Annotated in this window: 58 protein-coding genes and 1 tRNA gene (1 of these 59 only partly in view); 7 read left to right on the plus strand and 52 right to left on the minus strand. The window is 59.8% G+C overall.

The features are described from left to right. Positions 1 to 1,304: the 3' portion of an SDR family oxidoreductase gene (locus CRO06_RS14730; protein ID WP_022995768.1), read on the plus strand. The gene continues 703 nt to the left of window position 1, outside the view; the window shows 1,304 of its 2,007 coding nt (coding positions 704-2,007); its start codon lies beyond the left edge, outside the window; it ends in the stop codon at positions 1,302 to 1,304. A gap of 163 nt (positions 1,305 to 1,467) precedes the next feature. Here the strand turns inward: CRO06_RS14730 and CRO06_RS14735 are convergent, their stop codons facing one another. Continuing rightward, on the minus strand, positions 1,468 to 2,451 hold the full coding sequence (locus CRO06_RS14735) for an alpha/beta fold hydrolase (RefSeq protein ID WP_097058771.1): 984 nt from the start codon (positions 2,449 to 2,451) through the stop codon (positions 1,468 to 1,470). A gap of 372 nt (positions 2,452 to 2,823) precedes the next feature. On the opposite strand from CRO06_RS14735, the gene CRO06_RS14740 reads away from it, so the two are divergent. Further along, positions 2,824 to 4,320, plus strand: a complete 1,497-nt coding sequence (locus CRO06_RS14740; RefSeq protein ID WP_022995819.1) for an adenylate/guanylate cyclase domain-containing protein — start codon at positions 2,824 to 2,826, stop codon at positions 4,318 to 4,320. After that, complete coding sequence (locus CRO06_RS14745; RefSeq protein ID WP_143247746.1) at positions 4,307 to 5,362, plus strand: hypothetical protein; 1,056 nt, start codon at positions 4,307 to 4,309, stop codon at positions 5,360 to 5,362. The genes CRO06_RS14740 and CRO06_RS14745 overlap by 14 nt, the downstream gene beginning before the upstream one ends. Before the next feature lie 87 nt (positions 5,363 to 5,449). Here CRO06_RS14745 and gspD read toward each other — a convergent pair whose 3' ends face one another. The 5 genes from gspD to CRO06_RS14770 all read right to left on the minus strand — a co-directional run bounded on the left by gspD (position 5,450) and on the right by CRO06_RS14770 (position 12,035). Then, a complete protein-coding gene (gene gspD / locus CRO06_RS14750; RefSeq protein WP_055099471.1) occupies positions 5,450 to 7,555 on the minus strand; it encodes a type II secretion system secretin GspD in 2,106 nt (701 codons plus the stop codon). A 94-nt stretch (positions 7,556 to 7,649) separates the two neighbouring features. After that, complete coding sequence (locus tag CRO06_RS14755) at positions 7,650 to 8,516, minus strand: type II secretion system protein N (protein ID WP_244902839.1); 867 nt, start codon at positions 8,514 to 8,516, stop codon at positions 7,650 to 7,652. A 210-nt stretch (positions 8,517 to 8,726) separates the two neighbouring features. Beyond that, entirely contained in the window at positions 8,727 to 9,446 is a 720-nt protein-coding gene (gene gspN, locus CRO06_RS14760; RefSeq protein WP_080531531.1) for a type II secretion system protein N, read from the minus strand. A gap of 635 nt (positions 9,447 to 10,081) precedes the next feature. Beyond that, positions 10,082 to 10,600 carry a single-stranded DNA-binding protein gene (gene ssb, locus CRO06_RS14765; protein ID WP_022995824.1) on the minus strand — a complete coding sequence of 173 codons (519 nt, stop codon included), beginning with the start codon at positions 10,598 to 10,600 and terminating at the stop codon, positions 10,082 to 10,084. A 67-nt stretch (positions 10,601 to 10,667) separates the two neighbouring features. Further along, positions 10,668 to 12,035, minus strand: coding sequence for an MFS transporter (locus tag CRO06_RS14770; RefSeq protein WP_022995825.1), 1,368 nt, complete (start codon positions 12,033 to 12,035; stop codon positions 10,668 to 10,670). A gap of 231 nt (positions 12,036 to 12,266) precedes the next feature. On the opposite strand from CRO06_RS14770, the gene CRO06_RS14775 reads away from it, so the two are divergent. Next, the gene (locus CRO06_RS14775) at positions 12,267 to 12,914 is read left to right on the plus strand and encodes a LuxR C-terminal-related transcriptional regulator (protein WP_055099462.1); all 648 of its coding nucleotides are present in this window, start codon (positions 12,267 to 12,269) and stop codon (positions 12,912 to 12,914) included. Positions 12,915 to 13,046: 132 nt separating this feature from the next. Next, positions 13,047 to 15,872 (plus strand): excinuclease ABC subunit UvrA, encoded by a 2,826-nt coding sequence (gene uvrA, locus CRO06_RS14780; RefSeq protein ID WP_097058773.1) that lies wholly within the window; start codon positions 13,047 to 13,049, stop codon positions 15,870 to 15,872. A gap of 161 nt (positions 15,873 to 16,033) precedes the next feature. On the opposite strand, the gene CRO06_RS14785 is transcribed toward uvrA, so the two are convergent. After that, positions 16,034 to 16,384, minus strand: a complete 351-nt coding sequence (locus CRO06_RS14785) for a hypothetical protein (protein ID WP_097058774.1) — start codon at positions 16,382 to 16,384, stop codon at positions 16,034 to 16,036. A 225-nt stretch (positions 16,385 to 16,609) separates the two neighbouring features. Here CRO06_RS14785 and CRO06_RS14790 point away from each other — a divergent pair, with 225 nt between their 5' ends. After that, the gene (locus CRO06_RS14790) at positions 16,610 to 17,899 is read left to right on the plus strand and encodes a glycerophosphodiester phosphodiesterase family protein (RefSeq protein WP_097058775.1); all 1,290 of its coding nucleotides are present in this window, start codon (positions 16,610 to 16,612) and stop codon (positions 17,897 to 17,899) included. Positions 17,900 to 17,966: 67 nt separating this feature from the next. On the opposite strand, the gene CRO06_RS14795 is transcribed toward CRO06_RS14790, so the two are convergent. The 3 genes from CRO06_RS14795 to dauA form a co-directional block, all read right to left on the minus strand. Continuing rightward, positions 17,967 to 18,437 carry a GyrI-like domain-containing protein gene (locus CRO06_RS14795; protein WP_022995829.1) on the minus strand — a complete coding sequence of 157 codons (471 nt, stop codon included), beginning with the start codon at positions 18,435 to 18,437 and terminating at the stop codon, positions 17,967 to 17,969. 67 nt (positions 18,438 to 18,504) lie between these two features. Then, a complete protein-coding gene (locus CRO06_RS14800; protein WP_022995830.1) occupies positions 18,505 to 19,041 on the minus strand; it encodes a ferritin-like domain-containing protein in 537 nt (178 codons plus the stop codon). 117 nt (positions 19,042 to 19,158) lie between these two features. Further along, positions 19,159 to 20,874, minus strand: a complete 1,716-nt coding sequence (dauA, locus tag CRO06_RS14805; protein ID WP_097058776.1) for a C4-dicarboxylic acid transporter DauA — start codon at positions 20,872 to 20,874, stop codon at positions 19,159 to 19,161. Between the two features lie 80 nt (positions 20,875 to 20,954). On the opposite strand from dauA, the gene CRO06_RS14810 reads away from it, so the two are divergent. Further along, the gene (locus CRO06_RS14810; protein WP_097058777.1) at positions 20,955 to 21,158 is read left to right on the plus strand and encodes a CopG family transcriptional regulator; all 204 of its coding nucleotides are present in this window, start codon (positions 20,955 to 20,957) and stop codon (positions 21,156 to 21,158) included. An 84-nt stretch (positions 21,159 to 21,242) separates the two neighbouring features. Here CRO06_RS14810 and rplQ read toward each other — a convergent pair whose 3' ends face one another. From rplQ to tuf (CRO06_RS15020), 42 genes are all read right to left on the minus strand, one after another. Then, positions 21,243 to 21,629, minus strand: a complete 387-nt coding sequence (rplQ, locus tag CRO06_RS14815; RefSeq protein WP_014996087.1) for a 50S ribosomal protein L17 — start codon at positions 21,627 to 21,629, stop codon at positions 21,243 to 21,245. Between the two features lie 50 nt (positions 21,630 to 21,679). Beyond that, positions 21,680 to 22,687 (minus strand): DNA-directed RNA polymerase subunit alpha, encoded by a 1,008-nt coding sequence (locus tag CRO06_RS14820; protein ID WP_022995833.1) that lies wholly within the window; start codon positions 22,685 to 22,687, stop codon positions 21,680 to 21,682. 20 nt (positions 22,688 to 22,707) lie between these two features. Continuing rightward, on the minus strand, positions 22,708 to 23,334 hold the full coding sequence (gene rpsD / locus CRO06_RS14825; protein ID WP_022995834.1) for a 30S ribosomal protein S4: 627 nt from the start codon (positions 23,332 to 23,334) through the stop codon (positions 22,708 to 22,710). Positions 23,335 to 23,350: 16 nt separating this feature from the next. Beyond that, a complete protein-coding gene (gene rpsK, locus CRO06_RS14830) occupies positions 23,351 to 23,749 on the minus strand; it encodes a 30S ribosomal protein S11 (RefSeq protein WP_014996090.1) in 399 nt (132 codons plus the stop codon). A 22-nt stretch (positions 23,750 to 23,771) separates the two neighbouring features. After that, the gene (rpsM, locus tag CRO06_RS14835) at positions 23,772 to 24,128 is read right to left on the minus strand and encodes a 30S ribosomal protein S13 (RefSeq protein WP_022995835.1); all 357 of its coding nucleotides are present in this window, start codon (positions 24,126 to 24,128) and stop codon (positions 23,772 to 23,774) included. A 114-nt stretch (positions 24,129 to 24,242) separates the two neighbouring features. Next, the gene (gene rpmJ / locus CRO06_RS14840) at positions 24,243 to 24,359 is read right to left on the minus strand and encodes a 50S ribosomal protein L36 (RefSeq protein ID WP_008928865.1); all 117 of its coding nucleotides are present in this window, start codon (positions 24,357 to 24,359) and stop codon (positions 24,243 to 24,245) included. A gap of 36 nt (positions 24,360 to 24,395) precedes the next feature. After that, positions 24,396 to 25,778 (minus strand): preprotein translocase subunit SecY, encoded by a 1,383-nt coding sequence (gene secY / locus CRO06_RS14845; RefSeq protein ID WP_014996092.1) that lies wholly within the window; start codon positions 25,776 to 25,778, stop codon positions 24,396 to 24,398. 13 nt (positions 25,779 to 25,791) lie between these two features. Beyond that, positions 25,792 to 26,226, minus strand: a complete 435-nt coding sequence (gene rplO, locus CRO06_RS14850; RefSeq protein ID WP_014996093.1) for a 50S ribosomal protein L15 — start codon at positions 26,224 to 26,226, stop codon at positions 25,792 to 25,794. 3 nt (positions 26,227 to 26,229) lie between these two features. Then, positions 26,230 to 26,412 carry a 50S ribosomal protein L30 gene (gene rpmD, locus CRO06_RS14855; RefSeq protein WP_014996094.1) on the minus strand — a complete coding sequence of 61 codons (183 nt, stop codon included), beginning with the start codon at positions 26,410 to 26,412 and terminating at the stop codon, positions 26,230 to 26,232. Between the two features lie 23 nt (positions 26,413 to 26,435). Then, positions 26,436 to 26,933, minus strand: a complete 498-nt coding sequence (gene rpsE / locus CRO06_RS14860) for a 30S ribosomal protein S5 (RefSeq protein WP_014996095.1) — start codon at positions 26,931 to 26,933, stop codon at positions 26,436 to 26,438. Positions 26,934 to 26,945: 12 nt separating this feature from the next. Beyond that, positions 26,946 to 27,296 (minus strand): 50S ribosomal protein L18, encoded by a 351-nt coding sequence (rplR, locus tag CRO06_RS14865; protein WP_179746616.1) that lies wholly within the window; start codon positions 27,294 to 27,296, stop codon positions 26,946 to 26,948. A gap of 17 nt (positions 27,297 to 27,313) precedes the next feature. Then, positions 27,314 to 27,847: a 50S ribosomal protein L6 gene (gene rplF / locus CRO06_RS14870; protein WP_022995837.1), complete on the minus strand. Its 534-nt coding sequence runs from the start codon at positions 27,845 to 27,847 to the stop codon at positions 27,314 to 27,316. 30 nt (positions 27,848 to 27,877) lie between these two features. After that, positions 27,878 to 28,270: a 30S ribosomal protein S8 gene (gene rpsH, locus CRO06_RS14875; protein ID WP_022995838.1), complete on the minus strand. Its 393-nt coding sequence runs from the start codon at positions 28,268 to 28,270 to the stop codon at positions 27,878 to 27,880. A gap of 26 nt (positions 28,271 to 28,296) precedes the next feature. Further along, a complete protein-coding gene (rpsN, locus tag CRO06_RS14880) occupies positions 28,297 to 28,602 on the minus strand; it encodes a 30S ribosomal protein S14 (RefSeq protein WP_026949539.1) in 306 nt (101 codons plus the stop codon). Between the two features lie 11 nt (positions 28,603 to 28,613). Then, positions 28,614 to 29,153 carry a 50S ribosomal protein L5 gene (rplE, locus tag CRO06_RS14885; protein ID WP_022995840.1) on the minus strand — a complete coding sequence of 180 codons (540 nt, stop codon included), beginning with the start codon at positions 29,151 to 29,153 and terminating at the stop codon, positions 28,614 to 28,616. Between the two features lie 13 nt (positions 29,154 to 29,166). Continuing rightward, complete coding sequence (gene rplX / locus CRO06_RS14890) at positions 29,167 to 29,481, minus strand: 50S ribosomal protein L24 (RefSeq protein WP_022995841.1); 315 nt, start codon at positions 29,479 to 29,481, stop codon at positions 29,167 to 29,169. A gap of 15 nt (positions 29,482 to 29,496) precedes the next feature. Next, the gene (gene rplN / locus CRO06_RS14895; RefSeq protein WP_014996102.1) at positions 29,497 to 29,865 is read right to left on the minus strand and encodes a 50S ribosomal protein L14; all 369 of its coding nucleotides are present in this window, start codon (positions 29,863 to 29,865) and stop codon (positions 29,497 to 29,499) included. Positions 29,866 to 29,917: 52 nt separating this feature from the next. After that, the gene (gene rpsQ, locus CRO06_RS14900) at positions 29,918 to 30,187 is read right to left on the minus strand and encodes a 30S ribosomal protein S17 (RefSeq protein WP_022995842.1); all 270 of its coding nucleotides are present in this window, start codon (positions 30,185 to 30,187) and stop codon (positions 29,918 to 29,920) included. A 2-nt stretch (positions 30,188 to 30,189) separates the two neighbouring features. Continuing rightward, entirely contained in the window at positions 30,190 to 30,381 is a 192-nt protein-coding gene (gene rpmC / locus CRO06_RS14905; protein ID WP_014996104.1) for a 50S ribosomal protein L29, read from the minus strand. Positions 30,382 to 30,384: 3 nt separating this feature from the next. Continuing rightward, the gene (gene rplP / locus CRO06_RS14910; RefSeq protein WP_014996105.1) at positions 30,385 to 30,798 is read right to left on the minus strand and encodes a 50S ribosomal protein L16; all 414 of its coding nucleotides are present in this window, start codon (positions 30,796 to 30,798) and stop codon (positions 30,385 to 30,387) included. Between the two features lie 13 nt (positions 30,799 to 30,811). Then, complete coding sequence (rpsC, locus tag CRO06_RS14915; protein ID WP_022995843.1) at positions 30,812 to 31,504, minus strand: 30S ribosomal protein S3; 693 nt, start codon at positions 31,502 to 31,504, stop codon at positions 30,812 to 30,814. A gap of 4 nt (positions 31,505 to 31,508) precedes the next feature. After that, positions 31,509 to 31,853, minus strand: a complete 345-nt coding sequence (gene rplV / locus CRO06_RS14920) for a 50S ribosomal protein L22 (protein WP_022995844.1) — start codon at positions 31,851 to 31,853, stop codon at positions 31,509 to 31,511. 10 nt (positions 31,854 to 31,863) lie between these two features. Further along, positions 31,864 to 32,139, minus strand: coding sequence for a 30S ribosomal protein S19 (rpsS, locus tag CRO06_RS14925; RefSeq protein ID WP_014996108.1), 276 nt, complete (start codon positions 32,137 to 32,139; stop codon positions 31,864 to 31,866). Between the two features lie 22 nt (positions 32,140 to 32,161). Further along, on the minus strand, positions 32,162 to 32,986 hold the full coding sequence (rplB, locus tag CRO06_RS14930) for a 50S ribosomal protein L2 (RefSeq protein ID WP_022995845.1): 825 nt from the start codon (positions 32,984 to 32,986) through the stop codon (positions 32,162 to 32,164). 19 nt (positions 32,987 to 33,005) lie between these two features. Continuing rightward, a complete protein-coding gene (rplW, locus tag CRO06_RS14935) occupies positions 33,006 to 33,302 on the minus strand; it encodes a 50S ribosomal protein L23 (RefSeq protein ID WP_022995846.1) in 297 nt (98 codons plus the stop codon). Continuing rightward, positions 33,299 to 33,901 carry a 50S ribosomal protein L4 gene (gene rplD, locus CRO06_RS14940; protein ID WP_014996111.1) on the minus strand — a complete coding sequence of 201 codons (603 nt, stop codon included), beginning with the start codon at positions 33,899 to 33,901 and terminating at the stop codon, positions 33,299 to 33,301. Before rplD ends, rplW begins: the two co-directional genes overlap by 4 nt. A gap of 14 nt (positions 33,902 to 33,915) precedes the next feature. After that, on the minus strand, positions 33,916 to 34,551 hold the full coding sequence (rplC, locus tag CRO06_RS14945) for a 50S ribosomal protein L3 (protein WP_026949538.1): 636 nt from the start codon (positions 34,549 to 34,551) through the stop codon (positions 33,916 to 33,918). A 57-nt stretch (positions 34,552 to 34,608) separates the two neighbouring features. Next, positions 34,609 to 34,920, minus strand: a complete 312-nt coding sequence (gene rpsJ / locus CRO06_RS14950) for a 30S ribosomal protein S10 (RefSeq protein ID WP_022995848.1) — start codon at positions 34,918 to 34,920, stop codon at positions 34,609 to 34,611. 204 nt (positions 34,921 to 35,124) lie between these two features. Further along, entirely contained in the window at positions 35,125 to 36,318 is a 1,194-nt protein-coding gene (gene tuf, locus CRO06_RS14955) for an elongation factor Tu (protein WP_097058778.1), read from the minus strand. 31 nt (positions 36,319 to 36,349) lie between these two features. Beyond that, on the minus strand, positions 36,350 to 38,449 hold the full coding sequence (gene fusA, locus CRO06_RS14960) for an elongation factor G (RefSeq protein WP_063141496.1): 2,100 nt from the start codon (positions 38,447 to 38,449) through the stop codon (positions 36,350 to 36,352). Positions 38,450 to 38,527: 78 nt separating this feature from the next. Then, positions 38,528 to 38,998 (minus strand): 30S ribosomal protein S7, encoded by a 471-nt coding sequence (gene rpsG / locus CRO06_RS14965; protein ID WP_014996116.1) that lies wholly within the window; start codon positions 38,996 to 38,998, stop codon positions 38,528 to 38,530. 116 nt (positions 38,999 to 39,114) lie between these two features. Next, on the minus strand, positions 39,115 to 39,489 hold the full coding sequence (gene rpsL, locus CRO06_RS14970; RefSeq protein WP_014996117.1) for a 30S ribosomal protein S12: 375 nt from the start codon (positions 39,487 to 39,489) through the stop codon (positions 39,115 to 39,117). A gap of 162 nt (positions 39,490 to 39,651) precedes the next feature. Beyond that, on the minus strand, positions 39,652 to 43,854 hold the full coding sequence (rpoC, locus tag CRO06_RS14975) for a DNA-directed RNA polymerase subunit beta' (RefSeq protein WP_022996214.1): 4,203 nt from the start codon (positions 43,852 to 43,854) through the stop codon (positions 39,652 to 39,654). A gap of 100 nt (positions 43,855 to 43,954) precedes the next feature. Beyond that, positions 43,955 to 48,097, minus strand: a complete 4,143-nt coding sequence (rpoB, locus tag CRO06_RS14980) for a DNA-directed RNA polymerase subunit beta (RefSeq protein WP_022996213.1) — start codon at positions 48,095 to 48,097, stop codon at positions 43,955 to 43,957. Between the two features lie 149 nt (positions 48,098 to 48,246). Further along, complete coding sequence (rplL, locus tag CRO06_RS14985; protein ID WP_022996212.1) at positions 48,247 to 48,627, minus strand: 50S ribosomal protein L7/L12; 381 nt, start codon at positions 48,625 to 48,627, stop codon at positions 48,247 to 48,249. Between the two features lie 69 nt (positions 48,628 to 48,696). Beyond that, complete coding sequence (gene rplJ, locus CRO06_RS14990) at positions 48,697 to 49,230, minus strand: 50S ribosomal protein L10 (RefSeq protein ID WP_014996121.1); 534 nt, start codon at positions 49,228 to 49,230, stop codon at positions 48,697 to 48,699. Between the two features lie 296 nt (positions 49,231 to 49,526). Beyond that, entirely contained in the window at positions 49,527 to 50,222 is a 696-nt protein-coding gene (rplA, locus tag CRO06_RS14995; protein ID WP_022996211.1) for a 50S ribosomal protein L1, read from the minus strand. A gap of 3 nt (positions 50,223 to 50,225) precedes the next feature. Beyond that, a complete protein-coding gene (gene rplK / locus CRO06_RS15000; RefSeq protein WP_014996123.1) occupies positions 50,226 to 50,654 on the minus strand; it encodes a 50S ribosomal protein L11 in 429 nt (142 codons plus the stop codon). 89 nt (positions 50,655 to 50,743) lie between these two features. Then, positions 50,744 to 51,286 (minus strand): transcription termination/antitermination protein NusG, encoded by a 543-nt coding sequence (nusG, locus tag CRO06_RS15005; RefSeq protein ID WP_022996210.1) that lies wholly within the window; start codon positions 51,284 to 51,286, stop codon positions 50,744 to 50,746. Between the two features lie 9 nt (positions 51,287 to 51,295). After that, positions 51,296 to 51,670 carry a preprotein translocase subunit SecE gene (gene secE / locus CRO06_RS15010; protein ID WP_097058779.1) on the minus strand — a complete coding sequence of 125 codons (375 nt, stop codon included), beginning with the start codon at positions 51,668 to 51,670 and terminating at the stop codon, positions 51,296 to 51,298. A gap of 42 nt (positions 51,671 to 51,712) precedes the next feature. Beyond that, positions 51,713 to 51,788, minus strand: a tRNA-Trp gene (locus CRO06_RS15015). Between the two features lie 58 nt (positions 51,789 to 51,846). After that, positions 51,847 to 53,040, minus strand: coding sequence for an elongation factor Tu (tuf, locus tag CRO06_RS15020; protein ID WP_097058778.1), 1,194 nt, complete (start codon positions 53,038 to 53,040; stop codon positions 51,847 to 51,849). Between the last annotated feature and the right edge of the window lie 3 nt (positions 53,041 to 53,043).

Consider the following 53,043-nt stretch of genomic DNA (forward strand, 5'->3'; position numbering starts at 1 on the left):
TGGATCACATCGCCCATCTGCCGGAGGGGAACGGCCAGTGTTTTCACCTGACCGCCGAGCGCAGCTATAACTTCAGCGAGGTGATGGATATCATCGCCGGCGCCGCCCAGGCGCCACGTATGCCGGTGCGCCTGGATAACCGCGTCTTCAATGCGGTCCCTGGTTTCGTCAAAAAAGGCGTCAACGCGCTGACCCCGAAAGCACTGATCAACCAGCTGCTGGAAAGTCTGGACATCCCGCCCACCATTGTTCAGTTCCTGGCATTCCCGACTCAGTACGACAACCAACGGGCCAGGGCTGCTCTGGAAGGCAGCGGCATTGAAGTGCCGGATCTGGAAAGCTACATCCAGCAATTGTGGGATTTCTGGGAAAATCACCTGGACCCGGAGCGGGATCAGCGCAAGGACGAATTGCAGCCGCTACCGTCCTTGCCTGACAAGGTGGAGGACAAGGTCGTGCTGATCACCGGGGCCACTTCCGGGATCGGCAAGGCCTCGGCCCTGAAGCTGGCCCGCGCTGGAGCCACCGTGCTGGTGGTGGCCCGCACTCCGGAGAAACTGGAAGAGACCCTGCACGAGATCAAGCAGGTGGGAGGCATCGCCCGGGCCTACCGTTGCGACGTCTCGAAGATGGAATCCGTGGATGATCTGGTGAAGGAGGTTCTGGCGGATTACGGACGCGTCGACATCCTGGTGAACAACGCTGGCCATTCCATCCGCCGCTCGGTGGTCAACTCGGTCTATCGTTTCCACGATTTCGAACGCACCATGCAATTGAACTACTTCGGCTCATTGCGGCTGATCATGCGCCTGTTACCGAGCATGCTGGAACAGGGCAGCGGACACGTCATCAATATTTCCAGCATCGGCGTTCTGACCAACGCACCGCGCTTCTCCGCCTATGTGGCATCCAAGGCGGCGCTGGATTCGTTCACCCGCTGTGCCGCCAGCGAGCTGGCTCACCAGGGCATCCGTTTCACCACCATCAACATGCCGCTGGTGCGCACGCCGATGATCGCACCCACCAAGCTGTACAATCACGTACCCACCATCAGCCCCAGCCAGGCGGCGGACATGATCTGCGACGCCATCGTGCGCCAGCCCAAGCGGATCGCCACCAGTCTTGGCGTCCTCGGTCAGGTGATGCATTTCATTACCCCCCGGGCCACGGAAACGATCATGAACACCGGCTACAAGCTGTTCTCCGACTCCGCCGCCGCGATGGGGCGGCGTGAGCGCACGCCCAAACGGATCAGCCGCGAGCAGGCGGCCTTCTCCCGGTTGTTTAAGGGGATTCACTGGTAGCGGGTGCGTTCTGCACGATGGAGGTGGCCGCCATGGACGGCGGGCATAAAAAAGGCCCCGCCGTGGGGCCTTGAAAAACCGGATATACCGGAAGCATACGCAGCGGGGCTTGCGCCCCGGAGAGAATAGTCGCCGATCCACGCCCGGCTGCCCTTGATACAGATCAGGGTTCGGGGTGATCCTCTCCGGGCGGGGCCGCCTCAGCCAGAAACGCCAGCATCTCCCGATTCACTTCCGCCGCCTGCTCCATCTGGATCCAGTGCCCGCACTGGTCCAGCACCACGGTATTCAGATTCGGCACATAGTCCGGCATGCGTGCCAGAGCCTTCTGACTGAACATCAATACCGGGTCTTGCATGCCACCGAGAAACAGCACCGGCGCCTGAATCGTCCAGTTGTCGTCAGCGCGGCTTTCCTCCCAGGAGATATCCATGGCTCGATACCAGTTGAGCGCCCCGGTAAACCCGGTCTTCTCGAAACGGGCCACGTAATAATCCAGGTCTTCCTCACGCATCCAGCGCGAGGGCCGTGCCGGCACGCGCATGGAATCCAGCACACCGCTGTCATCCGGTGCCACCTGGAAATTGGCCATGCCTTCGGCGGAAAGATTGTGGAACAGAGCCCGCAGGCTATAGCGAACATCCTCACCAAGCTCCCGTTCCGGCGCTTCGGCTTGCTGAAAATAAAGCATATAAAAGAAATGATCCCCGAACAGCTCCCGCATCGCCTCGGTGGGCGCGCGTGGCGAGGGGCCACCGTAGGGGACCGACAGCCCAACTACCGCTGTCACCCGCTCCGGGTAGGTCCTGGCCACTTCCCAGGCCAGCGCGCATCCCCAATCATGCCCCACCAGCACCGCCCGTTCGGCACCGAGGGCATCAATCAGGGCCACCACATCCCCGGCCAGCCGGGACAGGCGGCAGTCCTCCACCGTCGCCGCTCCACGGGTTTCGCCGTACCCGCGCAAATCCGGCGCCACGGCGTGGTATCCGGACTGGGCCAGTACCGGTAATTGATATCGCCACGACGCCCAGCACTCCGGGAAGCCGTGCAAACACAACACCAAAGGGGCGCCTTTGACGCCGGCTTCGGCAATGAACATATCCAGACCGTTGGCGGGCACCCGCCGCTCTTGTATAAATCCCATCTTGATTTCCTGGAACCCGCTTTTGCCGGGACAATAATCCGGAACTACCCGGTTATCGGACGCACGACGCATCCGGCACCGAAACCCGTCATGCTGGTTGGGTGGAAACGAGGCCCATTCCATGGTTCCCTAACCTGCGTCATTCTGGCAATGTGACACCGGAGCCACACCCTGGCAAGCTGCGGGCGGGCCACACCTTGATCCATTCCTCCGCGGAGCGGCTATTCAGGTAGAATATCGGTAGAGAATACCAATCCGGTGTCGATGGCGCCGGGCCCGGCCACCAGCCATCCCCGGCAAGGGCACGGCGGCACCGCCGCTCCAGCTTCGGCAAAGACGGGCACTCGCAAAACCGGCTCTAGGAACAGCAGCGTGGACGATCCTTCAAGACAGCAACCGCAACAAAAAAAGCACCGGTTCCGCCGGCTGTTGCGCCCTTACCTGCCCGCCTACTTCCCGGTGGCCTGGAAGATGGGCCTGTCGATCTCCGCCATGATTCTTTTGGGCATGGCCGTTCTCGGCACTCTGCTGCTGAACAACCAGCTTGAGCGCATGCGTCAGCAGGCGGACAGTTTCGGTGGTGCCATCGCCTCCCAATTGGCACATACCGCCCGCGAACCCTTACTGGCCGAGGACCGCTTCCTGCTCAAGGTGCACATCAATAATCTGGTCCGCAGTGACAATATTTACGGCGCCACCCTGTTTGACCGGGACGGCGGCCTGATCGATGAAGCGGGAGTGCAGCCGGCCCGGCGCGGTCCCTTGAGCGAAGCGGGCGTCAGCCGTTGGACCATGGCCGGCTCGCCCATGAGCACCTATATTTCCCCGGTAATGGTCAACGATATCCAGGTCGGCGCGGTGGCGATCACTCTCTCCGATCAACCTATCGCTCTGGCCCAGAAAGAGGTCCGGACGGCCATGATCACCGCCACCGTGATCATGGGGCTGATCGCCATAATCGCCTCTTTCGTGATCAGCCGCCGGCTGTCCCAGCCAATCCGTGATCTGCTGGCCGCCACCAGCGCCATGCGGCGTGGCGACTTGCAGTTCCGTATTCGTGAACGCCGCAATGACGAGATCGGTCTGCTGATCGAAGCCTACAACAGCATGGCCCATAGCATGCTGGAGAAAGATCAGGTGGAAAGGGTACTGCAGCGTTTCGTCAGTCCTTCGGTGGCGAAAAGCATGATGGCCGACCTGGATCAGGTCACCCTCGGCGGTCGCGACGTCAACGCCACGGTGGTGTTCGCCGATATCGTCGGCTTCACCCGGTTGTCGGAAAGCCTGGCGCCGGAGGCGGTGGCCCATATGCTCAACGTTTACTTCGATGCCGTCGCCTGGGCGGCGGATTCCTATCGCGGCACCATCGACAAGTACATGGGTGACTGCGCCATGATCGTGTTCGGGGTGCCGGAAGAGGATCCCGAGCACTTGTTCCATGGCCTCTGCTGCGCGGTGATGATCCAGCGCCTGATTCAGCGCCTCAACGAACATCGGCAGGCCCGCGGCCTGACCACCGTGGAATTCCGTATCGGAATCAATTCCGGCGCCATGCTGGCCGGGAACCTGGGCTCCCGTGACCGCATGCAATATACGGTGGTCGGCGATACCGTGAATCTGGCGTCACGGCTTTCCAACATGGCCGCCGCCGGCGAAATCATCGCCGCCGCCGCCGTGTTCAAGGACGCCAACATCGCCCCCCGGGTGCGGGCGCTGGAATACGGCTCCATGCGCGTTCGCGGCCGGCAGGAGCCGGTCAGCACTTACCGGGTCGATGGCGTGCACGCCTTGTCCGAAACTCTGATGGAGCAACGTATCGCCCAGTTCCTGACCCGCCTCAACACGGACGGACACCGTGCATCGTCCTGATTCAGCTCGCCGCCCCACTCTTCTTCTGCTGGCGGGACTGATCGCCTTGAGCGCTTGCCAGACCACGCCGCCGCCACCGGAGGTTACCCGGGAGTCGTTGCAACAGGCGCTCCATGAGCACCATTACCGGGAAGCGCTGACCATGCTGGATACGCGCCTGCTGCAAGACCCGGATCAGCCGGAACTGAGCCAACAGCGCGAAGACATCATCAAGGCAAGCCGCGAATACCGTGAGCAAACCCTGGCGGAAGCGCAGCGTCTGGCCGGGCAGGAGCAATGGCGTGACGCCCAGGGGCTGCTGGAGTCCACCGGCGGGCATCTGATCCATCCCGGCCCATTGGTGGCCTTGCGTGAATCACTGCACCAGCAGGAAGCCCAGCGCCTGCGGCAACGTCTTTCCGAATGGTGGCAGGCCCAGGCCCGTGCGCTGTTGGACAGCGCCACTCTGGACAGCACGCTCACCGGCTACACCCTGCCGGAGGCGGGACAAACCCTTGAGCTCCGCCAGGCCTTGAAAGCCGATTTGTCCGAGCGACTCACCGAGGTGGGAAACACCTACGCCGAGCAAGGCGACTGGTCGCGGGCGCAACGGGCCTTACATCTGGCGCACCAGCTGCAACCGGATCAACCCGCGCCCGAGGCTCTGGGTCAGGCGCAACAGGTACTGGCCCGGGCCCGCCAAAGGGCCGAGCAGCAACAAACTCAGCGCCAGCGGGAACGCTCCGAGTCATTGATGGCGGCCTACCGCGAGAGCGGCTCCCTGAAGGATCTGCTGGCGATACGGGAATACCTGCGATCCGCCCCCAACAACCACCTCACCGCTTTGCGCGACGAGGTGGAGACACTTTGCCGTGAACGCTACACCAAGGATATGGCCACCGGAGATGCCCTCTACGCCCGTGGTGAATACCAGGCCGCATACGCTATCTGGCAGGAGCTCAAGCCCCTGGCACCCGACAACGTGGAACTCAACAAGAAGCTGGAACGAACCCGGCGAGTCCTCAACAACCTGAGGGCGCTGGACGCCACCTCATCGGAGTAGCCCCCGCGCCTCTCTCGCCTGAATCACCGAGAGCCCAGAAAGGAAGCAGAGGAAGCGGCTGGTGGGCCAACCGCTTCCGAAGGAGTCTTACTGTTCGTCGCCGGACTGGTTCTTCTGCGCCGCCGAGCCCTGTTCAGCGTTGATCACCGGTCCGGAGGCCGGCGGCACCACACTCTCATCGGCGCTGCGCTGTTGCTCACGCTCATAGGCCCGGCGATAGTCGTCGGAAGTGCTGGTACGGCCGTTGAACAGCCGGTCAACCCGGGTGGGCAGCGGGTTCTTCACTTCCTGCACCAACTCGCCATTCTCATCGACGCTGAACTGCATGGCGGTGATCCCCATGTACTTGTCGCGCGTCATATCCACCAGACGTTCATTGCTTTCCAGGATGGTCGGTTTGATAAAGACCATCAGATTGCGTTTCACGTGGGTCTCGCTGGTGGAGCGGAACAGCACCCCCAGGAGCGGAATATCCCCCAGTAACGGCACCTTGCGCACCGTCTTCTGCACGTCATCGCTGATCAAACCGCCCAGGGCAATGGTCTGGCCATCATCCGCCAGCACCGTGGTGGTCAACTGGCGCTTGGTGGTGATGATATCGGACGCGGAGGAATCATCCTTCACCGCGGAAGTTTCCTGATCCAGCTCCAGCCGGATGGTATCCATACCCGCCAGATGCGGGGTGACTTTCAGGGTCAGCCCCACGTCTTCCCGCTGGATGGTGGTAAACGGGTTGGCGGTGGTGGAACTGGAGGAAGTGGACTGCCCGGTAATAAACGGCACGTTCTCGCCCACGATGATGGAGGCTTCCTGATTATCCAGTGTCAGAATGCTGGGCGTGGACAGCAGATTGGTGTTGGTGGTGCTGGCCAGGGCCTGAACCAGAGCACCCCAACGCAGGTTACCATCCGCATCGGTTTCACCGAAACCGGCGGCGATACCGTCGCCCAGCGTCAGGTTGGTGGGATCGTCGGTGAGCATGGCCTGAATCAGCCCTTGCACGCTGAGCCCCTGACCGGAGAAATTGACGCCACCATAACCACCGCTGCTACTGCCGGCCAGATACTGAAAGCCCAGGCTGTCAGCCTTGTCACCGGTGACCTCCACAATCGCCGCCTCAATCAGAATCTGGGTGCGGCGCACATCCAGTTGACTGATCACCGATTGCAACTCGTTCATCATTTCCGGCTCGGCGCGAATCACCAGGGCGTTGAGTGACGCATCCGCCTGGATCGACACTTTATTGTCGCCGGTTCCGGCCACGGCGGCACCGCTGGCACCGCCCGCGGCGCCGGAACCTTCCCCGCCCTTGCGCACCGCCGCCGCCCCCTGGGCGAAGTTCATCAGCAGTTCGGCCATATCCTCGGCATCACCGTGGCTCAAGCGAATCACCTGAACCCGGCTGGAAGCGGAAGACGGCGTATCCAACCGTGAGATCAATGGCAGCAAACGCGCCCGGGTGGCCCGGTCGCCTTTCAGGATCAGGCGGTTGGTGCGCTCATCGGCCACCACCGTGGCGGACTCCGCCCTCGGCGCGCGGCGATTGCCTCCGGCCGCCTGCGTGCTGCTGACCAGTTGATCGAGTAACGACACCATGTTGCCGGCGAAAGCATGCCGCAGTTGCACAATTTCCACCTCCTCGCTTTCAGTATTATCGAGGTGGTGAATGATGGCGCGCATGCGCTGAATGTTGTCCGCGTGGTCACTGATAATCAGGGCGTTGGCGGAGCCCACCGCCGCCAGGTGGCCGTACTGGGGCACCAGGGGACGCAGTACCGGTACCAACTCCTCCACCGGAGAGTTCTGTACCGCGATCACCTGGGTCACCAGCTCCTCACCGCCAGCTTCGTTGGCCTCGGTCATCGGCAAGTTGCTTTGCTTGGCGGTGGTGTTGGTGACGATCTTGACCACATCGCCGGAAGGCACCGCGGCGTAACCGTGCACCTGCAACACCGACAGGAACAGCTCATAGACCTCGGCGGACGTCAGCGGCTGATTGGATATCACCGTCACATCCCGGGCCCGGACCCGCGGGTCGACCACGAAATTCTTGCCGGTCATCTCCGCCACCTGGCTGATAAACGCCTGTATATCCGCATTGCGAATATTGACGGTCCATGTCTTGCCATCGGCATTCTGCACCACCTGGTCCTGGCCGGCGCGCTGCGCGTGGGCCGGCGGGCTCACGGACACAACAAGGACAGCCAGGATGCTGCCTAGGGCCGGTGCCAGGAGCCTCTTGGCAGAAACTCCGCGGTGCTGTTTCAGGGGCTCCATAAAGGTCTCGCTACGGTGGATAACTCACGGTGAATTCCTGATCGCCACGCTGTACCACGATGGTGGCGCTCTGGGACTCCTGGAACGACTGCAACGCCGCCAGGTCATTTTCCTCGGTGCCCAGGGGGTACCCGTTCACCGACAAAATCACGTCGCCCTGATTCAGGCCGACCTGCTCGATCAGTTGTTTTGGCGCGGAAGAGCCCAGCGAGTACCCCTGGCTCTCGCCACTGGTGACGGCCTTGAGACCGAGCTGGCGAATCAGGGTGGTGCGCTGCTGGCCAAGGTCCGCCTCAGCGGGCGGCGCCGGCTCCTGGGGCCGCCTTGGCGGAGGGGGAGGCGGAGGCCGCGACGATACCGAAACCCCGCCGAGCGCGGCCAGCTCGCTCAAACGCAGGGTTTCCAACTGCCCCACGCGTTTAAGGATGATACGGTCGGCGTAAATTTCCTCGACGGTGGCATTGCCCGGCAGGGCATCACCGATACGGTACAGCTCCGCGTCGCCGCCGCTTTCGGCAACGATGGCGGAAGACTGGGTGCGGTCCAGACTGCGGAAGACACCGAGCAGTTGCAGTTTAAGACGGGTATCCGGAGCATCGACAGGCTTGTCGCTGGTTTCCTCTTGCGCCTGGTACACCCCGAACAGGTTCCAGGACTCCATTTCCGACGGGGAGATACCACGGCGCTCCCCGCCCTGCCCGGAGGCGGAAACGGTACGCAGCCCCGATTCCGGCACCGGGTCATTGGGACCATAACTCAGCAGCCAGACGGTCTGCGCGATCAGGTAGGCGAGCCCCACCAGCAACAGCAACATCACCGCCAAACGGAGCGGAGGCAGCCATTGCCGTGTGTTTCCCCTTTGGGCCCACTGAATCATAAAAGCGTCACTTCCCGTTATCGTTATACCAACCGCCACCGATACGCGCCGTTTCCATACTGGAACCGGTGCTCCAGGGCTGGCTGGATGTCCTTGTTCACCCGGGCCGGGCCCATCAACACACGTTCACGGGTGCCGACATCGACCGACTCTACAGCGGACACATTACCGTAATATAAAAAATGCGGTTTTTTTTTCCAGCGCTATATTTCAGCGTCCCGGCGGAAACGGCTGACTCATCTGGAACACCACATCGGAGGGATCCCCCCCCTGGCTGACCCCGAGCAATTGGGGCCACGCCCTGAATACTTGTACGTTCAGTTTTTGTTCCGCCACCCGCGCGGCGAACACTTGCTTCTGTTCGGGGTCCGTCACCACCAGCGACGGACCGGTCTCCACCATACTCAGACGTCCCTGAAGTGGCGGTACCGGCGCGGACTCACCACGTCCCCAGCCAACCGTGCCCCCACTGTAATCAAGGGTACCTTTGGCATCGACCACGGCATCATCGGCGAGTTCCAGGGCAATCAGTGTCATCCTCACCGTGCCATCGGCCTGACCCTGGGGAATATAGCGGCTCACCATGGCCACCGGCACATTGGCGCGCCACTGCTCCAGGCGCCAGTCGCCCCAGGCAGCGCCCAACCAGCCTTGCACATCCAAATCGTTGGATACCATGGCCAGATCAAGCCCCGGCGTCAATCCGTGCCAATTGACCTCCCAGCGCACCCGCCCCTGTTGATCGCGCCAACTGACCGCCGCGGAGCCGCTCCACCAGCGGCCCCGGGCATCGGCCAGGGTCAGCGGAGCCCCGCCCGGGCGCAGTTGCGGAATACGTTCCACCAGCACCGCCGCAGGCATCAACACAATGAGAAACAGGATCAGGCTGACAACAAACACCGCCCCCAAGGCGAAACCACGACGCATCATTTCAATCCAACATCCGACATCCTGCCAGGCACACGATGGTGCCGACACAGACGTTTATTTTTCATGGCATCCATGGTCATGAATCCACTACCCCAATGAACTTGCCTGGCCGAATCCCGACGGACCGGCTGGTACGACCGCGCCACTAACGAAGCCGAAACGCTAACTGTACCTCAATCCGGAGCCTGCTAGCACCTGATCAAATACGGCCGATGCCGCGCGGTAGGCAAGACGGCGCGATTTCACAAGAAGGGGCGCCAGGGTGGGCCATCACAATGACAGGCCCATGACGCCTCTCCCCGGGGCGAATACTTATGACCCAACCGTGACAGGCGGTGCCGAAACAAGAGAGAAGGAGGCCTGCATAGCGCAGCGGAAAAAGATCGTTGCCCCGGGAGCGGGGGCAACGAGAACATGCCAATTGTCTGGATTGATGCTTGATGCCGCCCGACCACATCGACGGCGGGCAACATGCCGCCAACAGGTGAACCGCATTAACAAGACGAGCCGCGACCGCCATGACCGTCGTTTTGTCATGGAATATTCACGGAACCGGGAATTTCAGGAAATGGAAACGTCGGCAAGCGCCGGGGGACGCCCAGGGACCAAAGGCCCCTGGGCGGGTGGCGGGACAATCAGAACGGGATATCGTCGTCGAAATCGTCTGCCGGGCCGCCGAAACCACCACCTTGACCGCCACTGCTCTGGCCACCGCCCTGGTTGTAGTCATCGCCGCCCTGATCGTAACTTCCTTGCTGCTGACGGGGCGCCCCGCCGCCCTGGCGGTCCCCGCCACCGAAGCCGCCACCGCCGTCACCACGGCCGTCCAACATTTGCATTTCGTTGGCGACAATCTCGGTGGTGTAGCGGTCCTGGCCATCCTGCCCCTGCCATTTACGGGTACGGATCGAGCCTTCGATGTAGACCTTGCTGCCCTTCTTCAGGTATTCACCGGCGATCTCGCCGAGCTTGTTGAAGAACACCACCCGGTGCCATTCGGTACGTTCCTGCATTTGACCGGTCTGCCGGTCCTTCCAGGTTTCCGAGGTGGCCAGGCGGACATTGGTCACCGCCCCGCCACTGGGCATGAAGCGGGTTTCCGGATCGGCCCCCAGGTTGCCGATCAGTATCACTTTGTTCACCCCTCTCGCCATGGCCTTGCACTCCCTCAAATTCGACGGGCCGCCCTGCGGCGGCATAACTGGATAAACGGGTATTCTGTCAGTTTTGCCCTTCGGCGGCGAGGGCCTGGAGCGCGCGCTCGTCAAGCAGTTGGTTATCCACCTTCAGCAGGGCCAGATGCTTGTCGGCGACCACTACCGCCTCCAGCACGCCGGGCACGGCACGCAGCCGCTCCACCGTATGGCGCGGGTCGTCGGCGGGGCTCAGTTGAATGACCCGGTTATCGAGCTTTGGCAGTTCCTTCATGCCGGCCAGACGCCATAGCCAGAACAGCGCCATGGCGGCGCACCCATAGAAAACCGCCTCCGCGCCCACCCACTGAAACAGGGCACCGCCCAGCTGCCCGCCGATGAACACGCCCAGGAACTGGCTGGTGGAGTACACGCCCATGGCGGTGCCACGGGTGCCGGCCGGCGCGGCTCGGCCAACCATGGAGGGCAGCAGGGCCTCCAGCAGGTTGAAGGCCATGAAATAGACAAACAAGGCCAGCACGAAGTGCCACAGGGTCTCGCCCGCCACCGCCAGCAGCACCTCGGCGACGATCAGCAGAGCCACCGCCGCTCTTTTGATCGGCACCGCGCCACGGCGCTCCGCGGCGATGATCAACGGAATCATGGCCAGGAAACCCGCCACCAGAACCACCAGGTACAGCAGACTATGCTGATCCAGGCTCAAGCCGAGCCGGGTTTGCAATAATTTGGGCAGCACCACGAAGGACGCGGTCATGGTCAGGTGCAACACCAGAATGCCCAGATCCAGACGGCGCAGATCCGCGCTGCCCAGCACCCGCCGGAACCGCTGCGATGGCGGCAGTGCCTCATCGAGCATGACCTTGGGCGCCGGTACGCGCAGCGCTACCAGCAACGCCACGGCACCGAGCGCCACGGTCAGCCAGAACAGGCCGCTGAGCCCCAGCCAGTGAGCCAGCAGCGGCCCCAGAATCAGTGCCAGGATGAAGGAACCGCCCACCGACATTCCGATCAAGGCCATGGCCTTGGTGCGGTTACGCTCGCTCACTACATCACCAATCAGCGCCATAATGACACTGGCAATGGCGCCGGATCCCTGCAAGGCACGCCCCAGGATGACGCCATATATGGTGTCACTGAGCGCCGCCACCACCCCACCGGCCATGAACAGGGCCAGGCCGATCAACAGCATCGGACGGCGCCCGAAACGGTCGGAGAGCATGCCAAAAGGGATCTGCAGACACGCCTGCATCAGCCCGTAGGCACCGATGGCGGTACCAATCAGCAGTGGTGTGGCGCCCTCGAGCTGTCCGCCGAACACGGCAAAGATCGGCAGGATCATGAACAACCCGAACATGCGCAGGGCAAAAATCGCGGCCAGAGAACTGCTGGTACTGATTTCCGTGCGCCGCAGGGCGGCGGTGGACTCGTCCGTCATGATGATTGGCAACCGGTGCGGCTGGTTAGGGGGCGGCAAGTGTATCAGATTCCCCCGGCACCGGGCGGGGACAAAACGCCTCGGCGGCTCTCTGGTCAAGCTCGAACCTGTAAAACCTTGTCACTTAAGGCAATAGCAAATTGAACCGCCCCGCCAGGGGTGATAGATTTTTGCACAATACGGTATTTTTCGTAGCCACTCCGATAGCCTCAGCGCATCACGGAAGACTCCATGGATAAAATCCCCGCTCAGAAGGTGTACGTGGTTGGTAACCAGCACCTGCAAAACGCCCTGCTTACCGAGTTTCTCGCTAAGGAGTCCATTCCCGCCACCGCCGTGAAAACGGTCGACATGGTAGCCGAAGACGATCTCGCAGGAGCGGAGCAGAACCTGTTCCTGGTGGATTACCACTCGGTGGACGTCAACGACGTCATCAACCACCTCCTGGCCGTGGATCAGCGCCTGGATTGCGACGTGCTCACCGGCGTCTTCAATGTGGACGACGATGCTTCCCTATCGCGCCTGGCCGGACTGCCGATGGTCAACGGCGGTTTCCTGCACGACTGCCCCCAGGGCCTGCTGACCAAGGGCATCAAGGCGATCTTCGAAGGCGAACTGTGGTTCCCGCGCAAGGTGCTGCAGCAATACCTGGTGAAGAGCCGCGCTTTCAACAAGACCTTCTCACGCAGCGAGGTGAATCTGACCGACCGCGAAGTGGAAGTACTCAAAGTCATGGCCACCGGCGCCAAGAACTCCGAGATTGCCAGCGCCCTGAACCTCAGCCCCCATACCATCAAGACCCACATCTACAATATCTTCAAGAAGATCAACGCCTCCAACCGCCTGCAGGCCGTGAACTGGGCCCAGGAAAACCTGTAACCCGCACCGGCTGACACGCATCGGCGTGTCGGCCCTTCCGATGGCATTGCCGTCCGGCCGTTGATTTCTTTTCTCCTTCATAACATTTCCCCTATACTCCACTGTTCATTTTGACAGTAGGTGGTAGTACCCATGGATACCATTCTGGTGCGCGGTGCCCGTACCCATAACCTGAAAAACGTGGATCTGGACATTCCACGGGACAAGCTGGTGGTGATCACCGGCCTGTCCGGTTCCGGCAAATCGTCGCTGGCGTTCGATACGCTCTACGCGGAAGGGCAGCGCCGCTACGTGGAGTCACTGTCCACCTACGCCCGGCAGTTCCTGTCGATGATGGAAAAGCCCGATGTCGACCACATCGAAGGGCTGAGTCCGGCGATCTCCATCGAACAGAAGTCCACCAGTCACAACCCCCGTTCCACCGTGGGCACCATTACCGAGATCTACGACTATCTTCGCCTGCTGTTCGCCCGCGTGGGGGAGCCGCGTTGCCCCGAGCACGATGCACCGCTGGCGGCCCAGACCATCAGCCAGATGGTGGATCAGGTGATCGCCATGGAAGACGGCGCCCGGTTGATGCTGCTGGCACCGGTGGTACGGGAGAAGAAAGGTGAGCATCTGCATCTGTTCGATGAACTGCGTGCCCAGGGTTTCGTGCGGGTCCGGGTCAACGGCCGTATCCACGATATGGACGACACCCCGACACTGGACAAGAACAAGAAGCACACCATCGAAGTGGTGGTGGACCGCTTCAAGGTGCGCCCGGATCTGCAGAACCGGCTGGCCGAATCGTTCGAGACCGCCCTGCACCTGGCGGATGACATCGCGGTCATTGCCCCCATGGACGGCAAGGGCGAGGAGATCACCTTTTCCGCCAAATTCGCCTGCCCACACTGCGGCTATTCCATCCCGGAGCTGGAGCCGCGTCTGTTCTCGTTCAACAACCCGGCCGGCGCCTGCCCGAGCTGCGACGGTCTTGGCGTCAAACAATTCTTCGACGAGGACAAGGTCATCACCAGTGATGAACTGTCCCTGGCCGAGGGCGCGATTCGCGGCTGGGATCGGCGCAACGTTTATTACTTCCAGATGCTCACCTCGCTGGCGGATAGCCTCGGCTTCGATATGGACGTGCCGTTCAAGAAGCTGAGCAAAACCGTTCGCAAAAAGATCCTCTATGGTACCGGCAAGGAAAACGTGGAATTCCGCTACCTCAACGACCGTGGAGACATCATCAGCCGCAACCATCCGTTCGAGGGCATCATCCCCAACATGGAGCGCCGCTACCGGGAGACCGAATCAGAAGCGGTACGCGAGGATCTGGCCACTTACCTCTCCACCTCCACCTGCCCGAGCTGTCACGGCTCCCGGCTTCGGGAAGCCGCCCGGCATGTGTTCATCGACGAGATCACGCTGCCCCAGGTAGTGCGCATGGCGGTGGGCAAGGCGTTCGACTATTTCGATCAGCTGAAACTGGCCGGCAGCCGGGGCGAAATCGCCGAGAAGATCCTCAAGGAAATCCGCGACCGTCTGCAGTTCCTGGTCAATGTCGGCCTGGACTATCTGACTCTGGAGCGCAGCGCGGAGACCCTGTCCGGCGGCGAGGCCCAGCGTATCCGCCTGGCCAGCCAGATCGGCGCCGGCCTGGTGGGGGTGATGTATGTGCTCGACGAACCCTCCATCGGCCTGCACCAACGCGACAACGAGCGCCTGCTCAGCACCCTGACCCGGCTGCGTGATCTGGGCAACACCGTGCTGGTGGTGGAGCATGACGAGGACGCCATCCGCATGGCGGACCATGTGATCGACATTGGCCCCGGCGCCGGCGTGCACGGTGGGCAGGTTGTGGCTCAGGGCAAGCCGGAAGACGTGGCCGGCAATCCAAAGTCCCTGACGGGCGATTATCTGTCCGGCCGCCGCGCCATTGCCGTGCCGAAAAAGCGGGTCGCCGCCAACGATCGCTGGCTGGAACTCACCGGCGCCAGCGGCAATAACCTCAAAGACGCTCATCTCAAACTGCCGGTGGGCCTGTTCACCTGCATTACCGGCGTCTCGGGTTCCGGCAAGTCCACCTTGATCAACCACACCCTGTACCCGGTGGCCGCCACCCGCCTGAACAAAGCCACCACCCTGCGCGCGTCCCCATACCGGGAGATCAAGGGGCTGGACCACTTCGACAAGGTGGTGGATATCGATCAAAGCCCCATCGGCCGCACTCCACGTTCCAACCCGGCCACTTACACCGGCATTTTCACGCCGGTGCGGGAGCTGTTCGCCGGCACCCAGGAAGCCCGGTCACGGGGCTATAAGCCCGGCCGCTTCAGCTTCAACGTCAAGGGCGGCCGGTGCGAGGCCTGTCAGGGCGATGGCGTGATCAAGGTGGAAATGCACTTTCTGCCCGACATTTATGTTCCCTGCGAGGTGTGCGAAGGCAAACGCTACAACCGGGAAACCCTGGAAATCACCTACAAGGGCAAGAACATCTACGAAGTGCTGGAAATGACCGTGGAGGAAGGCCGCGAGTTTTTTGACGCCGTGCCGGCCCTGCAACGGCGTCTGCAGACACTGCTGGACGTGGGACTGAGTTACATCAAACTGGGCCAGGCCGCCACCACGCTGTCCGGCGGTGAGGCGCAACGGGTGAAACTGGCACGGGAACTGTCCCGTCGCGACACAGGCAACACCCTCTACATTCTCGACGAGCCCACCACCGGGCTGCATTTCCAGGATATCCAGCTACTGCTGGACGTCCTCAACCGGCTGCGCGATCACGGCAACAGCATCGTCGTGATCGAACACAACCTGGATGTGATCAAAACCGCCGATTGGATCGTCGATCTCGGCCCGGAGGGCGGTGATGGCGGCGGCGAGATCATTGCCGAGGGCACTCCGGAACAGGTGGTCAAGGTCAAAGCCAGCCACACCGGGCGCTTTCTGAAACCTCTACTGGGGAAAAAATAAGGTTCATCGCGGGCTGACGGGAAATCGACTCTTTGTGATGGGAAGCCTTGCTGCTTCGTAGGCGGGTCTTGCGGGTATTCACAGCGTGTCCTGGAACGCCCTGACCGGTGACGCTCCCCTCCAGAAAGGCAAAACCCCCGGATTGAAAGGAAGCCCTTCCCCTAATCCTCCACTGGGCGTCCGCGGTACATTCGTTTGCTTTTCTTCACCGGCTTGGGCGTTATGGTCAGGGAAGGTTTCTCCTCTGAACGGACCGCCTGGCCACGGTACATCTGACGAGGCGCCTCGGGCTCGGCCTGAAGCTCCGGCGCCAGGCTATCGATTTCGTTCAGCAACGCGCGGATCCGCGTGTCCTGGCTGACCCCCGCATAGTGTCTGAGCTGTTGGCGCAGGTCGGCATCAGACAATCGCAGCGCTACCGCGAATTCCTCGCGAATCAGGCGCCGGCATTGATTTACCAGACTGACCACCTGTCGGTGCATCAACCAGTGATCGCTCAATCCCGTGCTCATGCCTCCCCCCCTTTTTTTCTTTCCTGAATAAAGAAGCAGCATCCATGCCAAACGCGCACCATAACGGAACATCCTTCCACGAAAGGCCCCCTGCCTCCTGGAGGATCGTGACGCAGTCCACACTTCAGGCAACCGGTCCGAGCGGGGAGACGACGCTAACCGGATCGTCATAGAACACTTCTAGGTTGGGAAGTCCCCCAATAACTCAAGAAGGGAGCTCCCCCCATGCGTTCGACCCTGACTCGTTCCATGCTTGCCCTGTCCCTGCTCGGTCTGGCCACCGCCGCCTGCGCCAACAACGGCAAAGGCAACGGTTATGGCCACGGTGCCGACCGCCACCGCCCTGCCCATGTCGCCGGCGCGGTGGAACTGGGGCCGCGCCCCTACTATCTGGTGGACGACATGGATCCAGGCCCATTGAAGCAGCGCCTGCAATCCTGTGCCGAGCGGAAACGCCCGCAACGGCGCACGGACTGGTCCATCGGCCACCGGGGTGCCCCATTACAATTCCCGGAACATACCGAGGAATCCTATCGGGCCGCGGCTCGCATGGGCGCCGGTATTCTGGAATGCGATGTCGCCTTCACCCGGGACAAGGAACTGGTTTGCCGCCATTCCCAATGCGACCTGCACACCACCACCAACATCCTGGCCACCGATCTGGCCGGCAAATGCAGCAGCCCGCCGGTGCCGCTGGGCAACGGCGAGTACGACTTCAGTAACGTAAGCTGCTGTACCAGTGATCTGACCCTGGAAGAATTCAAGAGCCTTGAAGGCAAGATGGACGCCGGCAATCCCGATGCCACCACAGTGGAGGAATACATGGCGGCCACACCGGACTGGCGCACCGATCTCTACAGCCAGAACGGCACCTTGATGAGCCACAAGGAAAGCATTGCACTGTTCCGGGAACTGGGCGTGAAGATGACACCGGAATTAAAGGCTCCCAGCGTCCCCATGCCCTACGACGGGGACTACACCCAGGAGCAGTATGCTCAGCAATTGATCAACGAATACAAGGAAGCCGGGGTCTCACCACGTCAGGTGTTCCCTCAATCCTTCAATCTGGACGATGTGCTCTACTGGATCAGCGCTGAGCCGGCCTATGGCCGCCAGGCGGTTTACTTGGACGATCGTGACGGCAGCGGGCTGGACCCGCAAAACCCCGGCACCTGGGAACCAGACATGGCCACCCTGGCCGGACAAGGCGTGAATTATCTGGCGCCGCCGCTGTGGATGCTGGTCACCACCGATGACAACAACCAGATCGTCCCCAGCGAGTACGCCCGCGCCGCCCGCGCCGCCGGCTTGCGGTTGATTGCCTGGTCACTGGAGCGCTCCGGCCCATTGGCTTCGGGAGGCGGCTGGTATTACCAGAGCGTCAATGAGGCCATCAACAATGACGGCGACACCCTGACACTACTGGACGTGCTGGCCCGGGACGTGGGGGTTACCGCGGTATTCTCCGACTGGCCCGCAACCACCACCTTCTACGCCAACTGCATGGGCTTATAACACCATGACGGAGCCGGGCGTCAGCCCGGCTCTGGCCCCTCGGACAACTCTGGCAGGCTGATGACGGCTAACGGATACCGACGTACAGGGTGACCTTGTCGGTGCTCTCGTAAACCTCATAATCCGTTTCGAAGACTCTCCGCGGCGCCTCCGCCGACTCGAAATAGGCCCATACCCGCGCCCAGGTTTCCGGGACGATCTTGTCCAGTTGCCCCTGCCCTTCAAAAGCCAGATAGTCGCCGGCATTGAGTACCGCCGTGACGTAGTCTTCCGGCACCTTGGCCTCATCGGTGACTTCGACACCGGCCAGCACGCTGTATTCGCCTTCCGCGCCATTACTGTACTCGGTGTAAACGCCATACACCGGGGATCCCGCCGCCTTATCCGGAATCACCTCATTCAGTTTTTCGCTTTCAAAGCTTTGCCACAGGCGGGGAATGCGGGCGTCATCCGACCGCATTTCAAGTTCATTGCTGGTACGTATCTGAATGCCGGCGACAATTCGGCCGGGTTGTTTCACCACACGGGGCTCGGTCATAGATATCTCCATTACGACGTCGGCGTAAGCGGCGCCGGCTCTCCGGCCAGCGCCCCGTGGAAAGAAATCACAGCGCTTCCAGAATCGCCGCCATATCGTCGGCGTGCTCTTCCTCCTGGGCCAGGATCTCTTCCATGATACGGCGGGTAGTGGGGTCTTTGTCGCCCAGATAGGAGGCGATCTCACGATAGCTGTCAATGGCGATCCGCTCGGCGATCAGGTCCTCGCGCACCATATCCTTGAGAGTCTCCCCTTCCACGTATTCCGCGTGGGACCGGCTTTGCAAGCCTTCGGGGGAGAAATTCGGCGCGCCTCCCAACTGTACGATACGCTCGGCCAGCCAGTCGGCGTGCTGTTGTTCCTGCTGGGCATGCTCTAGAAATTCTTCGGCGGCGATACTGGCGTTCAGCCCATCCGCCATATAGTAGTGCCGCTTGTAACGCAGCGTGCAGACGATTTCCGTGGCCAGAGCCGCGTTCAACAGCTCGATCACCTGAGTGCGGTCAGCGTTGTACCCCTCGGTCACGGCCCCTTGTTCGATGTGCTTACGGGCTCGTTCACGCAATGTTTTGATATCGGTCAGAAACGGTTGCTTATCGCTCATGATACCTCCCTGCGGATTCAGACGTGGAACCTGGGTCTGACTAGTGATGCTCCCCGCCGCCGGGGAACACAAGAGGGACAAACGCAAAATTGCGTAAAGTCGGAAGCCGCCAATCACTCAGGTCAGCGTCTTCAGGGCCTCATCAAGGCTCGGAGAGAACCTCAGCTGTCCGGCCTGCGGCGCCATACCCGCGCGGGCCAGAGTCTTGAGAGGCTGGAAGCCCAGATCCGCCACCACTACCTGACAACCACGGGCGGCGCAGCGGTCGACGAAGCCCTGCAGAGCGGAAACACCCCCACCATCGAGCACCGATACGCCATCCATATACAGCACCACACCAGACCGGCCGGCAGCCAGCTCGTCGGCTTCAGCGAAGACCCTGTCGGCGGCGGCGAAGAACAGCGGTCCCACGATTTTGAGCACGCCCCACTGTCCCGGAATCGGATAGTCGCGCAAGCGGGGCGAATCGGTAATGTCGGAGATCCGCGTCATGGCGGCGATTTCACGCATGAACAACAAAGCGGCCAGCAACACCCCCACGGTGATGGCCACCACCATATCGAGAAATACCGTAAGGGAGAAACAGGTCAGAAAGACCAGCACCTCGCCCAGGGGAGCACGACGGAGCAGGCGCACCGCCTTGTGCGCCTCGCTCATGTTCCAGGCCACCATCATCAGCAACGCCGCCATTGCCGGCATCGGCAAATAGGCCAGCCAGGGCCCTAATGCCACCATGCCCAGCAGTACCACCAGGGCATGGATCATGGAGGCCACCGGCGACCTGGCTCCCGCTTTGAAATTGGCGGCGGACCGGGCAATTGCCGCGGTAGCGGTGATACCGCCAAAAAACGGCGCCACCAGATTACCGATGCCCTGCCCCAATAATTCACTATTGGCGCTATGGCGTTTACCCGACATACCGTCCAGAACCACCGCGCACAACAACGATTCAATAGCTCCCAGCATGGCAATGGCAAACGCCGCCGGCACTAATTCCCGCAGAGACGCCCACGACCAGAGATGGCTGTCACCACCGCCAACGCCGTGATTCCAGGGCCAGTCGAAGGCCGGTAATACCGGTGGAATTCCGTACCCCCGGGAGCCATCCGGCAGCAGAAAAGTGAAACGGGAACCCAGGGTCTCCACCGGCAGTTGATAGCGACTGAGCCCCCAGGCCAGCAGCGAGCCGATCAAGACCGCGGGTAAATGGGCGGGCAGCGGCGTTCTGAGACGCGGCCAGAGGATAAGAGTGGCCAGCGTTACGACCGCCACCAGCAGACTGGGGCCATGTAGCCCCGGCAGGTACTGAATCAGCGCCACCCACTTTTGCAGATAACCTTCGGGTGCCGGTCCGCTATTGAGTCCGAGGAAGTCACTGAGCTGGAGGGTCGCGATCACCACCGCGATTCCCGCGGTAAAACCCAGCGTTACCGCCTGGGGTATGTACTCAATCAACCGCCCCAGCCGACACAGCGCCATCAGGAGTAACATGGCGCCAGCCAACACCGATGCCATCAGCAATCCAGGCAAGCCGTGACTCTGCGCCACCGGATAGAGGATCACCACGAAGGCGGCGGTCGGACCCGAGACACTGAAGCGCGAGCCCCCGGTCAAGGCAATCAGAAAGCCGGCGATAATGGCGGTGTACAGCCCATGCTGGGGAGGTACCCCGCTGGCAATGGCCAGCGCCATGGATAAGGGAATGGCGATGACACCAACCGTGAGCCCAGCGACCAGGTCCTTTCTCAGCGCGCCCGCGCCATAGCCCTCCGCCACGCACTCCCGCAGCGCATAACCTATTTTCAACGAGAACAGATAGCGACGGTGCGACATAAAGGCCCGATCCCATTGAAGAGAAATGAGATGAGCATTATATTCCTATTCAACATTCACTCAATGTTAATCAAATTAACATGGAAAAACGCACTGCCCGCCTCACCCTTCTTATTGATCCTCGCAAAAAGCGCGCGTTCGAACAGCTCTGCGCCCGCGAGGACGTAACGCCATCCCAGAAAGTCCGGCAATTCATTCGGGAATATGTCCAGGCCCAGCTGGGCCCGGATTGGCTCGAGCAGGCGGACGCCTTTCCAGAGCAGGAAGAGGACGATCACAAGTGATCGTGAAGGATCGCCGCCAGGAATGACGGACACAAAAAAGCCGGGCTGTACCCGGCTTTTTCGTTGATGCGGAAGGCTACGCCTTTATTCAGCGTCGGCGGCTTCACCCGGCTCGGGACGATCCACCAGTTCCACATAGGCCATCGGGGCGTTGTCGCCGGCACGGAAGCCCATTTTCAGGATCCGTACATAGCCGCCCGGACGCGCTTTGTAGCGCGGGCCCAGTTCATTGAACAGCTTACCCACCACTTCCTTGGACCGGGTCCGGCTGAACGCCAGGCGACGGTTGGCCACGGAATCTTCCTTGGCCAGGGTGATCAGGGGCTCAGCAACACGACGCAACTCCTTTGCCTTCGGCAAGGTGGTCTTGATCGCTTCGTGCTCCAACAGCGACACCGCCATGTTACGGAACATGGCCTGACGATGTGAGCTGTTCCGATTCAGTTTTCTGCCGCTCTTGCGATGACGCATGGTTCTATTCCTATCTTCAAGGGCGCTTCACAGCGTCCACGACAACTCAATTAGCGCAATTTGGTGTTCAGTCGGTCATCATCACGGAGGCTGACCGGCGGCCAGTTCTCCAGACGCATGCCCAGCGCCAACCCTTTGGAAGCCAGCACATCCTTGATCTCGGTGAGCGACTTCTTGCCGAGGTTCGGCGTTTTCAACAACTCCACCTCGGTCCGCTGTACCAGATCACCGATGTAGTAAATATTCTCGGCTTTCAGACAGTTGGCGGAACGTACCGTCAGTTCAAGATCATCCACCGGGCGCAGCAGGATGGGATCAACTTCCTCCCGTTCCTGTTTCGGCTCGGGCTTGGCATCCTGCTCCAGATCGACAAATACCGCGATCTGTTGCTGCAGGATGGTGGCCGCGCGACGAATGGCTTCCTCGGGATCAATGGTCCCGTTGGTTTCCAGGTCGATAACCAGCTTATCCAGGTCGGTCCGCTGCTCCACCCGGGCAGCCTCCACCACGTAGGCCACACGGCGCACGGGGCTGAAGCTGGCGTCCAGTTGCAGACGGCCGATGCCACGGGTCTCGTCGTCATCGCTGCGACGGTTGTCCGCGGGCACATAACCACGACCTTTTTCCACCTTCATGCGGACACGCAGTTCGGTGTCGCCGGTGATGGTACAGATCAGGTGCTCCGGGTTGACGACCTCCACGCTGTGATCACGCTGGATGTCATCTGCGGTCACGTCACCCGGGCCTTTCTTGACCAGTTCCAGGACCGCTTCTTCCCGGTCTTCCATCTTCAAAGCCACACCCTTGAGGTTCAGAAGGATGTTGATCACATCTTCCTGAATACCGTCAATGGTGGAGTATTCGTGCTGTACGCCATCGATCTCCACTTCAGTGATGGCGCATCCCGGCATGCTGGACAACAGGATGCGGCGCAGCGCCGTGCCCAGCGTATGCCCAAAACCCCGCTCCAGCGGCTCAAGCACAACCTTGGCGTGGGTCTCGCTGATCGCGTTGACCGCGATCGAGCGGGGCGTGAGAAATTCGTTCACGGCGGTCATAGAGATCCCTCAGGCAGTCCTTACTTGGAGTACAGCTCGACGATCAGGTTTTCATTGATCTCCGCGGGGAGGTCAATGCGCTCCGGCAGCGCCTTGAAAGTACCTTCGAGCTTCTTCTCGTCCACTTCCAACCAGGTCGGGAAGCCACGTTGCTGAGCCAGCTCCATGGCGTTCTTCACGCGCAGCTGGTTCTTGGACTTCTCACGCACGGTGATCACGTCACCGGCGCTGATCTGGTAGGACGGAATGTTAACGGACTGACCGTTAACCAGGATCGCACGGTGAGATACCAGCTGACGCGCTTCAGAGCGGGTAGCGCCGAAGCCCATGCGGTAAACCACGTTGTCCAAACGACCTTCCAGCAGTTGCAGCAGTACTTCGCCGGTGGCGCCACGGGAGCGGGCCGCCTTCTTGTAGTAGCTACGGAACTGCTTTTCCAGCACGCCGTACATACGACGCACTTTCTGCTTCTCGCGCAGCTGCACGCCGTAGTCGGACAGGCGGCTGGGGCGACGGCCAGCGGCGGCCTGGCCCGGGGGCTGCTCCGCCTTGCACTTGGATTCCAGCGGACGGATGCCGCTCTTCAAAAACAGGTCAGTGCCTTCACGACGGGAAAGCTTGCACTTGGGACCGAGGTATCTTGCCATCTTGCTCTAACTCCCGTTACACGCGGCGCTTCTTCGGCGGACGGCAACCATTGTGCGGAATCGGCGTCACGTCCTGAATATGGGTAATCTTGTAACCACAGGCGTTCAGCGCCCGAATGGAAGACTCGCGACCCGGACCCGGGCCTTTCACCCGCACTTCCAGATTCTTCAAGCCATAATCCTTGGCGGCGTTTCCGGCGTTTTCGGCAGCCACCTGGGCCGCGAACGGGGTGCTCTTGCGAGAGCCACGGAAACCCGCGCCACCAGAGGTCGCCCAGGACAACGCGTTGCCTTGACGATCAGTGATGGTAATGATGGTGTTATTGAAAGAAGCGTGTACGTGAGCGATGCCATCCGCAACGGTCCGCGTTACCTTCTTCCGACGTGCGCCACTGTCTCTTTTCGCTTTAGCCATGATGCCTATCCAAATTCAGGACTTACTTGCGGATCGGTTTCCGCGGGCCCTTACGGGTGCGGGCGTTGGTTTTGGTGCGCTGACCGCGCAACGGCAAGCCGCGACGATGACGGATGCCACGGTAGCAGCCCAGATCCATCAACCGCTTGATATTCATGTTGATTTCCCGACGCAGGTCGCCCTCCGTGGAAACCTTGGCAACCTCCGCACGGATCGCGTCCAGCTGATCGCCGGACAGATCACGAATCTTAACCTCCGGCGCAATGCCGGTCTGCTCGCAAATCTGGCGAGCACGGGTGCGGCCGATCCCGAAAATATAGGTGAGGGAAATCACCGTATGTTTGTTGTCCGGGATGTTTACGCCTGCAATACGGGCCATCCGAATATCTCCGATTCACAAAGCGGTATCGCCAGTCTCTGGCGCCGAAAGGCGGGAGAGTCTAGCGTTACACCGACTGAATTTCAACCAATCTCTAGGAAAGAAGCTCGCCAATTAACCCTGACGCTGCTTGTGCCGCGGCTCGGCACTGCAGATCACCATGACCCGGCCCTTGCGGCGGATCACTTTGCAGTTACGGCAGATCTTCTTTACAGAAGCCTGAACTTTCATCGCACTCGCCTCACTATCTCGGCCGCTAAGGCCCTGTTAACGCACCAGACCGGTGCCGCCATACCCTTTCAGGTTGGCTTTCTTCATCAGTTTTTCGTACTGAGTGGACATCAAATGGGAATTCACCTGGCCCCAGAAGTCCATCACTACGACTACCACGATCAGCAGCGAAGTACCGCCCAGATAGAAGGGTACATTCCAGATCGCCTGCAGACCCAACGGCAACAGACAAACCAGCGTCATGTATACGGCACCGATCAGAGTCAGACGGCCCATCACGGTATCGATGTAACGCGCTGATTGCTCACCGGGGCGAATACCCGGGATATAAGCCCCGGATTTCTTCAGGTTGTCCGCTACGTCCTTCGGGTTGAATACCAACGCCGTATAGAAGTAGCAGAAGAACATGATCGCCAACGTAAACAACAGAATGTACAGCGGCGTACCCGGCAACAGCGCATCGCTCACCCGGCGCAGGGTCATCCCCCACCAGGAATCCGGGTTGGAATCACTGAACCATTGGGTCAGTGACGCCGGAAACAGCAGGATGGAACTGGCGAAAATCGCCGGAATCACACCTGCCATGTTCACTTTCAGCGGCAAATGGCTTTGCTGCGCGGCGTATACCCGGCGGCCTTGCTGGCGTCGGGCATAGTTCACGGTAATACGGCGTTGACCGCGCTCCACGAACACCACACCGAAAATCACCGCCACGGCCACCAGAAACACCATCAGCATGGCCAACAGCCCCAGCTCGCCCTGCCGGGCGGACTCGAAGGTCTGCGCCACCGCGCCGGGCAAACCGGCAACGATAGAGGCGAAAATCAGCATGGAAATGCCGTTCCCGATGCCCCGCTCGGTGATTTGTTCACCCAGCCACATCAGGAAAATCGTTCCCGTCACCAACGAGGTCACGGCCACGAAATAGAAGCTCGCCACCTGCATGCTATCGGCGCCTTCCGGCAACAGGGTAATCCCCTGGCTCTTCAGGCCCGCGCATACCCCGAAAGACTGCACCAGCGCCAGGGCGACGGTCAGATAACGGGTATACTGAGTAATCTTGCGGCGTCCCTGCTCCCCTTCCTTGCGCAGCTGCTCAAGACTGGGCACTACCGCGGTCATCAGCTGAATCACGATGCTCGCGGTAATGTACGGCATGATGCCAAGTGCAAAAATACTCATGCGCTCCAGAGAACCACCGGAGAACATGTTGAACAGGCCAAGGATGGTATCCCGGTTCTGGTTGAACATCTGTTCCAACATGTCCGGGTTCATACCCGGTACCGGAATATGGGCCCCGATCCGGAATACCAGCAGGGCCCCAAGCAGGAATCCGATACGACGCCACAACTCCCGAGTAGCACCACCGCTGGCTGCGACGGCACCACTGTTAAGCGTTTGTGCACGGTTCTTGGCCATAGCCCGGTTCCTGTTATTCCTCGACTTTACCGCCGGCTTTTTCCACCGCTTCGCGGGCACCTTTGGTGATCGCCACGCCACGCACCGTCACGGCACGGTCAATACCGCCACGCAGCACGATCTTGGCGCGTTTCTTGTCAGAGCGAACCACGCCTGCGGCTTTCAAAGAGGCCAGGTCGATCACGTCGCCTTCCACTTTCGCCAGCTCTTCCAGGCGCACTTCGGCGGTTGCCATCGCCAGCTTGGACGTGAAACCGAACTTCGGTACACGACGCTGCAGCGGCATCTGACCACCTTCAAACCCGGGCTTCACGGTGCCGCCGGAACGGGATTTCTGACCTTTATGGCCACGACCGCCCGTTTTACCGAGACCGGAGCCGATACCGCGGCCAACCCGTTTCTGGGCCGGACGGGAACCTTCAGCGGGATGCAGATCATTCAAACGCATCGCTTATTCTCCCTCTACCCGCACCATGTACGCGACTTTGTTAATCATGCCGCGTACCGCAGGGGTGTCTTCAACTTCAACGGTATGGCCAATACGGCGCAGACCGAGACCACGCACACAGGCCTTGTGCTTTTCCAGCCGGCCGTTGGTGCTTTTTACCTGCGTTACCTTGATCTTGTCAGCCATCGTTACGTTCCGTCTGTCTGCGCTTAGCTCAGGATCTCTTCGACCGTTTTACCGCGCTTGGCGGCAACGGATTCGGCGGAGGCCATCGCTTTCAAACCCTCGAACGTGGCACGAACCACATTCACCGGGTTGGTGGAACCATAGCACTTAGCCAGTACGTTCTGCACACCGGCCACTTCCAGCACGGCGCGCATGGCACCACCGGCAATGACACCGGTACCGTCGCTGGCCGGTTGCATGAACACCTTGGAGGCGCCGTGCCGGGCCTTGATCGGATGCTGGATGGTGGTGCCATTGAGCTCCACCTGAATCATGTTGCGACGGGCAGCTTCCAGGGCCTTCTGGATGGCGGCGGGCACTTCGCGGGCCTTACCGCGACCGAAACCCACTTTGCCATTACCGTCACCCACCACGGTCAAAGCAGTGAAGCCGAAAATACGGCCGCCTTTCACCACCTTGGCAACCCGGTTCACCTGAACCAGCTTCTCCTGGAGACCTTCGTTGGGATCAACTTTCGCCATAACCAAGTACCCTTAGAATTTAAGCCCGTTTTCGCGTGCGGCATCCGCCAGCGCCTTGACCCGGCCGTGATAACGGAAACCGGAACGGTCAAAGGCCACGCTTTCGATACCCGCCTCTTTAGCGCGTTGAGCGATCAACTCACCAACTTTAGCGGCGGCTTCAGAATTACCCGTCGCGCCAGCGCGCAGGTCTTTTTCCACCGTGCTCGCGGAGGCCAGTACGCGATCACCAGCACTGCTGACGATTTGCGCATAGATATGGCGCGGAGTGCGATGCACGGAAAGACGAAGCTCGCCCAGCTCACGAATCTTCAGGCGAGTACGCTTTGCCCTGCGCAGACGTGCAACTTTCTTGTCCATCATGGCTTCAGTCTCAACGATTATTTCTTCTTGGCTTCCTTACGGCGCACTTGCTCATCAGCATAGCGCACCCCTTTGCCCTTGTAGGGCTCGGGCGGGCGGAAGCCCCGAACATTGGCGGCCACCTGGCCCACCAGCTGCTTATCGATACCCTTGATGACGATTTCCGTCTGACTCGGGGTCTCAATGGTGATCCCTTCGGGCAGCTCATAGGCTACCGGATGAGAAAAGCCCAGCGTCAGATTCAGGGTCTTGCCCTGGGCCTGAGCACGGTAACCAACGCCGTTCAACAACAGGCGGCGTTCGAAGCCCGCGGAGACACCGGTGACCATGTTATTGACCAGAGCACGCGTGGTACCGGCCACGGCCCAGGCCTGCTGAGACTCCTCACGGGGCTTGACGGAGAACACGCCGTCATCCACGGCCACTTCCACCAAATCGTGCACCTGGTGTTCCAGGCTGCCCTTGGACCCTTTCACGGTCACCTTCTGGCCGTCGATAGCTACCTCGACGCCTTTGGGCAGGTTAACCGGATTTTTCGCTACTCTAGACATCGCTGCACCTAATCCGTCTACACCAAAACCTTAGGACACTTCGCAGATCAGCTCGCCGCCGACATTCGCCTGGCGGGCGGCGCGATCGGAAATGATGCCCTGGTTGGTGGACACGATCATCACACCCAGGCCACCTTTCACCTTGGGAATCTCACCGGCACCTTTGTATACACGCAGGCCCGGACGGCTCACCCGGGCGATCTTCTCGATCACCGGCTGGCCTTCAAAATAACGCAGTTGAACGGTCAGCGTCGGTTTGGCGTCGCCAGACACCGCGTAACCGTCGATGTAACCTTCTTCCTTCAGAACCTTGGCAATGGCTTCCTTGGCCTTTGAGGAGGGAATCTCCACCTCGACTTTACGAGCCATTTGCGCGTTGCGAATACGGGTAAACATATCCGCCAGGGTATCTTGCATGCTCATGCTGCAGTTGCTCCGCTACTCTTTGCTTACCAGCTGGATTTAACCAGCCCGGGAACGTCACCACGCATCGCTGCTTCACGCAGTTTAATGCGGCTCAGGCCGAATTTGCGGTAGTAACCATGCGGACGGCCGGTAAGGCGGCAGCGGTTACGCTGGCGAACCGGAGAAGAGTCCCGTGGCAGCTTCTGCAGCTCCAGCTGAGCCTCCCACTTCGCTTCGGGTTCCGCGTTGGGATCCTGGATAACCGCTTTCAGCGCGGCACGCTTGGTGGCGTAACGCTGAACCAACTTGGCGCGCTTCGCCTCCCGGTTTTTCATAGAGACCTTTGCCATGACAAATCCTCTTAGCCTTTCAGCGGGAAGTTGAAGGCGCGCAGCAGCGCCCGTGCTTCGTCATCGGTCTTGGCCGTGGTGGTGATGGTGATATCCAGACCACGCAGCTTGTCGACCTTGTCGAAATCGATTTCCGGGAACACGATTTGCTCCCGCAGACCCATGGAGTAGTTGCCACGGCCGTCAAAGGACTTCGGGTTCAGACCCCGGAAGTCACGGACACGCGGGATTGCCACGGATACCAGGCGTTCCAGGAACTCGTACATACGACGGTTACGCAGGGTCACCTTGCAGCCGATCGGCCAACCTTCACGGATCTTGAAGCCCGCCACGGACTTGCGTGCCTTGGTGACCAGCGGCTTCTGACCGGCGATGGCGGTCATATCCGACAGCGCACCTTCGATCGCCTTCCGGTCCGCGGCCGCTTCACCCACACCCATGTTCAGGGTGATCTTGGTGATGCGGGGCACCTCCATGACGTTCTTGTAACCGAACTCATCGCGGAGTTTCGGCACAATCTCTTCGTTGTAAACCTTCTTCAGATCACTCATGGTTCACCTAACCTCACGCGTCCAGCGCTTCGCCGTTGGACTTGAAGAACCGCACTTTTTTGCCGTCCTCGAAACGGACGCCGACACGATCGGCCTTCTGGGTCTTCGCATTCCAGATGGCCACATTGGAAGCGTGAATACCCGCCTCCTGCTGAACAATGCCACCTTGAATACCGCGGTTAGGGTTGGCGCGAACGTGTTTTTTCACCATGTTCACACCGGAGACAAGAAGGCGGCCGTTAGGGAGCACACGCTGTACCTGGCCCCGCTTACCTTTGTCCTTGCCCGCGATTACGATGACTTCGTCATTGCGCTTGATCTTGAGCATTGCCTTAACCCGCCTTTAAAGAACTTCCGGTGCCAGGGAGATGATCTTCATGAACTGGTCATTACGCAGTTCACGGGTCACCGGCCCAAAGATCCGGGTGCCGATCGGAGCCTTGTTGTTGTTCAACAGGACCGCGGCGTTTTCGTCAAAACGAATCACAGAACCATCGGGGCGACGTACACCACGACGGGTACGTACCACGACAGCGCTCATCACGTCGCCTTTTTTAACACGACCACGCGGAATCGCTTCCTTTACTGTGACCTTGATGATGTCACCAATGCCTGCATAGCGGCGGTGGGAGCCACCCAGCACCTTGATGCACTGCACTCGACGAGCGCCGCTGTTATCGGCGACTTCGAGCATGGTTTCGGTCTGAATCATCGCTTACTCTCTCCAACTCCTGCCCTGTGCAGGCAGCCACAGCATTCTCTCATCAGGCCTTGACGGCCTGCTCCACTACGCTGACCAGCATCCAGCTTTTACGCTTGGACAGCGGACGGCATTCTTCGATGGTGACCAGGTCGCCTTCGCCACACTGGTTTTGCTCATCGTGAGCCATCAGTTTGGTAGAACGCTTGATGATCTTGCCATAAATGGGGTGCTGTACCCGGCGCTCAACCAATACGGTGATGGTCTTATCACCTTTACTGGAAATCACTTTACCGGTAACGGTCCGGCGCAGTTTCTGTTTCGCCTCTGCCATGATTAGTTACCCTGTTTTTCCCGCAGAATGGTCTTCACACGTGCAATATCACGGCGGACCGTCCCAAGCTGATGGGTTTGGGAAAGCTGACCGGATGCTTTCTTCATGCGCAGCTTGAACTGTTGTTCCAGCAGCTCAAGGTGCTGCTCGCGCAACTGCTCAACACTCTTTTCTTTCAGTTCGCTCGCTTTCATGGCTTACATCACCGTCCGAGTCACGACACGGGTGCTGACCGGCAGCTTGGCTGCGGCCAGACGGAACGCTTCACGCGCCACGTCTTCGGAAACACCTTCCATTTCGTAGAGCATGCGGCCCGGCTGAATCTGGGCTACCCAGTACTCCACGCTACCTTTACCTTTACCCATCCGCACTTCCAGCGGTTTCTGGGTAATCGGCTTATCGGGGAAGACCCGAATCCAGATCTTACCGCCCCGTTTGATGTGACGGGTCATGGCCCGACGAGCCGCTTCGATCTGACGCGCGGTGATCCGGCCACGGCCGGTGGCCTGCAGGCCGATGGTGCCAAAAGACACCTTGTTGCCGCGCTGTGCCAGGCCACGGTTACGGCCCTTATGAATTTTCCGGAATTTGGTACGCTTCGGCTGCAACATCGTTCGTTACCTTTTAACCACGGCCGCGCTTTTTCGCGCCCTTGGACTGCTTCTGCTCTTCCTGAACCTGCTCCATGCCACCGAGCACTTCGCCACGGAAGATCCAGACCTTCACACCGATGGTTCCGTAGGTGGTCTCAGCACGCACGTTGGCGTAATCGATGTCCGCACGCAGAGTATGCAGCGGCACGCGACCTTCACGGTACCATTCCGTACGAGCAATCTCGGCACCACCCAGACGACCAGAAAGCTGGACCCGAATACCTTCGGCACCGGCCTTGAGCGCGTTCTGCACCGCTCGCTTCATAGCGCGGCGGAACATAACACGACGTTCGATCTGGCCAGCGATATTATCGGCTACCAGGCGAGCATCCACGTCAGGCTTACGCACTTCCTCGATGTTGATGTGCACCGGCACACCCATCTTGGCTGCTACGTCGCGACGCAGGCGCTCGACGTCCTCGCCCTTCTTGCCGATCACGATCCCCGGACGAGCCGTTGAGATAGTGATGCGGACGTTTTCGGACGGACGCTCGATTTTAATCCGGCTCACCGAGGCATTCTTGAGGCGCTTGAACAGATATTCACGCACCTCGAGATCGGTTACCAGGCAGTCTGCGTAGGTCTTGGGACCCGCATACCACAGGGAGTTGTGCTCCTTGACGATGCCCAGACGAATACCGATCGGATGAACTTTCTGACCCATCTGGTTACTCCTGACCTTCCGAGACTTTTACAGTGATGTGGCAGGTACGCTTGAGAATGCGATCCGCCCGCCCTTTCGCGCGAGGACGAATACGCTTCATCGACATGCCTTCATCCACGTAGATGGTGGATACTTTCAGCTCATCCACATCGGCGCCGTCGTTGTTTTCCGCGTTAGCAATCGCGGACTCCAGCACCTTCTTAACAATCTTGGCCGCCTTCTTGGGGCTAAAGGCGAGAACATTCAACGCCTTTTCCACCTCCAGACCTCGGATCTGGTCGGCCACCAGGCGGGCTTTCTGAGCCGAAATTCTTGCGCCCCGCAGACGGGCTGCAACTTCAGTCGCCATGGCTGTCACCTTATCGCTTAGCCTTTTTGTCCACGATATGCCCGCGGAAGTTACGGGTCAGGGCGAATTCGCCCAGCTTGTGGCCCACCATGTGCTCGGAAACCAATACCGGAACATGCTGACGGCCGTTATGTACCGCGATGGTCAAACCCACCATCTCCGGGATGATCATGGAGCGACGGGACCAGGTTTTGATCGGCTTACGGGAGCCGGCTTCCACCGCTTCTTCCACCTTCTTCAACAGGTGGTGATCCAGAAACGGACCTTTTTTCAGTGAACGTGGCACAGCCTGAACCTCTCTCTATCCCTTACTTACGACGGTCGCGCACAATCATCTTGGAGGTGCGCTTGTTGGTACGGGTTTTGTGGCCCTTGGTCGGTACACCCCAGGGGGTTACCGGATGACGGCCACCGGACGTACGCCCTTCACCACCACCATGGGGGTGATCCACGGGGTTCATGGCCACACCGCGAACGGTGGGACGAACACCGCGCCAGCGGGTTGCGCCGGCCTTACCCAGCGAGCGCAGGCTGTGCTCACTGTTGGATACCTGCCCGATAGTGGCGCGACATTCAGCATGCACCTTACGCATTTCGCCAGAGCGCAAACGCAGGGTCACATACTGTCCATCTTTCGCCAGCAGCTGGACAGAAGTACCCGCGGAGCGAGCCAGCTGACCACCTTTACCAGGCTTCAGTTCCACGTTATGAATCGTGGAACCCAACGGAATGTTGCGCAGCGGCAGAGTATTGCCCACCTTGATCGGGGCATCTTCGCCGGACTGAACACGATCGCCCGCCTTCAGATCTTTCGGCGCCAGAATGTAACGACGCTCGCCATCCAGATACTTCACCAGCGCGATGTGCGCGGAACGGTTCGGATCGTATTCCAGACGCTCCACCACACCCTGGACACCGTCTTTATTACGACGGAAATCCACTACGCGGTATTTCTGCTTGTGACCACCACCTTTATGACGGGTGGTGATACGGCCGTTATTGTTACGGCCGCCGTTCTTGGCCTTGGCTTCCAGCAAGGGCGCGTAGGGAGCACCTTTGTGCAGCTCCTCATTGACCACCTTTACGACAAAGCGGCGGCCCGGAGAAGTCGGCTTGGTCTTAACAATCGCCATGATTACTCACTCCCTTACCTTACTCAGCGCCCAGGAAGTCGATATCCTGGCCTTGTTCAAGGGACACGTAGGCCTTCTTCCAGTCGCTACGCTTACCGGCGACACGACCGAAGAACTTGCGCTTGCCTTTCACGTTCAAAGTCCGAACGTTGCGCACCTTAACCTCGAACAGCGCTTCCACGGCGGCCTTGATTTCCGCCTTGGTGGCATCTTTTGCCACTTTGAAAGCAAAGGCATTGCTGCGCTCGGTGGCGTCAGTGGCCTTTTCGGAAAAGTGCGGTGCAAGCAGCACTTTTAAAATGCGCTCTTTGTTCATGCCAGCGCCTCCTCAAGTTTCTTCAGAGCCGGCACGGTCACCAACACCTTGTCAAAGGCGATCAGGCTGACCGGATCCACACCGCTGGCATCGCGGATGTCGACCTTCGGCAGGTTACGAGCCGCCAAATACAGATTCTCATCCACATCGTCAGTCACGATGAGAACATTGCTCAGGTTCAGATCCTTGAGCTTGGCGGCCACCTGCTTGGTTTTCGGGGTGTCGACGGAGAAGTCGTCCACCACAACCAGGCGCTCCTGGCGAACCAGCTCGGACAAAATGCAGCGCAGCGCGCCACGATACATTTTGCGGTTTACTTTCTGTGAGTGGTCACGGGGCACCGCGGCAAACGTTTTGCCGCCGCCACGCCACAGCGGGCTACGAATGGTACCGGCGCGAGCGCGACCGGTGCCTTTCTGCCGCCAGGGCTTACGACCACCACCACTGACATCAGAGCGGCTTTTCTGCGCTTTGGAACCTTGACGGGTACCCGCCAGGTAAGCAGTCACAACCTGATGAACCAGAGGCTCGTTGAAGTCCTTGCCGAAGGCGACTTCAGACACAGTAACGGTACCTCCAGAGGCGGTATTGAGATTCATCCTCTATTCCTCTTTCAGGCCTTCGCCTTCACTGCCGGGATCACGATCACATCACCACCGGCCGCGCCGGGGACCGCACCCTTAACCAGCAACAGATTCTTTTCCACGTCCACGCGCACGACTTCCAGATTCTGAACCGTCACACGCTCGGCACCCATGTGGCCCGCCATTTTCTTGCCCTTGAATACGCGGCCCGGGGTTTGGTTCTGACCGATGGAACCCGGAGCGCGGTGGGACAGAGAGTTACCGTGAGTGGCGTCCTGAGTACGGAAATTCCAACGCTTAACCGTACCGGCGAAACCTTTACCCTTGGAGGTACCGGTTACGTCCACGATCTGGCCAGCCTCGAACACTTCCAGGGTCAGCTCGCCGCCAACCTGCAAGTCGCCCGCCGGAGCGCGGAATTCACCCACAGTGCGGCCAGCTTCCACGCCCGCCTTGGCGAAGTGACCCGCCATTGGCTTGGTCACTCGGGTTGCGCGGCGCTCGCCAACCGTCACTTGCACGGCCTCGTAGCCATCTGTCTCTTCGGTCTTAATCTGGCTCACCCGATTCGGGGACACTTCAATCACGGTCACCGGAACACTGACACCGTCTTCAGTGAACACCCGGGTCATCCCGCATTTTCGACCGATTACACCAATCGCCATTGTCTACCTCTTCACAACCTGTTGCGGCCAGGCCGCACGTTGTTGTCTCAGGCTGAGTTATCCCAGGCTGATCTGCACATCCACACCAGCGGCCAGATCCAGCTTCATCAGTGCGTCCACGGTCTTGTCCGTGGGCTCCACGATGTCCACCATCCGCTTGTGGGTACGGATCTCGTACTGATCCCGCGCATCTTTGTTAACGTGCGGAGAGACCAGCACCGTAAACCGTTCTTTACGCGTGGGCAGAGGGATCGGACCCTGTACCTGCGCACCCGTGCGTTTTGCCGTATCCACGATCTCCTGGGCGGACTGATCGATCAGGCGATGATCAAAAGCCTTGAGACGGATTCGGATTCTCTGGTTAGCCATAGCTAACAAACTCCAGACTGTTTCGAACCATACTTTAGATGGCAAAAAGCCCGCCCATCCTTCTCATCCGAAGGAGGTGGGTGTCAAAACAAGCCCGGGAACGATGCCCCGGTTGATCGCGCCCTTTCCAGTACTAACACTGGAAAGAGGGCGCAGAGTATATAGACAAGAGAAGGCCGGGGCAAGCCCCGGCCTTGAATTATCTTACTCTACGATCTTGGCCACCACGCCGGCGCCAACAGTACGACCACCTTCACGAATCGCGAAGCGCAGGCCGTCTTCCATGGCGATCGGTGCGATCAGCTCAACGTCCATCTGCACGTTGTCACCCGGCATCACCATCTCGGTGCCTTCCGGCAGCGTACAGGCACCGGTAACGTCGGTGGTACGGAAGTAGAACTGCGGACGGTAGCCGTTGAAGAACGGGGTGTGACGACCACCTTCGTCCTTGCTCAGCACGTACACCTCGGCAACGAACTTGGTGTGCGGGGTGATCGAGCCCGGCTTCGCCAGAACCTGACCACGCTCCACTTCGTCACGCTTGGTGCCACGCAGCAGCACGCCCACGTTCTCACCCGCGCGGCCTTCGTCCAGCAGCTTGCGGAACATCTCAACACCAGTACAGGTGGTCTTGGCGGTATCCTTGATACCCACAATCTCGATCTCTTCACCCACCTTGATGATGCCACGCTCCACACGACCGGTGACCACGGTACCGCGACCGGAGATGGAGAACACGTCCTCGATCGGCATCAGGAACGGCTGATCAACCGCACGCTCCGGCTCCGGAATGTACTCGTCCAGCGTTTCCACCAGCTTCTGCACCGCCGGCATGCCAATCTCGCTGGTATCGCCTTCCAGCGCCTTCAGAGCGGAACCCTTGATGATCGGGGTGTCGTCGCCCGGGAAGTCGTAGTCGCTCAGCAGCTCACGCACTTCCATTTCAACCAGTTCCAGCAGCTCTTCATCGTCCACCATGTCCGCTTTGTTCAGGAACACGACGATGTACGGCACGCCAACCTGGCGGGACAGCAGAATGTGCTCCCGGGTTTGCGGCATCGGGCCGTCAGCGGCGGATACCACCAGAATCGCGCCATCCATCTGCGCCGCACCGGTGATCATGTTCTTCACGTAGTCGGCGTGACCCGGGCAGTCAACGTGCGCGTAGTGACGGGTCGGAGAGTCGTACTCCACGTGGGAGGTCGCGATCGTAATACCACGCTCACGCTCTTCCGGGGCGTTATCGATCTGATCGAAGGCGCTCGCCGAACCAGAGCCCCACACCTCGAAGCACACCCGCGTCAAAGCGGCCGTCAGCGTCGTCTTACCATGGTCAACGTGACCAATCGTGCCCACGTTTACGTGCGGTTTATTACGTTCAAACTTTTCCTTTGCCACGGTTCTATACCTTTACAAATTCACCGTAAATTTAAGATTTCTTACCGTTGATCACGTCTTCGGCAATGTTGCGCGGAGCCTCGGCGTACTTCAGGAACTCCATGGAGTAGCTGGCGCGCCCCTGGGACATGGAACGAACATCGGTAGCGTAACCGAACATCTCGGACAGCGGCACCTCGGCGCGGATCACCTTGCCGGAAACGCTGTCGTCCATGCCCTGGACGGTACCACGACGACGGTTCAAGTCGCCCATTACGTCACCCATGTAATCCTCCGGAGTGACCACCTCCACTTTCATGATCGGCTCCAGCAGGATCGCACCGGCTTCCTTGGCGGCATTACGCACCGCCAGGCCACCCGCCATGCGGAAGGCGTTCTCGTTGGAGTCCACTTCGTGGTAGGAACCATCATACAGGATAGCCTTCACACCCAGGATCGGATAACCAGCCAGCACACCGGCCTGCAACTGCTCATCGATACCCTTCTGAATGGCGCCAAAGTATTCTTTCGGCACCACACCACCGTGGATTTGCTCCTCGAACTGGAACTCTTCGTCGCGGTCGATTGGCTCGAACTTGACCTTGACGTGACCATACTGCCCACGACCACCGGACTGCTTGACGAACTTACCTTCAACGTCGGCGGGCTTGGTGAAGGTTTCACGGTACGCCACCTGCGGCGCGCCCACGTTCGCTTCCACCTTGAACTCGCGCTTCATGCGGTCGACGATGATATCCAGGTGCAGCTCACCCATACCGGAAATGATGGTCTGGCCGGTCTCTTCATCCGTTTTCACGCGGAACGAAGGATCTTCCTGGGCCAGACGACCCAATGCGATACCCATTTTCTCCTGGTCCGCCTTGGATTTCGGCTCAACCGCAACGGAGATCACCGGCTCGGGGAACTCCATCCGCTCCAGCACGATCACCTTGTTCGGATCACACAGGGTGTCACCGGTGGTGACATCCTTCAGCCCCACGCAAGCGGCAATATCACCCGCGCGAACTTCCTTGATTTCCTCCCGGCTGTTGGCGTGCATCTGCAACAGGCGACCAATCCGCTCTTTCTTCAGCTTCACGGAGTTCATCACGCTGTCACCGGAATTCACCACACCGGAGTAAACACGGATAAAGGTCAGAGAACCCACGAACGGGTCAGTGGCGATCTTGAACGCCAGGGCCGCGAACGGCTCATCATCGGACGACTTGCGGGACTCAACGGTTTCGCCATCTTCCAAGGTGCCCTGGATCGCTTTTACTTCGTCCGGAGCAGGCAGGAACTCGATAACCGCATCCAGCATGGCCTGAACGCCCTTGTTCTTGAAGGCGGAACCACACAGCGCCACCACGATCTCGTTGGCCAGAACCTGCTCACGCAGCCCGGCTTTGATATCGTCGTTATCCAGCTCACCGTTCTCGAGGTACTTCTCCATCAGCTCATCCGAGCCTTCGGCAGCCGCCTCCATCATCTGCTCACGCAGCTCTTCACAGCGGGACAGCACCTCTTCGGGGACATCACGCTCTTCGTAGCTCATGCCCAGATCATCTTCATTCCAGAAGATCGCCTTCATCCGGATCAGGTCGACGATACCCTTGAACTCGTCTTCAGTACCGATGTTGTACTGGATCGGCACAACCTTGGCGCCCAGACGATTGCGGATCTGATCGCAAACACGGTCAAAGTTGGCGCCCGCGCGGTCCATTTTGTTAACGAACACAATACGCGGAACGCTGTACTTGTTGGCCTGACGCCACACCGTCTCGGACTGAGGCTCCACGCCTGAAGATCCACAGAACACCACCACGGCACCGTCCAGAACACGCAGAGAACGCTCCACCTCAATGGTGAAGTCCACGTGCCCGGGAGTATCGATGATGTTGATACGATGCTGGTCGTACTGCTTGTCCATGCCCTGCCAGAAAGCAGTCACCGCGGCCGAGGTAATGGTAATACCCCGCTCCTGCTCCTGCTCCATCCAGTCAGTCGTCGACGCACCGTCGTGGGTCTCACCCATCTTGTGGTTGACACCCGTATAGAACAGGATCCGCTCGGTGGTGGTGGTTTTACCTGCGTCCACGTGGGCGCAGATACCGATGTTGCGATAGCGGTTGAGAGGAGTCTTACGTGCCACGCTGCTAACCTCGAGTCTCTGAATCCAATACAAAAACCGGCCTGATCGCAGGCCGGTTTACTCTGTCTACGCTCTGCCTTAGAAGCGGAAGTGGGAGAAGGCTTTGTTCGCCTCCGCCATGCGGTGTACGTCTTCCCGCTTCTTCATCGCCGCGCCTTTACCTTCAGCGGCATCCATCACCTCACCGGCGAGGCGCTGGGCCATGCTCTTCTCACCCCGCTTGCGCGCGGAGTCCACCAGCCAACGCATGGCCAGGGCGGTACGACGACTGGGGCGAACTTCCACCGGCACCTGGTAGGTGGCGCCACCAACACGACGGCTTTTCACCTCGACCACCGGACGAATGTTATCCAGGGCTTTCTCGAACAGTTCCAGGGCTTCGCCACTCTTACGCTCGGTCACGATATCCAGAGCGCCGTAGACGATACGCTCGGCGACGGATTTCTTACCGTCCACCATTACGTGGTTCATGAACTTGGCCAGCAACTGGCTTCCAAATTTCGGATCCGGCAGGATCTCACGTTTGGCAACGACGCGTCTTCTTGGCATCGGATGTGTTCCTCTTACTACCCGCGGGGCGGGAATGCTTCAGGTTATCCGGGACCAGGCCCGGCCTTACTCATCCTACCGGGAGCAACACCCGGCTGTATGAATAGGGTTACGACTTACTTCTTCGGCCGCTTGGCACCGTACTTGGAACGGCGCTGCTTGCGATCCTGAACACCGGCGGTATCCAGGGTGCCGCGCACGGTGTGATAGCGCACACCAGGCAGGTCTTTAACACGACCGCCACGGATCAGCACCACGGAGTGCTCCTGCAGGTTATGGCCTTCTCCCGGGATATAGGAAGACACTTCATAACCGTTGGTCAGACGCACCCGGCACACTTTACGCAGCGCGGAGTTCGGCTTTTTCGGGGTAGTGGTGTACACCCGGGTGCAAACGCCGCGACGCTGCGGGCAGCCCTGCAGGGCGACCGAGTCGCTTTTCTCTACCTTGCTTTTGCGCGGGTTGCGCACCAGCTGGTTTACAGTTGCCATGAAACTACTGCTCCACGCTTACAGTTCTGTGACGAACTGACTTGATTGTCAGATTTTCGCCACCCGATTCCTACCTACAGAATAGGGGCGAGCGATTCTAGGGACCCCCCGGCACCAAGTCAAGATGCCGGAGGGCCTGGATGGCGCTTAATTCCTGGCCCCTTACTCCTGACCAGAGGAGCTGAGCGCCTCGGACAGGGCCGCTTCCACCTCGTCCATGGTCGGACCGTCGCCGCGAGCATCCGCACGCTGGCGCCGGCGATCCATGTGATAGGCATAGCCGGTCCCGGCCGGAATCAGACGACCCACGACCACGTTCTCCTTGAGACCACGGAGATCGTCTTCTTTCCCGGTTACCGCCGCTTCGGTCAACACCCGGGTGGTCTCCTGGAAGGAGGCCGCGGAAATGAACGATTCAGTGGCCAGGGAAGCCTTGGTGATACCCAGCAGCATACGCTCGAACTGAGGCCGCATCTTGTCCTCACCCTTGAGGCGATCCAGCTCTTCCATCACCCGGGCGTATTCCACTTGCTCACCCTTGATGAAGGTCGACTCGCCCACTTCGGTGATTTCCACCTTACGCAACATTTGGCGGATGATCGTTTCGATATGCTTATCGTTGATCTTCACACCCTGCAGGCGGTAAACCTCCTGCACTTCGTTGACGATATAGCGGGCCAGCTCCACCTCACCCTTGAGACGCAGAATGTCGTGCGGGTTCAGCGGGCCGTCGGAAACCACCTCGCCTTTCTCCACGTGCTCGCCTTCGAACACGTTGAGCTGACGCCATTTGGGGATCAGTTCCTCGTAGGTGTCGCCACCATCATCCGGGGTGATCACCAAACGCACCTTGCCCTTGGTTTCCTTGCCAAAGGACACGGTACCGGTTTTTTCCGCCAGGATAGCCGCTTCCTTCGGATTACGGGCCTCGAACAGATCCGCCACCCGCGGCAGACCACCGGTGATATCCCGGGTCTTGGACGACTCTTGCGGGATCCGCGCGATCACGTCACCCACCGAGATATCAGCCCCGTTCTTCAGGCCGCACAAGGCGCCACCGGGCAGGAAGTAGTTGGCCGGGGCATCGGTATTCGGCAGGCTCACCGCCTTGCCTTTGCCATCCACCACCCGGACCACCGGACGCAGGTCCTTACCCGCGGACGGACGATCCTGGCTCGGCATGACCTCGATGTTGGTCAGCCCGGTCAGCTCATCGGTCTGGTAGTTAACGGCAATACCTTCTTCCATATCACCGAACTGCACCTTACCCGCCACTTCGGCAATGATCGGGTGGGTGTGCGGATCCCAAGTCGCCACGACCTGGCCACCGTCCACGGAATCCCCTTCGTTTACCGTAACCAGAGCACCGTAGGGCACTTTGTAGCGCTCACGCTCACGACCCAGGTCATCGGCAACCGCCAGCTCGGCTGAACGGGAAACGATCACCAGACCATCTTTGTGGGTCACGTGCTTGGCGTTGTGGAAACGCACCTTGCCGCCGTGTTTGATCTGGATGCTGGACACCGCGGAGGCCCGGCTTGCCGCGCCACCAATGTGGAAAGTCCGCATGGTCAGCTGGGTACCCGGCTCACCAATGGACTGGGCCGCGATCACGCCAACCGCCTCGCCCACGTTGACCCGGTGGCCACGGGCCAGATCACGGCCGTAACAGGCGGAACATACACCCCAGCGGGTGGCACAGGTAATGGAGGAACGCACTTTCACTTCGTCCACACCCATGGCTTCCAGCTTGTCCACCCACACTTCGTCCAGCAGGGTGCCGGCTTCCACGGCCACTTCGTCCTGGTTCAGCGGATTCATCACGTCGCGAGCCACGACCCGGCCCAGCACCCGCTCACGCAGGGGCTCGACCACATCACCACCCTCGATCAGCGGGGTCATGATCAGACCCTGCTCGGTGCCACAGTCTTCCTCGGTGATCACCAGATCCTGGGCCACGTCCACCAGACGACGGGTCAGGTAACCGGAGTTCGCGGTCTTCAATGCGGTATCCGCCAGACCTTTCCGGGCACCGTGAGTGGAGATGAAGTACTGCAGTACGTTCAGACCTTCACGGAAGTTACTGGTAATCGGCGTTTCGATAATGGAGCCGTCCGGCTTGGCCATCAGGCCGCGCATGCCCGCCAACTGACGAATCTGGGCGGCGGAACCCCGCGCCCCGGAATCCGCCATCATGAAGATGGAGTTGAAGGAGCCTTGCTCTTCGTCCTTGCCTTCGCGGTTTTTCACCACTTCGGTCTTCAGGTTCTCCATCATCGCCTTGGCGATCTGGTCGTTGGTACGGGACCAGATGTCCACAACCTTGTTATAACGCTCACCGCGGGTTACCAGACCGGAAGCGAATTGCTCCTCGATCTCGCGCACCTCTTCCTCGGCCTTGCCGATCAGCTCGTACTTGGCCTGCGGAATCACCATGTCCTCCACACCAATGGAGGAGCCGGACAGGGTCGCCTCACGGAAGCCCAGATACATGATCTGGTCAGCAAAGATGCAGGTTTCCTTGGTACCCAGGATCCGGTAACAGGTGTTCAGCAGCTTGGAGATCGCCTTCTTGGTCATGTTCTGATTGACCATGTCGAAGCCGATGCCTTCCGGCACGATGTCCCAGATTTTACAGCGGCCCGGAGTGGTATCCGCGATACGCCATTCCCGGTGAATGTTGCCTTCCTGATCCTTGACCACATCTTCCAGGCGCACCTTGATGCGGGCGTGCAGATCCACCTCTTTGGTGCCCAGGGCGCGCATCACTTCCTTGGTGTCGGCGAACACCCGGCCTTCGCCTTTGACGTTCACCTTCTCGCGGCTGATGTAGTACAGACCCAGCACCACGTCCTGGGTCGGGCCGATGATTGGCTCACCATTGGCCGGAGACAGAATGTTGTTGGTGGACATCATCAGCGCCCGGGCTTCGAGCTGCGCTTCCAGGGTCAGCGGTACGTGCACCGCCATCTGGTCACCGTCGAAGTCGGCGTTGAAGGCGGCACACACCAGCGGGTGCAACTGAATTGCCTTACCTTCGATCAGCACCGGCTCGAATGCCTGGATGCCAAGACGGTGCAGCGTCGGCGCCCGGTTCAACATCACCGGGTGCTCGCGGATCACCTCGGCCAGAATATCCCAGACCTCGGCTGTCTCGCGCTCGACCATCTTCTTGGCCGCCTTGATGGTGGTGGCCAGGCCGCGTCCTTCCAGTTTGGAGAAGATGAACGGCTTGAACAGTTCCAGCGCCATCTTCTTCGGCAGACCGCACTCGTGCAGCTTCAGGGTCGGCCCCACCACGATCACGGAACGACCGGAGTAGTCCACCCGCTTACCGAGCAGGTTCTGACGGAAACGCCCTTGCTTACCCTTGATCATATCCGCCAGGGACTTCAGCGGGCGCTTGTTGGAACCGGTGATGGCACGGCCGCGGCGGCCATTATCCAGCAACGCGTCCACGGACTCCTGCAGCATGCGTTTTTCGTTACGCACGATGATGTCCGGGGCATTCAGGTCCAGCAGGCGCTTGAGACGGTTATTCCGGTTGATCACCCGGCGATACAGATCGTTCAGATCGGAAGTGGCGAAGCGGCCACCATCCAGCGGTACCAGCGGACGCAGATCCGGCGGCAGCACCGGCAGAACGGTCATGATCATCCACTCCGGCTCATTACCGGAAGCCTGGAAGGCCTCCATCAGCTTCAGCCGCTTGGACAGCTTCTTCAGCTTGGTATCGGAGTTGGTGGAGTCGATCTCTTCACGCAGCGTGTTGATCTCGTCGCGCAGGTCCAGGTCCTGCAGAAGCTGCTGCACCGCCTCCGCGCCCATCTTCGCTTCGAACTCATCACCGAACTGTTCCAGCGCATCGAAGTACTCTTCGTCGGTCAACAGCTGGCCACGTTCCAGGGTGGTCATGCCCGGCTCGGTCACGACAAAGGATTCGAAGTACAGCACCCGCTCGATGTCGCGCAGGGTCATGTCCAGCATCAGACCGATGCGGGACGGCAGCGACTTCAGGAACCAGATGTGGGCAACCGGGCTGGCCAGTTCGATATGGCCCATGCGCTCACGGCGAACCTTGGAGAGCGTGACTTCAACGCCACACTTCTCACAGATCACACCACGGTGCTTGAGACGCTTGTACTTACCGCACAGGCATTCATAGTCCTTGATCGGACCAAAAATGCGCGCGCAGAACAGGCCATCACGCTCCGGCTTAAAGGTCCGGTAGTTAATGGTCTCCGGCTTTTTCACTTCGCCAAAAGACCAGGAGCGGATCAGATCCGGCGGTGCGAGACCGATGCGGATCTTGTCAAACTCCGTGACTTGTCCCTGACTTTTGAGCAAATTCAGCAAGTCTTTCAAGGCCAGTCCTCCGTATGGAGCTTTCGCTCGCGATTCTTTCCTACTAAATCCGGGTCAGGCAGTGGCGCCGCTCCATTCTTGGAAGAGCGGCGCCGCGGCCTCAGTCGTTTTCCAGCTCGATGTTGATACCGAGGGAGCGGATTTCCTTCAACAGCACGTTGAAGGATTCCGGCATGCCCGGATCCATCCGGTGGTCTCCGTCGACGATGTTCTTGTAGATGCGCGTGCGCCCATTCACATCGTCGGATTTCACGGTAAGCATTTCCTGCAGAGTGTAGGCGGCGCCATAGGCTTCCAGCGCCCACACTTCCATCTCACCGAAACGCTGACCACCGAACTGCGCCTTACCACCCAGCGGCTGCTGGGTAACCAGGCTGTAGGAACCGGTGGAACGCGCGTGCATCTTGTCGTCCACCAAGTGGTTCAGTTTCAACATGTACATGTAGCCGACGGTCACCTTGCGGTCGAACTTCTCGCCGGTACGGCCATCCCACAGTTCGATCTGGCCGGAACGGTCCCGCTTGGCCAACTCCAACAGCGCCTTGATTTCGTACTCTTTGGCACCGTCGAATACCGCGGTCGCCATCGGCACACCGCCGCGCAGATTGCTGGCCAGTTCGATGATTTCATCATCGGAGAACTCGTCCAGGCTTTCGCGGCTGCCGCCGGCGCCGGTGCGGTTGTAGATCTGATCGAGGAAGTCACGCACTTCAGCGACTTTCTTCTGCTCGTCCAGCATCTCGCCGATACGCTCGCCCAGACCTTTGGCGGCCCAGCCAAGGTGGGTTTCAAGGATCTGACCCACGTTCATCCGCGACGGTACACCCAGCGGGTTCAACACCACATCCACCGGAACGCCGTTATCGTCATACGGCATGTCTTCCTCGGGCATGATCACGGAGATCACACCTTTGTTACCGTGACGACCGGCCATCTTGTCACCGGGCTGGATACGACGCTTGATTGCCAGGTAAACCTTGACCACTTTCAGAACACCGTGGGACAGATCGTCACCGCCGGAGATCTTGGCCTGCTTGTCCTTGTAGCGCTCGTCCTGCTCTTTCTTGTGCTGCTCCAGATACTGGTGCGCACGTTCGAGCTGTTCGGCCACGTCCTCGTCCGCCGGGCGCAGTTCAAACCACTTCTCCGCATCCAGCTCATCAAGGATTTCGCTGGTCAGTTGAGTACCACGCTTGAGGCCGGCGCCGCCGTTGACCTTCTTACCGGTCATCACGGAACGCAGACGGTCCAGGATGTCCTGCTCGAGGATCCGGTACTCGTCTTTCAGGTCCTTACGGAATTTTTCCAGGGCCTCTTGCTCGATCTGCTTGGCGCGCTCGTCTTTCTCGACACCGTCACGAGTAAACACCTGCACATCGATGACCGTGCCCTTGACGCCGGAGGAAACCCGCAGAGAGGTATCCTTCACGTCGGACGCTTTCTCACCGAAGATGGCACGCAACAGCTTTTCTTCCGGAGTGAGCTGGGTCTCGCCCTTCGGCGTGACCTTGCCTACCAGAATGTCGCCGGCTTCCACTTCCGCACCAATGTAGACGATGCCGGATTCGTCCAGCTTCGCCAGCGCCGCTTCACCCACGTTGGGAATATCCGCGGTAATTTCTTCCGCCCCCAGCTTGGTGTCACGGGCAATACAGGTCAGCTCCTGGATGTGGATGGAGGTAAAACGGTCCTCCTTCACCACCCGCTCGGAGATGAGGATGGAATCCTCGAAGTTGTAGCCATTCCAGGGCATGAAGGCGACGCGCATGTTCTGACCCAGCGCCAGCTCACCCATGTCCACGGACGGACCGTCCGCCATGATGTCGCGGGCCGCCACCTTGTCACCCACTTTCACCAGCGGACGCTGGTTGATGCAGGTATTCTGGTTGGAGCGGGTGTATTTGGTCAGGTTGTAAATGTCCACACCGGCTTCACCTTCGGCCACTTCATCGTCGTTGACTTTGACGATGATGCGCGAAGCATCCACCTTGTCGACCACGCCGCCACGCTGAGCCACCACGCAAACCCCGGAGTCACGGGCCACGTGACGCTCGAAGCCGGTGCCCACCAGAGGCTTGTCGGCACGCAGCGTCGGCACCGCCTGGCGTTGCATGTTGGACCCCATCAGAGCCCGGTTGGCGTCATCGTGCTCCAGGAACGGAATCAGGGACGCGGCCACGGACACCACCTGGCGCGGCGAGACATCCATATGGGTAATGGTGTCACGCTCCATGACGGTGAATTCGTAGCGGTGACGCACGGTGACGAAGTCTTCCACGAAGCTGCCGTCATCGTTCATCTTGGCATCCACCTGAGCGATCACGCACTCGGCTTCCTCGATGGCGGACAAGTACTCGATCTCGTCGCTCACCTTGCCGTCGATCACTTTACGGTACGGAGATTCCAGGAAACCGTACTCGTTGGTACGCGCGTAGCTCGCCAGGGAGTTGATCAGCCCGATGTTCGGACCTTCAGGGGTCTCGATCGGGCATACGCGGCCGTAGTGGGTCGGGTGCACGTCGCGCACCTCGAAGCCGGCACGCTCACGGGTCAGACCACCCGGGCCCAACGCGGACACCCGGCGCTTGTGGGTGACCTCGGAGAGCGGGTTGTTCTGGTCCATGAACTGCGACAACTGGGAGGAGCCGAAGAACTCCTTCACCGCCGCGGCTACCGGCTTGGCGTTGATCAAGTCCTGCGGCATCAGTCCTTCGGACTCCGCCAGGCTCAGGCGCTCTTTCACCGCCCGTTCTACCCGCACCAGGCCAACACGGAACTGGTTTTCCGCCATTTCGCCCACGGAACGCACACGGCGGTTGCCGAGGTGGTCGATATCGTCCACCACACCATTACCGTTACGGATATCCACCAGCGTCTTGAGCACGTCGACGATATCGGACACGTCGTCGCCAAGCTGCTCATGGTACTGCTTGCCTTCCTCATCGGTACGGGTACTGAAGTAGCGGCCGTCATAGAGGATGCCCGGACCGGTTTCAACTTCGCGGCCGAGACGGCGGTTGAACTTCATCCGCCCCACGCCGGAGAGGTCGTACCGTTCGTCGGTGAAGAACAGGTTCTTGAACAGATTTTCCGCCGCTTCCTTGGTCGGCGGCTCACCCGGGCGCATCATCCGATAGATTTCCACCAACGCCTCAAGCGGGCTGCGGGTGGGATCGGCGCGCAGGGTATCGGCAATGAACGGACCATGGTCCAGGTCATTGGTGTACAGAGTTTCAAAGCGGGTAACGCCCGCCTTGCTCAGTTTTTCCAGGACATCGGCGGTCAGCTCGGTATTACACTCGACCAGAATTTCGCCGGTGTCCTCATCAATGATGGATTTGGCCAGATAACGACCCTGGAGGTATTCCGCCGGAATCTCCAGGTATTCGATATTGGCTTTCTCCAATTGGCGGATGTGGCGCGCGGTTACCCGGCGACCACGTTCCACCACCACTTCGTCACCGGCAAGGATGTCGAAGGTGGCGGTTTCGCCACGGAGACGCTCCGGCACGAGACGCATGCGATAGACATCGCCTTCGCTCAGGATCTCGTTGGTGTCGAAGAACATCTCCAGAACTTCATCGGAGGTGTAGCCCAGCGCACGCAGCAGAATCGTTGCCGGCAGCTTGCGGCGGCGATCGATACGCACGTAGACCAGATCCTTCGGATCGAATTCGAAGTCCAGCCAGGAACCACGGTAGGGAATCACCCGGGCGGAATACAGCAGCTTGCCGGAAGAGTGGGTTTTACCCTTGTCGTGGTCAAAGAACACACCCGGAGAGCGGTGCAGCTGGGACACGATGACCCGCTCGGTACCATTGATCACGAAGGTACCGTTCTCGGTCATCAGCGGGATCTCGCCCATGTAGACCTGCTGCTCACGGATGTCCTTGATCGCACCATTGGACTCTTTGTCGTAGATCACCAACCGGATGCGCACGCGCAGTGGCGCGGCGTAGGTTGTGCCACGAATGATGCACTCTTTGACATCAAAGACCGGTTTGCCGAACTCATAGCCGGCATACTCCAAGGCCGCGTTGCCCGAGTAACTGGAAATCGGGAAAACGGACCGGAAGGCAGCTTCCAAGCCTTCATCCAAGCGCGCCTCGGCGCCTTTATCCTGCTGTAGGAATTTGCGGTAAGAATCGAGCTGTATGGCCAGCAGGTACGGGACCTCCATGACCTTGGGAAGCTTGCCGAAATCTTTGCGGATCCGCTTTTTCTCAGTGAATGAGTATGCCATCTGCGTTCCTCGGCTGTTGACCACCTATCACCCCAGGGTGATATCTCTGCACGAAACCGTTCGTACAGAAACGACAAAAGGCTGGCAGCCCTTAAGCTGCCAGCCGGTGCCTTTCCTCGTTGTCGCGGAAAGACATTGCGTTACCGCGCTTACTTGAGCTCGACGGTACCGCCAGCCTCTTCGATCTTTTTCTTGATCTCTTCGGCTTCGTCTTTGGAAACGCCTTCCTTGACCGGAGCAGGAGCGCCCTCGACCATGTCTTTCGCTTCTTTCAGACCCAGACCAGTTACTTCGCGGACTGCCTTGATCACGCCGACTTTCTTATCGCCGAAACCGGTCAGAACCACATCGAACTCGGTCTGCTCTTCAGCGGCGCCACCAGCGTCGCCACCGGCAGCTGCCGGAGCGGCTGCTACTGCGGCAGCTGCGGTTACGCCAAACTTCTCTTCCATGGCCTCGATCAGTTCAACGAGGTCCATAACGCTCATTTCAGCAACTGCGCTGAGGATATCTTCTTTGGAAACGGCCATTTTCAATCTCCTAAATCACCGTACGGGCGATCACGATTGGATCGGGTAGTTACGCCACCAGACTTAATGTCAGGCAGCTTCCTGCTGTTTCTTGTCCTTCACGGCTGCCATCGTGCGAACAAATTTGCCGGGCACCTCGTTGAGGGTACGGACAAACTTGGCCACCGGGGCCTGCATGACGGACAAAAGCTGAGCAAGGGCCTCGTCGCGGGTAGGCAGCTTGGCCAGGACATCAATATCCTGAGCGCCATACGCCACACCGCCGACAGCCAGCGCTTTCACTTCGAGCTTGTCATGATCCTTGGCGAAGTCCTTGATGAGCCGAGCGGCAGCGCCCGGATCTTCTTGGGAAAACGCCAGGACAGTGGGGCCGACCAGCGAATCGTTGAGGCACTCGTATTCGGTACCTTCAACAGCACGCTTGGCCAGCGTGTTCCGAACTACTTTCAGATACACGCCGGTTTCGCGGGCCTTCTTGCGCAGCTCGGTCATCTGAGCCACGGAAAGACCACGATAGTCGGCAACCACAGCAGACAGCGCTTCGGAAGCAACAGCGTTCACCGAAGCCACAATCGCCCGTTTGTCCTCCAGATTCAAAGGCACAATTTACCTCCTGGATTCACAAACAAACCGGATTCCCGGACTGCATAACCGAGGATCCGGCGGTTGCCATGACCGGTTACCCGGTCGTTATCGCGGAAGCCAGCCCCTGCTTTGACACAGGATTTGCAACTACCGCGCCTACGCAGGCGGTCACCCCTTAACCTTCCCCGAGACCTGAGCTCATAAAGCCAGACTGCGTCTCGCGGGACGGACCTGCGGTCTTTGACGCCCCGACGGCATGCCGCCGGGATCAAAGAACGTGAGACGCGCCGATCAATCGGCGCGGCCCATATACCTTACATAGCCAGAGAGGCGGTATCGATCGCCAGGCCCGGGCCCATGGTGCTGGACAGCGTTACTTTCTTGAAGTACGCGCCCTTGGCGGAAGCCGGCTTGGCCTTCTTCAGGTCGGCGATCAGCGCTTCCACGTTTTCCTTGATGGCGTTGGCATCAAAACCAACCTGACCAACGGTACAGTGGATGATGCCACCCTTGTCGGTACGGTAACGGACCTGACCGCCCTTGGCGTTTTTCACCGCCTGAGCCACATCCGGGGTTACGGTACCCACTTTCGGGTTCGGCATCAGGCCGCGGGGACCAAGGATGGTACCCAGCTTACCGACCACACGCATAGCGTCGGGGGAAGCGATCACCACATCAAAATTGATCTCACCGCCCTGAACCTGCTCGGCCAGGTCGTCAAAGCCCACCACGTCGGCGCCGGCTTCTTTCGCTTCCTCGGCTTTGGCACCTTGAGCGAACACCGCCACACGGACGGTTTTGCCAGTACCGTGAGGCAGAACAGAAGCGCCACGGACGTTCTGGTCGGATTTACGCGGGTCGACACCCAGGTTCACCGCCACATCAATGGACTCTTTGAATTTCACCGCGGACAGCTCGGTCAACAGAGCTACCGCCTCTTCCACCGGGTACGCCTTGCCCGGCTCGATTTTTTCGCGGATGGCGCGGGCGCGTTTGGACAGCTTGGCCATTGTTTAGTCCTCCACGTCCAGGCCCATGGAACGGGCAGAGCCCGCAATGGTGCGCACGGCGGCATCCAGATCGGCAGCCGTCAGATCCGGTTCTTTCGCCTTGGCGATCTCTTCCAGTTGCGCACGGTTCACCTTGCCCACTTTCTTGGTGTTGGGCTCACCGGAACCGCTCTTGATACCCGCTGCTTTTTTCAGCAGGTACGCGGCCGGCGGGGTCTTCATGGTGAAGGTGAAAGAACGGTCGTTATAAACCGTAATCACCACCGGAACCGGCGCGCCGGCATCCAGCTGTTGAGTCTGGGCGTTGAACGCCTTACAGAACTCCATGATGTTCACGCCATGCTGACCCAGCGCGGGACCAACAGGCGGTGAAGGGTTAGCCTGACCCGCTGCCACCTGCAGCTTGATGTAGGCTTGTACTTTCTTAGCCATGGTATTGAGACTCCTTGGGTGCGAACGCCCGCATGAAACAGGCTCCCCTCAGGTTGTCGACAACCCGGCGAAGATCGCCGGGACGGGAGTCAGGTTTTTTCAACCTGACCGAATTCCAGCTCCACCGGGGTAGAGCGACCGAAAATAAGCACGGCCACATGCAGCCGGCTCTTCTCGTAATTGACTTCCTCGACCACGCCATTGAAGTCGGCAAACGGTCCATCGATAACCCGCACCACTTCGCCGGGTTCGAACAGCGTTTTGGGCTTCGGCTTTTCGACCGCGTCATCCATGCGGCGCAGGATGGCATCCGCTTCTTTCTGAGTGATCGGCGAAACACGTCCGGGATTCTTCGGGTCTTCGCCGATGAAGCCCATGACCTTCGGTGTTTCCTTCACCAGGTGCCAGGAGTCGTCGCACATCTCCATTTGCACCAGCACATAGCCTGGGAAAAATTTCCGCTCGGACTTACGTTTCTGACCGCCACGAATCTCGACCACCTCTTCGGTAGGCACGAGAATCTCGCCAAACAGCTCCTCCATGGAACGCAACTTGATGCGCTCTTCCAGGGCCCGTTTGACGTGCTTTTCAAAGCCGGAATAGGCGTGTACCACGTACCAGCGCTTAGCCATGTGTACCCCTTAGCCGATGAGCGTCGAGATCAGGCCGTTGAGCGCCCAGTCGAGCACGAACAACAGCAGCGCCACGATCACCACGAAGACCAGAACGATCAGCGTGGTCTGCAGCGTTTCCTGACGGGTGGGCCACACCACCTTGCGCAGCTCCACCATGGAGTCCTTACGCAATTGATTGAAGGACTTGCCCTGCTCGGTCTGCAAAGCCACAAAGGCCGCGACCAGGGCGACCGCCACTACGCCAAGGGCCCGATACAGAGGAGACACGTCTGAGAAATAGCTGTTACCAAAAACAGCAACGGCCACCAGAGCGGCAACGACGAGCCACTTGATGACCTCTAGAGCGGAGGACCCAGATTGCCCTTCAACTTTCTCGTTCATCTGCCGATGCACCCCGCCGCCTGACGGCAGCTCTGGGAAAATTGGCAGGCCAGGAGGGACTCGAACCCCCAACAGCCGGTTTTGGAGACCGGTGCTCTACCAATTGAACTACTGGCCTGTAACTCACTAATCAGAAACAAAACAGGCCGGAGCCGAAGCCCCGGCCTTGAATTGTCTTACTCTACGATCTTGGCCACCACGCCGGCGCCAACAGTACGACCACCTTCACGAATCGCGAAGCGCAGGCCGTCTTCCATGGCGATCGGTGCGATCAGCTCAACGTCCATCTGCACGTTGTCACCCGGCATCACCATCTCGGTGCCTTCCGGCAGCGTACAGGCACCGGTAACGTCGGTGGTACGGAAGTAGAACTGCGGACGGTAGCCGTTGAAGAACGGGGTGTGACGACCACCTTCGTCCTTGCTCAGCACGTACACCTCGGCAACGAACTTGGTGTGCGGGGTGATCGAGCCCGGCTTCGCCAGAACCTGACCACGCTCCACTTCGTCACGCTTGGTGCCACGCAGCAGCACGCCCACGTTCTCACCCGCGCGGCCTTCGTCCAGCAGCTTGCGGAACATCTCAACACCAGTACAGGTGGTCTTGGCGGTATCCTTGATACCCACAATCTCGATCTCTTCACCCACCTTGATGATGCCACGCTCCACACGACCGGTGACCACGGTACCGCGACCGGAGATGGAGAACACGTCCTCGATCGGCATCAGGAACGGCTGATCAACCGCACGCTCCGGCTCCGGAATGTACTCGTCCAGCGTTTCCACCAGCTTCTGCACCGCCGGCATGCCAATCTCGCTGGTATCGCCTTCCAGCGCCTTCAGAGCGGAACCCTTGATGATCGGGGTGTCGTCGCCCGGGAAGTCGTAGTCGCTCAGCAGCTCACGCACTTCCATTTCAACCAGTTCCAGCAGCTCTTCATCGTCCACCATGTCCGCTTTGTTCAGGAACACGACGATGTACGGCACGCCAACCTGGCGGGACAGCAGAATGTGCTCCCGGGTTTGCGGCATCGGGCCGTCAGCGGCGGATACCACCAGAATCGCGCCATCCATCTGCGCCGCACCGGTGATCATGTTCTTCACGTAGTCGGCGTGACCCGGGCAGTCAACGTGCGCGTAGTGACGGGTCGGAGAGTCGTACTCCACGTGGGAGGTCGCGATCGTAATACCACGCTCACGCTCTTCCGGGGCGTTATCGATCTGATCGAAGGCGCTCGCCGAACCAGAGCCCCACACCTCGAAGCACACCCGCGTCAAAGCGGCCGTCAGCGTCGTCTTACCATGGTCAACGTGACCAATCGTGCCCACGTTTACGTGCGGTTTATTACGTTCAAACTTTTCCTTTGCCACGAC

The sequence above is a fragment of the Alloalcanivorax xenomutans genome, from assembly GCF_900217905.1.
GTDB classification, from domain to species: Bacteria; Pseudomonadota; Gammaproteobacteria; order Pseudomonadales; family Alcanivoracaceae; genus Alloalcanivorax; species Alloalcanivorax xenomutans.

Excerpts from the sequence above, each read along its gene's own strand:
- CRO06_RS14735 (WP_097058771.1), bottom strand. The coding sequence starts at position 2,451 with ATGGGATTTATACAAGAGCGGCGGGTGCCCGCCAACGGTCTGGATATG.
- CRO06_RS14755 (WP_244902839.1), bottom strand. The coding sequence starts at position 8,516 with ATGATTCAGTGGGCCCAAAGGGGAAACACACGGCAATGGCTGCCTCCG.
- gspN (WP_080531531.1), bottom strand. The coding sequence starts at position 9,446 with ATGATGCGTCGTGGTTTCGCCTTGGGGGCGGTGTTTGTTGTCAGCCTG.
- ssb (WP_022995824.1), bottom strand. The coding sequence starts at position 10,600 with ATGGCGAGAGGGGTGAACAAAGTGATACTGATCGGCAACCTGGGGGCC.
- CRO06_RS14770 (WP_022995825.1), bottom strand. The coding sequence starts at position 12,035 with ATGACGGACGAGTCCACCGCCGCCCTGCGGCGCACGGAAATCAGTACC.
- CRO06_RS14775 (WP_055099462.1), top strand. The coding sequence starts at position 12,267 with ATGGATAAAATCCCCGCTCAGAAGGTGTACGTGGTTGGTAACCAGCAC.
- uvrA (WP_097058773.1), top strand. The coding sequence starts at position 13,047 with ATGGATACCATTCTGGTGCGCGGTGCCCGTACCCATAACCTGAAAAAC.
- CRO06_RS14785 (WP_097058774.1), bottom strand. The coding sequence starts at position 16,384 with ATGAGCACGGGATTGAGCGATCACTGGTTGATGCACCGACAGGTGGTC.
- CRO06_RS14790 (WP_097058775.1), top strand. The coding sequence starts at position 16,610 with ATGCGTTCGACCCTGACTCGTTCCATGCTTGCCCTGTCCCTGCTCGGT.
- CRO06_RS14795 (WP_022995829.1), bottom strand. The coding sequence starts at position 18,437 with ATGACCGAGCCCCGTGTGGTGAAACAACCCGGCCGAATTGTCGCCGGC.
- CRO06_RS14800 (WP_022995830.1), bottom strand. The coding sequence starts at position 19,041 with ATGAGCGATAAGCAACCGTTTCTGACCGATATCAAAACATTGCGTGAA.
- dauA (WP_097058776.1), bottom strand. The coding sequence starts at position 20,874 with ATGTCGCACCGTCGCTATCTGTTCTCGTTGAAAATAGGTTATGCGCTG.
- CRO06_RS14810 (WP_097058777.1), top strand. The coding sequence starts at position 20,955 with ATGGAAAAACGCACTGCCCGCCTCACCCTTCTTATTGATCCTCGCAAA.
- rplQ (WP_014996087.1), bottom strand. The coding sequence starts at position 21,629 with ATGCGTCATCGCAAGAGCGGCAGAAAACTGAATCGGAACAGCTCACAT.
- CRO06_RS14820 (WP_022995833.1), bottom strand. The coding sequence starts at position 22,687 with ATGACCGCCGTGAACGAATTTCTCACGCCCCGCTCGATCGCGGTCAAC.
- rpsD (WP_022995834.1), bottom strand. The coding sequence starts at position 23,334 with ATGGCAAGATACCTCGGTCCCAAGTGCAAGCTTTCCCGTCGTGAAGGC.
- rpsK (WP_014996090.1), bottom strand. The coding sequence starts at position 23,749 with ATGGCTAAAGCGAAAAGAGACAGTGGCGCACGTCGGAAGAAGGTAACG.
- rpsM (WP_022995835.1), bottom strand. The coding sequence starts at position 24,128 with ATGGCCCGTATTGCAGGCGTAAACATCCCGGACAACAAACATACGGTG.
- rpmJ (WP_008928865.1), bottom strand. The coding sequence starts at position 24,359 with ATGAAAGTTCAGGCTTCTGTAAAGAAGATCTGCCGTAACTGCAAAGTG.
- secY (WP_014996092.1), bottom strand. The coding sequence starts at position 25,778 with ATGGCCAAGAACCGTGCACAAACGCTTAACAGTGGTGCCGTCGCAGCC.
- rplO (WP_014996093.1), bottom strand. The coding sequence starts at position 26,226 with ATGCGTTTGAATGATCTGCATCCCGCTGAAGGTTCCCGTCCGGCCCAG.
- rpmD (WP_014996094.1), bottom strand. The coding sequence starts at position 26,412 with ATGGCTGACAAGATCAAGGTAACGCAGGTAAAAAGCACCAACGGCCGG.
- rpsE (WP_014996095.1), bottom strand. The coding sequence starts at position 26,933 with ATGGCGAAAGTTGATCCCAACGAAGGTCTCCAGGAGAAGCTGGTTCAG.
- rplR (WP_179746616.1), bottom strand. The coding sequence starts at position 27,296 with ATGATGGACAAGAAAGTTGCACGTCTGCGCAGGGCAAAGCGTACTCGC.
- rplF (WP_022995837.1), bottom strand. The coding sequence starts at position 27,847 with ATGTCTAGAGTAGCGAAAAATCCGGTTAACCTGCCCAAAGGCGTCGAG.
- rpsH (WP_022995838.1), bottom strand. The coding sequence starts at position 28,270 with ATGAGCATGCAAGATACCCTGGCGGATATGTTTACCCGTATTCGCAAC.
- rpsN (WP_026949539.1), bottom strand. The coding sequence starts at position 28,602 with ATGGCAAAGGTCTCTATGAAAAACCGGGAGGCGAAGCGCGCCAAGTTG.
- rplE (WP_022995840.1), bottom strand. The coding sequence starts at position 29,153 with ATGAGTGATCTGAAGAAGGTTTACAACGAAGAGATTGTGCCGAAACTC.
- rplX (WP_022995841.1), bottom strand. The coding sequence starts at position 29,481 with ATGCTCAAGATCAAGCGCAATGACGAAGTCATCGTAATCGCGGGCAAG.
- rplN (WP_014996102.1), bottom strand. The coding sequence starts at position 29,865 with ATGATTCAGACCGAAACCATGCTCGAAGTCGCCGATAACAGCGGCGCT.
- rpsQ (WP_022995842.1), bottom strand. The coding sequence starts at position 30,187 with ATGGCAGAGGCGAAACAGAAACTGCGCCGGACCGTTACCGGTAAAGTG.
- rpmC (WP_014996104.1), bottom strand. The coding sequence starts at position 30,381 with ATGAAAGCGAGCGAACTGAAAGAAAAGAGTGTTGAGCAGTTGCGCGAG.
- rplP (WP_014996105.1), bottom strand. The coding sequence starts at position 30,798 with ATGTTGCAGCCGAAGCGTACCAAATTCCGGAAAATTCATAAGGGCCGT.
- rpsC (WP_022995843.1), bottom strand. The coding sequence starts at position 31,504 with ATGGGTCAGAAAGTTCATCCGATCGGTATTCGTCTGGGCATCGTCAAG.
- rplV (WP_022995844.1), bottom strand. The coding sequence starts at position 31,853 with ATGGCGACTGAAGTTGCAGCCCGTCTGCGGGGCGCAAGAATTTCGGCT.
- rplB (WP_022995845.1), bottom strand. The coding sequence starts at position 32,986 with ATGGCGATTGTTAAGACCAAGCCGACTTCTCCGGGCCGCCGCTTTGTC.
- rplW (WP_022995846.1), bottom strand. The coding sequence starts at position 33,302 with ATGAACAAAGAGCGCATTTTAAAAGTGCTGCTTGCACCGCACTTTTCC.
- rplD (WP_014996111.1), bottom strand. The coding sequence starts at position 33,901 with ATGAATCTCAATACCGCCTCTGGAGGTACCGTTACTGTGTCTGAAGTC.
- rplC (WP_026949538.1), bottom strand. The coding sequence starts at position 34,551 with ATGGCGATTGGTGTAATCGGTCGAAAATGCGGGATGACCCGGGTGTTC.
- rpsJ (WP_022995848.1), bottom strand. The coding sequence starts at position 34,920 with ATGGCTAACCAGAGAATCCGAATCCGTCTCAAGGCTTTTGATCATCGC.
- rpsG (WP_014996116.1), bottom strand. The coding sequence starts at position 38,998 with ATGCCAAGAAGACGCGTCGTTGCCAAACGTGAGATCCTGCCGGATCCG.
- rpsL (WP_014996117.1), bottom strand. The coding sequence starts at position 39,489 with ATGGCAACTGTAAACCAGCTGGTGCGCAACCCGCGCAAAAGCAAGGTA.
- rpoB (WP_022996213.1), bottom strand. The coding sequence starts at position 48,097 with ATGGCATACTCATTCACTGAGAAAAAGCGGATCCGCAAAGATTTCGGC.
- rplL (WP_022996212.1), bottom strand. The coding sequence starts at position 48,627 with ATGGCCGTTTCCAAAGAAGATATCCTCAGCGCAGTTGCTGAAATGAGC.
- rplA (WP_022996211.1), bottom strand. The coding sequence starts at position 50,222 with ATGGCCAAGCTGTCCAAACGCGCCCGCGCCATCCGCGAAAAAATCGAG.
- rplK (WP_014996123.1), bottom strand. The coding sequence starts at position 50,654 with ATGGCTAAGAAAGTACAAGCCTACATCAAGCTGCAGGTGGCAGCGGGT.
- nusG (WP_022996210.1), bottom strand. The coding sequence starts at position 51,286 with ATGGCTAAGCGCTGGTACGTGGTACACGCCTATTCCGGCTTTGAAAAG.
- secE (WP_097058779.1), bottom strand. The coding sequence starts at position 51,670 with ATGAACGAGAAAGTTGAAGGGCAATCTGGGTCCTCCGCTCTAGAGGTC.